Consider the following 57,671-nt stretch of genomic DNA (forward strand, 5'->3'; position numbering starts at 1 on the left):
CAGGCGGAGGCCACCGACTACCTCAATGCCCACCCGGTGACCGCCGCCGAGAAAGTCGCCGATGCGACCGATCTGCCCGCCGAGGTCGTCTACCTCTACAACGGCGCGCACGGCATCGCCACGTTCGACCCCGCCATCAAGCCCGCGCTCGTCTCCGCGCTGAAGCAGGACGTGTCGGTTCTCAAGGCCGCCGAGCTGACCGGTGACGTGGACGTGGACTCGTTCGTCGACGACCAGTACGTGAAGAAGGCCCTGGGCAGTTCCGACTACGCCAAGCGGCTCGCCGCCACGCTGGCGGCGTCCGCGAGCGAGGTGTGGCCCAAGGGAAGCGAGAAGACGATCAGCTTCAACTCCCCCAAGGAGTTGCTCGCGTACGTCGCCAAGCACAGCGCCGGCATTCGTGCCGCCTACGTACCTGACGCGACCACCGGCACGCTCTGGTTCGCCGACAAGGCGGTGTGGGTGGCCGACGGTGAACAGGTGCTGCCGTTCGTGACCCGGGCGACGGCGCAAGCGTACGTCGGCGCACACGGCGGCGCCGAGGTCGTCAGCTACGCCGACGCACTGCGGCGGGCGTCGTGAGCCGGTATGTCCTGCGGGTGGCGTCGCTGGCCGCCGCCCTCGGGTTGTGGCAGCTGCTGACCAGCCTCAAGGTCGACCTGTGGCTGCGGTTCTCGCAGTTCCCGACGGTCACCGACATCGCTCATGCTTTCGCCGACCGGATCTCCGGCGGCGACTACTGGACGGACCTCACCGACAGCCTCACCCGGATCCTCACCGGCTTCCTGCTGGCCGCCGTCCTGGGTGTGGCGACGGGTGTGCTCGTGGCCCGCTCGCGCCTCGCCGAGGACCTGCTCGGCCCGGTCCTGGAGGTGATCCGCCCGATACCGGCGATCGCTCTCGTGCCCGTCGCGATCCTGCTGTTCCCCTCCAATGAGCAGGGCATCGTCTTCATCACCTGCACCGCCGCCTTCTTCCCGGTACTGGTCTCCACCCGGCATGCGGTGCGCGCCCTCACTCCCGTGTGGGAGGAGGCGGTGCGCACCATGGGCGGTGGCCGGTGGCGGATCCTGGGTTCGGTCGTGCTGCCGGGTGCGCTGCCCGGCATTTTCGGTGGTCTGTCGGTCGGTATCGGTGTCTCGTGGATCTGTGTGATCTCCGCCGAGATGATCTCCGGCCAGTACGGCGTCGGTTACCGCACCTGGCAGGACTACACGATCGTCAACTACCCGGGGGTGTTCGTCGGGATGGTCACTATCGGTGTGCTCGGCTGGGTCACCTCCACGGCCGTCGAACTCCTCGGCCGGCGTCTGACCCGCTGGCTGCCCCGCACGTCGTACGTCCCCGACGGCCGGCCCCGCACTCCGGTGGCCGCCGTCGCCGCCCCGGTCGCAGTGCCGGCCGACGGCGAGTCCCAGAAGCAGGCCGATGCCCAGCAGCAGGGCTGCAGTGATACCGACCAGGAGGCGCGCGATGAGCACTTCGTCTGAGGTGGCCGCTCCGCCGCTCGCGCGAGGGGCCCGGCTCGCCCTGGGTGCGGCCGTGCTCGGCCGTCCGGACGCGGCGGTGCTGCACGGTGTCGAGCTGGATGTCCGTCCCGGCGAGATCCTCACTGTCGTGGGCCCTTCGGGATGCGGCAAGTCGACGCTGCTGCGGACGTTCGCCGGGCTGCTGTCCCCGCTGGCCGGGACGGTCGAGCAGGACGGCGAACCGTTGACGGGGCCGTCGGCCGATCGGGCGCTGGTCTTCCAGGAGGACGCGCTGCTGCCCTGGCGCACGTTGCGGGGCAACGTCGAACTGCCGCTCGCCATCAAGGGAGTTGGGCGTTCCGGGCGCCGCTCGCAGGCCGAGTCCTGGCTGGGCCGGGTCGGGCTGGCCGCACAGGCGGGGCAGTTGCCGCACCGGGTGTCCGGTGGGCAGCGCCAGCGGGCACAGTTGGCGCGGGCGCTGGCAGGTTCGCCCCGGGCCGTGCTCATGGACGAGCCGTTCGGCGCGCTCGACGCCCAGACCCGTTCCGGCATGCAGGACCTGCTGGTGGAGGTGTTGCGCGGCACGGGTGCGACCGTCGTCTTCGTCACCCACGACGTGGACGAGGCGCTCTTCCTCGGCGACCGGGTCGCTCTGCTCGCCGCCGGCCGGGTGGCCTCCGTATGCGACGTTCCGCGTCCCCGTGACCGGGGCGCCCTGGACGACCCGGCCCGCGTGGCCCTGCGCCGCACCGTCCTCTCCTCGCTCGGCATCTGAAAGGCATCCCGGTGACCACCCCCGCGAACGCCCCCGCGCCCGCCCCCCTGGAGATTCCCGCCGTCACCGACGTCGAGGAACTGACCTGTGATGTTCTCGTCGTCGGCGGTGGCACCGCCGGCACCATGGCCGCCCTGACCGCCGCCGAGCGCGGTGCGAACGTGCTGCTCCTGGAGAAGGCCCACGTCCGGCACTCCGGTGCGCTCGCCATGGGGATGGACGGCGTCAACAACGCGGTCGTCCCGGGGCGTGCCGAGCCCGACGACTACGTCGCGGAGATCACCCGTGCCAACGACGGGATCGTCGACCAGTCCACGGTCCGGCAGACGGCGACGCGTGGTTTTGCCATGGTCCAGCGCCTGGAGTCGTACGGGGTCAAGTTCGAGAAGGACGAGCATGGCGCGTACGCGGTCCGCCAGGTGCATCGCTCCGGTTCGTACGTACTGCCGATGCCGGAAGGCAAGGATGTCAAGAAGGTCCTGTACCGGCAGTTGCGGCGTCGTGAGATGCGGGAGCGGATCCGTATCGAGAACCGGGTGATGCCGGTGCGGGTGCTGACGGCGCAGGGGCGCGCGGTGGGTGCGGTGGGATTCAACACGCGCACCGGCGCGTTCGTGACCGTCCGCGCGGGTGCGGTGGTTCTTGCGACCGGTGCGGCCGGGCGGCTGGGGCTGCCCGCCTCCGGCTACCTGTACGGGACGTACGAGAATCCGACCAACGCCGGTGACGGTTACGCCATGGCCTACCACGCCGGTGCCGAGCTGACCGGGATCGAGTGTTTCCAGATCAATCCCCTGATCAAGGACTACAACGGGCCTGCCTGCGCGTACGTCGCCAACCCGTTCGGCGGTTACCAGGTCAACCGGCACGGTGAGCGGTTCGTCGACTCCGACTACTGGTCGGGGCAGATGATGGCCGAGGTCGCCTCCGACCGCGGCCCGGTCTACCTGAAGCTGAGCCATCTCCCCGAGGAGTCGGTCTCCGCCCTGGAGTCCATCCTGCACTCCACGGAGCGGCCCACCCGTGGCACTTTCCACTCCGGGCGGGGGCACGACTACCGGACCCATGACGTCGAGATGCACATCTCCGAGATCGGCCTGTGCGGCGGGCACTCCGCCTCCGGGGTCCGGGTCGACGACCATGCCCGTACGACCGTGCCCCGGCTGTACGCCGCCGGTGACCTGGCCTGCGTCCCGCACAACTACATGATCGGCGCGTTCGTCTTCGGGGATCTCGCCGGCGCGGACGCCTCCCAGTACACGGCGTACGAGGGGGAGCTGCCTGCCGATCAGGTGCGTGAGGCACACGAGTTGATCTACCGTCCGCTGCGCAACCCGGACGGTCCGCCGCAGACCCAGGTCGAGTACAAGCTGCGCCGCTTCGTCAACGACTACGTGGCTCCGCCGAAGTCCGGGGCCCGGCTCTCCCTCGCCCTGGAGTCCTTCGAGCGGATGCGGGACGACATCGCCTCCATGGGTGCCCGCACCCCGCACGAGCTGATGCGCTGTGCCGAGGTGAGTTTCATCCGCGACTGCGCGGAGATGGCCGCCCGTGCCTCGCTGGCCCGTACGGAGTCCCGCTGGGGTCTCTACCACGACCGGCTCGATCACCCCGAGCGTGACGACGCCTCCTGGTTCCACCATCTCGATCTGCACAAGTCCCCCTCTGGTGCGATGGAGTTCACGGCTCGTCCCGTGGCTCCGTATCTGGTGCCGGTCGAGGAGTTCACCCCGGTCGGCGGTCCGTCCCGGCACATCGGCGAGGTGCGTCCGCTGGACGTGGCCACGGCCGGCGCCCGTGATGTGCCGCCGGTGGCCACGGGGCCGGTGGCGGCCGGCGCCGGCCGGTCCGCGGTGCCCGACCGGGCCGAGCCGGCCTCGCCCCGTCTTCTGGAGCTCCTCGCCCTCGCCGAGGAGGAGCCCGAACTCGCCGTTCTTGAGCCCTATTTGACCGATCTCGATGCCTCGGTCCGCCGTACCGCCGTGTCGGTGCTGACGGAGACGGCTCCGGTGGGCACCGGGCGGGCGCTGGCCGGTGCGCTGGCCGATCCCGATGCCGGGGTGCGTTCGGCCGCCGCGGCCTCGCTGCGCGAGCTGGTCGAGACGCTTGCGCCCGAGCCAGCGTTGCGGAATGCCCTGGCCGGCGCGCTCGCGGTGGCCGACCCGGTCGTCCGGGCCGCGGCACTGGACGTACTGCGGGCGCTGCGGCTGGGCGACGCCGGTCTGTTCGCTTCCGCTCTGCCCGACGCCGATCCGGCGGTGCGGATCGAGGCGGTGCGGGCGCTGGTCTCGGTGGACGCCGCCGAGGCCCTGGCCGACGCGGTCGCGGACCCGTCCCGGGAGGTACGGGTGACGGTGGCGAAGGCCCTCGGGACGGTGGGAGCCGCCGGGGCCGCCGCCCAGGTGGACGGTGTCCTGGCCGCTCTCACCACCCTCACGGGTGACCCCGACGTACTGGTCCGCGGGGCCGCCTACGAGGCGCTGGCCGGCGTCGGCTGCCCGCCGCCGCTGGCCGGGAGTGCCGTGGCCGCGCTGGCCGCCCCCGCCTGGCAGGTGCGCGTCGGTGCCGCCCGGGCGCTGGGCGCGGCCGGTGCCGCCGTGGCGGTGCCCGCCCTGGCCAAGTCGCTCGCCGATCCGAACGCCGATGTCCGCAAGGCGGCCGTCCTCGCCCTGACCCGGCACGCCGGTGCCGAGGAGGCCCGTGCGGCGCTGGCCACCGCGACGGCGGACTCGGACGCGGATGTCAGGGCCTATGCGGCGCGGGGGCTCTGAGCAGGGCCCCCGCGCCGGGACCGGACCGGGCTACATCCAGTCCTCCGGCTCCGGCTCGGCGTCCATCTCGGGCCAGTGGTCCTCGTCCCCGGTCCCGGCTGTCCCGGTCCCGGCTGTCCCGGTCCCGGCTGTCCCGGTCCCGGCTGTCCCGGGGGCGGCGCCGGGGGCCGGGGAGGACGGTGTCTTCAGGGAGGCCAGCACTCCGAGCACGCCTTCCCCGTAGGTGATGAGCTTCTTCTCGCCGACGCCGCCGACGGTGGCCAGTTCGGCGATCGACTCGGGCCACCGGCCGACGATCTCCCGGAGCGTGGCGTCGTGGAAGATCACGTATGCCGGTACGCCCTGTTCGCGGGCCTGTTCGGCACGCCAGGCGCGGAGTGCCTCGAATGCGGGGAGCAGGTCCTCGGGCAGCTCTGCCACAGCCGCCTTCGCCTTGCCCTTGCCCGAGGACCCGGAGGACCCGGACGTCCCGGAGGACCGGGAGACCACGGGCTTCTTCGGCTCCTTGCGGAGCGGAACCTCCCGTTCCCGCCGCAGTACCGTCCCGCTGGCCTCGGTGAGCACCAGCGTGCCGTACTCGCCCTCGACGGCCAGCAGCCCCTGGGCAAGCAGCTGCCGGACGACGCCCCGCCATTCGCCTTCGTCGAGGTCGGCGCCGATGCCGAAGACGGACAGCTGGTCGTGGTCGAACTGTATGACCTTGGCGGTGCGCTTGCCGAGCAGGATGTCGACGATCTGGACGGCGCCGAACTTCTGCCCGCGTTCGCGCTGCAGTCGTACCACCGTGGAGAGGACCTTCTGGGCGGCGACGGTGCCGTCCCAGGTCTCCGGCGGGGTCAGGCAGCTGTCGCAGTTGCCGCAGCCCTCCGGGGCGGGGTCCTGGCCGAAGTACTTGAGCAGTTGCCCGCGGCGGCACTGGGCGGTCTCGCACAGGGCGAGCATCGAGTCGAGGTGCGCCTGGGCGCGGCGGCGGAACGCCTCGTCACCCTCGCCGGACTGGATGAGTTTGCGCTGCTGTATGACGTCGTTGAGGCCGTAGGCCATCCAGGCGGTGGAGGGCAGGCCGTCGCGGCCGCCACGGCCGGTCTCCTGGTAGTAGCCCTCGACGGACTTGGGCAGGTCGAGGTGGGCGACGAACCGGACGTCGGGTTTGTCGATGCCCATACCGAAGGCGATGGTGGCGACCACGACCAGGCCGTCCTCGCGCAGGAAGCGGGACTGGTGGGCCGCACGGGTGCCCGCGTCCAGGCCCGCGTGGTAGGGGACGGCCTCGACGCCGTTGCGGGTCAGGAATTCGGCCGTGGATTCGACCGACTTGCGGGAGAGGCAGTAGACGATGCCCGCGTCGCCTTCGTGTTCCTGGCGGAGGAAGGTGAGCAGCTGCTTCTTGGGGTCGGCCTTGGGGACGATCCGGTACTGGATGTTGGGCCGGTCGAAGCTGGCCACGAAGTGCCGGGCGGCCGGCATGTGCAGCCGCTGGGTGATCTCCTCGTGGGTCGCGTGGGTGGCGGTGGCCGTGAGGGCGATGCGCGGGACGTCGGGCCAGCGCTCGCCGAGGAGGGAGAGCGCCAGATAGTCGGGGCGGAAGTCGTGGCCCCACTGGGAGACGCAGTGCGCCTCGTCGATCGCGAAGACGGCGATCTTGCCGCGGGCGAGCAGGTCCAGCGTGGAATCCAGGCGCAGCCGCTCCGGTGCCAGGTAGAGCAGGTCGAGCTCTCCGGCGAGGAACTGGGCCTCGACCACGCGTCGCTCGTCGAAGTCCTGGGTGGAGTTGACGAACCCGGCGTTCACGCCGAGGGCGCGCAGGGCGTCCACCTGGTCCTGCATGAGCGCGATGAGCGGTGAGACCACGATGCCCGTACCAGGTCTGACCAGGGCGGGGATCTGGTAGCACAGCGACTTTCCGCCGCCGGTGGGCATGAGGACGACGGCGTCACCGCCGGCCACCACATGCTCGATGATCGATTCCTGCTCGCCCCGGAAGGCGTCGTACCCGAAAACCCTGTGCAGCGTGGCCAGTGCCTCGCTGTCCGCCGGTCCGGGCGTCTGCCGCGTCCCCGGCGGCTCGGTCGTCCCTGGCATCTCGTCGGTTCCGCCCGTCCCACCCATCGTCGTGCCCCCCGTACGTCGTCCCTCGACCACTGCCCCCACGATAGGGGCACGGACCGACAGCGCCGGAGTTATCCACAGGCCCGCCACCCGAGAAAGGGACGCGGAGACGGTCGCGAGCAGGGACGCGAGCAGGTACACGGGGAGGGATCGGGGGCGAGGCTCCCCTCGGGCGGCGCCCTCAGTCCTTTGGCCGTCCTCGCGTGGCGGCCCGGAAGCGGCGCGGGCCATGCTGCACGGGCGGGACCGGGGAGGCCCGCGTTGTACGGAGGCGCCGCACTCGCGTGCCTCTTCCGCCCCAAGGAGCATCAGGATGTCTCTCAGGTCCCGCACCGCCGGCACCGTTCTGGCGCTGGCCGTGCCGTTCGCTCTGGCCGCGGTTCCCCCTGACGCGGCTCCCGTCCCCGAGGCCGACCCGTTCGTGTGGACGGATCTGACCCCGGCGTACACGGCGACCGCGGACTACCAGTACGAGCCGTTCGCGGTCACGGACGGGTACACGCCCGTCGGCGGCTGCACCAAGGACACCGCGACCGGCAAGGGAGGCGCGGGCTACCACTACGTGAACCCCGCCCATGTCGGCAGCCTCGACCCGGCCGAGCCCGCGGGTCTCCTCTACGAGACCGACAGCGACGGCGGCCGTGCCCTGGTGGGGGTGGAGTGGATCGTGCGCGCCGGCACCGCTGCGACCGCGCCGACGCTGTTCGGACAGACGTTCCAGGGTCCGGCGACGCTGCCCGGTGTCGGCTCCGTGTACACGCTGCGCGCCTGGATCTGGAAGGACAACCCGAGCGGTCTGTTCGCGCCGTGGAACCCGACGGTGACCTGCCCGTAGCCGCGGCCGGCTCGGTGACACGCCGGAAGCCCGTATCCCTGCGGCCCTGTACCCCTGCGGCCCTGTATGCCTGTATCCCTGCGGCCCTGTACCGCCCACGCGCGCGTGGGCCCCGGTTCCTTTGCATGGAACCGGGGCCCACGGCCGTACCTGCGCGGTCAGCGCACGAAGACTCCCGCCTGGCTCGCCAGGTCCAGGAAGTACTGCGGTGCCACACCGAGCACCAGCGTGACCGCGACGCCGACGCCGATCGCCGCCATGGTCAGCGGTGACGGGACGGCGACCGTGGGGCCGTCGGGCCTGGGCTCGCTGAAGAACATCAGCACGATCACGCGGATGTAGAAGAACGCGGCGATCGCCGACGAGATCACACCGACGACGACCAGCGGGGCCGCCCCGCCCTCCGCCGCCGCCTTGAACACGGCGAACTTCCCGGCGAAGCCGGAGGTCAGCGGGATGCCCGCGAAGGCCAGCAGGAACACCGCGAAGACGGCCGCGACCAGCGGTGAGCGGCGGCCGAGGCCGGCCCACTTGGACAGGTGCGTGGCCTCGCCGCCGGCGTCGCGCACCAGGGTGACCACGGCGAAGGCGCCGATGGTCACGAAGGAGTACCCGGCCAGGTAGAAGAGGACGGACGACACGCCGTCCTTCGAGGTCGCGATGACACCCGCGAGGATGAATCCGGCGTGCGCGATCGACGAGTACGCGAGCAGTCGCTTGATGTCGGTCTGGGTGATCGCGACGATCGCGCCGCCCAGCATGGTGATGATCGCGACGCCCCACATGACCGGCCGCCAGTCCCAGCGCAGGCCGGGCAGGACGACGTACAGCAGGCGCAGCAGCGCGCCGAACGCGGCCACCTTGGTCGCCGCGGCCATGAAGCCGGTCACCGGGGTGGGCGCGCCCTGGTAGACGTCGGGCGTCCACATGTGGAAGGGGACCGCGCCGACCTTGAAGAGCAGGCCCATGACGACCATCGCGGTGCCGATCAGGAGCAGCGCGTCGTTGCCCATGGTGTCGGCGAGGGCGGGGTCGATGCTGGTGACGGTGCCGTCGACGACCTGGGAGATGGTGGCGTAGGACACCGAGCCGGCGTAGCCGTACAGCAGGGCGATGCCGAACAGGGTGAACGCGGAGGCGAAGGCGCCGAGCAGGAAGTACTTGACCGCGGCTTCCTGGGACAGCAGGCGCTTGCGGCGGGCCAGGGCGCACATCAGGTAGAGCGGGAGGGAGAAGACCTCCAGGGCCACGAAGAGCGTCAGCAGGTCGTTGGCCGAGGGGAACACCAGCATGCCGGCGACCGCGAAGAGGAGCAGCGGGAAGACCTCGGTGGTGGTGAAGCCCGCCTTCACCGCGGCCTTCTCGCTGTCGCTGCCGGGCACGGAGGCGGCCTGTGCGGCGAAGGAGTCGACGCGGTTGCCGTGGGCGGCCGGGTCGAGGCGGCGTTCGGCGAAGGTGAACAGGCCGAGCAGGCCGGCCAGCAGGATCGTGCCCTGGAGGAACAGGGACGGTCCGTCGACGGCGATCGCGCCCATGGCGGCGATGTGGGCCTTGGTGGTGCCGTATCCGTCCGCGGCCAGTGCGACGACCGCCGCGAAGGCCGCGCACAGCGCGACGGCGGAGACGAAGACCTGCGCGTAGTAGCGGGATTTGCGCGGGACGAACGCCTCGACGAGCACCCCGACGATCGCCGCGCCGAGCACGATCAGGGTGGGGGACAATTGTCCGTATTCGATCTTCGGCGCGTCGATCTTCGAGATCGGCTCGGCCGCGGTTGTCCACAGGCTGTGGACGGCTGTTGCGCTCACTTGGCCGCCTCCACTGCGGGCTTCGGGTCGGTCTTGTGTACGTCCGACATGGTCTGCTTGACCGCCGGGTTGACGATGTCCGTGACGGGCTTCGGGTAGACGCCCAGGAAGATCAGCAGAACGATCAACGGGGTGACGACCACGAGTTCACGCGCGCGTAGGTCGGGCATCGCGGAGACCTCCGGTTTCACCGGGCCCGTCATCGTCCGCTGGTAGAGGACGAGGGTGTAGAGCGCGGCGAGGACGATGCCGAGGGTGGCGATGATGCCGATGGCCGGGTAGCGCGTGAACGTGCCGACCAGGACGAGGAATTCGCTCACGAAGGGGGCGAGACCCGGCAGCGACAGGGTGGCCAGGCCGCCGATCAGGAAGGTGCCGGCGAGCACCGGGGCGACCTTCTGCACACCGCCGTAGTCGGCGATGAGCCGCGAGCCGCGCCGGGAGATCAGGAAGCCGGCGACCAGCATCAGCGCGGCCGTGGAGATGCCGTGGTTGACCATGTAGAGGGTGGCGCCGGACTGGCCCTGGCTGGTCATCGCGAAGATGCCCAGGATGATGAAGCCGAAGTGCGAGATGGACGCGTAGGCGACCAGGCGCTTGATGTCCCGCTGGCCGACGGCGAGCAGCGCGCCGTAGATGATGCTGATCACGGCGAGGACGAGGATGACGGGTGTCGCCCACTTCGAGGCCTCCGGGAACAGCTGGAGGCAGAAGCGGAGCATCGCGAACGTGCCCACCTTGTCGACGACCGCCGTGATGAGCACGGCGACCGGGGCGGTGGACTCCTGCATGGCGTTGGGCAGCCAGGTGTGCAGCGGCCACAGCGGCGCCTTCACCGCGAACGCGAAGAAGAAGCCGAGGAACAGCCAGCGTTCGGTGCTGGTCGCCATGTGCAGCGAGCCGTTCGCGCGGGCCTGCGCGATCTCCGCGAGGGAGAAGTTCCCGGCGACCACGTAGAGGCCGATCACCGCGGCCAGCATGATCAGGCCGCCGACCAGGTTGTAGAGGAGGAACTTCACGGCGGCGTAGGACCGCTGGGCCGCCGCGTTCTCGTCGGAGCCCGCGTGGGCACGGTCCCCGAAGCCGCCGATGAGGAAGTACATCGGGATCAGCATGGCTTCGAAGAAGATGTAGAAGAGGAAGACGTCGGTGGCCTCGAAGGAGATGATCACCATCGCCTCGACGGCCAGGATCAGGGCGAAGAAGCCCTGGGTGGGCCGCCACCGCTTGCTGCCGGTCTCCAGCGGGTCGGCGTCGTGCCAGCCCGCCAGGATGATGAACGGGATCAGCAGGGCGGTCAGGGCGAGCAGGGCGACCGCGATGCCGTCGACGCCCAGTTCGTAGCGGACACCGAAGTCCGAGATCCAGGCGTGGGACTCGGTGAGCTGGTAGCGGGCGCCGCCCGGATCGAAGCGGACCAGGACGACGATCGCGAGCACGAGCGTGCCGAGCGAGACCAGCAGCGCGAGCCATTTGGCGGCGGTGCGCTGCGCGGCCGGGACGGCGGCCGTGGCGATGGCCCCGACGGCGGGGAGCACCGCCGTCGCTGTCAGCAGAGGAAAGGACATCGGTATCAGACCGCCCTCATCAGCAGGGTCGCGGCGACCAGGAGGGCAGCGCCGCCGAACATCGAGACCGCGTACGAGCGCGCATAGCCGTTCTGAAGCTTGCGCAGTCGGCCGGAGAGCCCGCCGAAGCCCGCCGCCGTGCCGTTGACGACCCCGTCGACCAGGGTGTGGTCGACGTAGACCAGGGAGCGGGTGAGGTGTTCGCCGCCGCGGACCAGGACGACGTGGTTGAAGTCGTCCTGGAGGAGGTCGCGGCGGGCCGCGCGGGTGAGCAGCGAACCGCGCGGGGCGACGGCGGGGACCGGACGGCGGCCGTACTGCAGGTAGGCGATGCCGACGCCGATGACCAGGCACACCATGGTGGCGCCGGTGACGGTGGCCGCGCTGAGCGGGGAGTCGCCCTCGCTGTGGCCGGTGACCGGTTCCAGCCAGTGCAGGAAGCGGTCGCCGATGCTGAAGAAGGCGCCGCCGAAGACCGAGCCGATCGCCAGCACGATCATCGGGATCGTCATGACCTTCGGGGACTCGTGCGGGTGTGGCTCGTGGCCGTGCTCGTCGGGCTGCCAGCGCTTCTCGCCGAAGAACGTCATCAGCATGACGCGCGTCATGTAGAAGGCGGTGATGGCCGCACCGAGCAGGGCGCAGGCGCCGAGGATCCAGCCCTCGGTGCCGCCCTTGGCGAACGCCGCCTCAATGATCTTGTCCTTGGAGAAGAAGCCGGACAGGCCCGGGAAGCCGATGATGGCGAGGTAGCCGAGGCCGAAGGTGATGAAGGTGACCGGCATGTACTTGCGCAGGCCGCCGTACTTGCGCATGTCGACCTCGTCGTTCATGCCGTGCATGACGGAACCGGCGCCGAGGAACAGCCCGGCCTTGAAGAAGCCGTGCGTCACCAGGTGCATGATCGCGAAGACGTAGCCGATCGGGCCGAGGCCGGCGGCGAGCACCATGTAGCCGATCTGCGACATGGTCGAGCCGGCGAGGGCCTTCTTGATGTCGTCCTTCGCGCAACCGACGATCGCACCGAACAGGAGCGTGACGGCACCGACGACGGTGACGACCAGCTGCGCGTCCGGGGCCGCGTTGAAGATCGCTCCGGAGCGGACGATGAGGTAGACGCCGGCGGTCACCATGGTCGCCGCGTGGATGAGGGCCGAGACCGGGGTCGGGCCCTCCATGGCGTCCCCGAGCCAGGACTGCAGCGGTACCTGGGCGGACTTGCCGCAGGCGGCGAGCAGCAGCATCAGGCCGATCGCGGTGAGCCTGCCCTCGGAGGCGTCGGTGGCGTGACCGAGGACCGGGCCGAAGGCGAACGTGCCGAACGTCGTGAACATCAGCATGATCGCGATCGACAGGCCCATGTCGCCGACCCGGTTGACCAGGAACGCCTTCTTCGCGGCGGTGGCCGCGCTGGGCTTGTGCTGCCAGAAGCCGATCAGCAGGTAGGAGGCGAGACCGACGCCCTCCCAGCCGACGTACAGCAGCAGGTAGTTGTCGGCGAGGACGAGCAGCAGCATCGCCGCGAGGAACAGGTTGAGGTAGCCGAAGAAACGGCGGCGGCGCTCGTCGTGCTCCATGTACCCGATCGAGTACAGGTGGATGAGCGAGCCGACGCCGGTGATCAGCAGGACGAACGTCATCGACAGCTGGTCGAGGCGGAAGGTGACGTCCGCCTGGAAGCCCTCCACCGGCACCCAGGTGAACAGGTGCTGCATCAGGGTGCGGTGCTCGGCGTCCTTGCCCAGCAGGTCGGCGAAGAGGATCACGCCGAACACGAACGAGGTCGTCGACAGGAGCGTGCCGAGCCAGTGGCCCACGCCGTCCAGGCGGCGGCCGCCGACCAGCAGGACGGCCGCTCCGAGCAGGGGCGCCGCGATCAGCAGCGCAATCAGGTTCTCCACGATTCAGCGACCCCTTACAGCTTCATCAGGCTGGCGTCGTCGACCGAGGCCGAGTGGCGGGTACGGAACAGCGACACGATGATCGCGAGCCCGACCACGACCTCCGCGGCGGCGACGACCATCGTGAAGAAGGCGATGATCTGGCCGTCGAGATTGCCGTGCATCCGGGAGAAGACGACGAACGCGAGGTTGCAGGCGTTGAGCATCAGCTCGATGCACATGAAGACGACGATCGCGTTCCGTCTGATCAGCACACCGGTGGCGCCGATCGTGAACAACAGGGCGGCGAGATAGAGGTAGTAGACCGGGTTCACTTCGACGCCTCCTCGGGCCGCTTGAGGTTCTCCGGCTCGATCGGGGTCCGCTCCAGCCGTTCCTCGGCGCGCTGTTCCAGGGCCCGCAGATCGTTGAGGGCCTCCGCGGACACGTCACGGATCTGACCGCGGTCGCGCAGCGTCTTGTTGACCGTGAGCTCGGACGGGGTGCCGTCGGGCAGCAGGCCGGCGATGTCGACGGCGTTGTGCCGGGCGTAGACGCCGGGGGCGGGCAGCGGCGGCACGTGCTTGCCGTCGCGGACGCGCTGTTCGGACTGCTCGCGCTGGGTCTTGGCACGCTCGGTGCGCTCACGGTGGGTGAGCACCATGGCGCCCACGGCCGCGGTGATGAGCAGGGCGCCGGTGATTTCGAAGGCGAAGACGTACTTGGTGAAGATGAGGGCGGCGAGGCCCTCCACATTGCCGTTGGCGTTGGCCTGGCCGATGCCGTTGAAGTTCTTGAGGGAGGCGTTGGCGATGCCCGCGAAGAGCAGGACGCCGAAGCCGACCCCACACAGAAGGGCCAGCCAGCGCTGGCCCTTGATGGTCTCGGTCAGGGAGTCGGCGGCGGTCACGCCGACCAGCATCACCACGAAGAGGAACAGCATCATGATCGCGCCGGTGTAGACGACGATCTGCACGATGCCCAGGAAGTAGGCGCCGTTGGCGAGGTAGAAAACCGCCAGGATGATCATGGTGCCGGCGAGACAGAGGGCGCTGTGCACGGCCCTCTTCATGAGGACGGTGCACAGGGCGCCGATCACGGCGACGGTGCCGAGGACCCAGAACTGGAAGGCCTCGCCGGTGGAGGTGGCGTAGGCGGCGAGCTGCGCGCTCATGCCTCCACCCCCTCTTCGTCCGGCTTCTCGCCCTTCGAGACGGCCACCTGCTGCACGGTCCCGGGCGCCGCCTCGGTCACCAGGCCCCGGTAGTAGTCCTGTTCGTCGGTGCCCGGGAAGATCGCGTGCGGGCTGTCGACCATGCCGTCCTCCAGGCCGGCGAGCAGCTGCTCCTTGGTGTAGATGAGGTTGGCGCGGCTGGTGTCGGCGAGCTCGAACTCGTTGGTCATCGTGAGCGCGCGCGTGGGGCACGCCTCGATGCACAGGCCGCACAGGATGCAGCGGGCGTAGTTGATCTGGTAGACGCGGCCGTAGCGCTCGCCCGGCGAGTAACGCTCCTCGTCGGTGTTGTCGGCGCCCTCCACGTAGATGGCGTCGGCGGGGCAGGCCCAGGCGCACAGTTCGCAGCCGATGCACTTCTCCAGGCCGTCCGGATGGCGGTTGAGCTGGTGCCGTCCGTGGAACCGCGGAGCCGTGGTCTTCTTCTGCTCCGGGTACTGCTCGGTCAGCCGCTTCTTGAACATGGCCTTGAAGGTCACGCCGAAGCCGGCCACGGGGTTCAGGAAACCGGGCTCGGTCTCCTTGGGCTCCTCAGCCATCGGACGCCTCCTTTCCATCCGTAGATCCGTCACTGACAGTGTCCGGCCCACCACTGACAATCAGCTCCCGCTCCCGGCGCGGGCTGCGCCGGGGCACCGGCGGCAGCTCCTGTCCGGGCAGCGGCGGTACGGGGAATCCGCCTGCCATCGGGTCGAACGCGACCGGTTCGGCGGCGGGCTGCGCGGCCTCCTTGCCGCCCTTGTCGCGGAACATGTCGACGACGAAGGACAGGAGCAGCAGGGCGAGGACTCCGCCGCCGACGTAGAGGGCGATGTCGGCGAAGCCGTAGTTCTCGTTGCGGAGGGTCCGTACGGTGGCGACGAGCATCAGCCAGACGACCGAGACCGGGATGAGGACCTTCCAGCCCAGCTTCATCAGCTGGTCGTAGCGCACCCGCGGAAGGCTGGCGCGCAGCCAGACGAAGACGAACAGCAGCACCACGACCTTGGCGACGAACCAGAGCATCGGCCACCAGCCGTGGTTGGCGCCCGCCCAGACGGTGCTGATCGGCCAGGGGGCGCGCCAGCCGCCGAGGAACAGCGTCGTCGACACGGCGGAGACCGTCACCATGTTGACGTACTCGGCGAGCATGAACATCGCGAACTTGATCGACGAGTACTCGGTGTTGAAGCCGCCGACCAGGTCGCCCTCGGACTCCGGCATGTCGAAGGGGGCGCGGTTGGTCTCGCCGACCATGGTGACGACGTAGAGGATGAACGAGACCGGCAGCAGCAGGATGTACCAGCGGTCGTGCTGCTGGGCGACGATCGTGGACGTCGACATGGAGCCCGAGTACAGGAACACCGACGCGAACGCGGCACCCATGGCGATCTCGTAGGAGATCATCTGTGCGCAGGAGCGCAGGCCGCCGAGGAGCGGGTAGGTGGATCCGGAGCTCCAGCCGGCGAGGACGATGCCGTAGATGCCGACGGCGGCGACCGCGAGGATGTAGAGCATCGCGATCGGCAGGTCGGTGAGCTGCATCGTGGTGCGGTGGCCGAAGATCGAGACCTCGTTGTCGGCCGGTCCGAACGGGATGACCGCGATGGCCATGAACGCGGGGATGGCCGCGACGATCGGCGCGAGGATGTAGACGGCCTTGTCCGCGCGTTTGACGATGAGGTCTTCCTTGAGCATCAGCTTCACGCCGTCGGCGAGCGACTGGAGCATGCCCCAGGGGCCGTGCCGGTTGGGGCCGATGCGCAGCTGCATCCAGGCGATGACCTTGCGCTCCATGACGATGGAGACCAGCACGGTCACCATCAGGAAGGCGAAGCAGAAGACCGCCTTGACGACGACCAGCCACCAGGGGTCGCGGCCGAACATGGAGAGGTCTTCAGCAGCGAGGTACGGGTTCATGCCTCCACCTCCTTGGGGGCCTCACCGGCGGTGGCCGCCGGGCCGATACGGACGAGGGAGCCGGGCAGCGCTCCGGTGTCGGAGGCGACGCCGCCGCCCACGGAGTTCAGCGGGAGCCAGACCACGCGGTCGGGCATCTCGGTGATCCTGAGCGGGAGTTCGGCGGTGCCGGCGGTCGAGGTGACGGCGACGAGGTCGCCGTTCTCGAGGCCGGCCTCGGCGGCGGTCGCGGCGGACAGGCGCGCGTGGGCGGTGTGCCGGGTGCCGGCGAGGGCCTCGTCGCCTTGCTGGAGGACGCCCTGGTCGAGGAGGAGCCGGTGTCCGGCGAGCACGGCCTCTCCGGCCGCCGGCCGCGGCAGCGGTCCGGCCGTCTCCAGCGGTTCGGAGGCCTTCGGCCCGTCCCAGGGGCCGAGCCGGTCGAGTTCCGCGCGCGTGGTGCGCAGGTCGGGCAGTCCGAGGTGGACGTCCATGGCGTCGGCGAGCATCTGCAGCACGCGCGCGTCGGTGGGTGCCAGCCGCCGGGTCATCTGCTCGGGCTTGAGCGCGGCCTCGAAGAACCGCACCCGGCCTTCCCAGTTGAGGAAGGTGCCGGCCTTCTCGGCGACGGCGGCGACCGGGAGGACGACGTCGGCGTGGTCGGTGACCTCGCTGGGCCGCAGTTCCAGCGAGACCAGGAAGCCGACGGCTTCGAGTGCCGCACGCGCGCGCGTGGGGTCGGGCAGGTCGGTGACCTCGACGCCGGCCACCAGGAGGGCGGAGAGTTCGCCGCGGGTGGCGGCCTCGACGATCTGGCCGGTGTCGCGGCCGTAGCGGAGCGGGAGTTCGGACACGCCCCAGGCGGCGGCGACCTCGTCACGCGCGCGGGGGTCGGTGGCCGGGCGGCCGCCCGGCAGCAGCGACGGCAGCGCGCCCGCCTCGATCGCGCCGCGCTCCCCGGCCCGGCGCGGGATCCACACCAGCTGTGCGCCGGTGGCGGTGGCGGCCCGTACCGCGGCGGTCAGGCCGCCGACGACCGACGCCAGCCGCTCGCCCACGACGATGACCGCGCCCTCGGCGCGCAGCGCCTCGGCGGCTTGTGTGCCGGACTCCTCCAGGCCGACACCGCCCGCGAGGGCGTCCAGCCATTCGGTCTCGGTGCCGGGGGCGGCCGGCAGCAGGGTGCCGCCCACCTTCTCCAGGCCGCGCGTGGCGTACGTGGCGAGGGAGAACACCCTCTGCTTGCGCTTGCGCCAGGCCTTGCGCAGCCGCAGGAAGACGCCGGGCGCCTCCTCCTCGGACTCGAACCCGACCAGCAGCACGGCCGGTGCCTTCTCCAAGGCGGTGTACGTGACGCCCGTGCCGTCGAGATCGCGGCCGCGGCCCGCCACCCGCGCGGCCAGGAAGTCGGCCTCCTCGCTGCTGTGCACGCGCGCGCGGAAGTCGATGTCGTTGGTGTCGAGCGCCACGCGCGCGAACTTGCTGTACGCGTAGGCGTCCTCGACGGTGAGCCGGCCGCCGGTGAGGACGCCGGCCCGGGAGCGGGCGGCGGCCAGTCCCTGGGCGGCCGCGTCGAGCGCCTCCGGCCAGGAGGCGGGTTCGAGCACGCCCTGGGCGTTGCGGACCAGCGGGGTCTCCAGGCGGTCCTTCTGCTGCCCGTAGCGGAACGCGAAGCGTCCCTTGTCGCAGATCCACTCCTCGTTGACCTCGGGGTCGTTGGCGGCGAGCCGCCGCATGACCTTGCCGCGCCGGTGGTCGGTGCGGGTGGCGCAGCCGCCCGAGCAGTGCTCGCACACGGACGGCGAGGAGATCAGGTCGAAGGGGCGGGAGCGGAAGCGATACGCCGCCGAGGTCAGCGCGCCCACCGGGCAGATCTGGATGGTGTTCCCGGAGAAGTACGACTCGAACGGGTCGCCCTCGCCGGTGCCGACCTGCTGGAGCGCGCCGCGTTCCAGGAGTTCGATCATCGGGTCGCCGGCGACCTGGTTGGAGAACCGGGTGCAGCGCGCGCACAGCACGCACCGTTCGCGGTCGAGGAGCACCTGGGTGGAGATCGGAAGGGGCTTCTCGTAGGTGCGCTTCTTGCCGTGGAAGCGGGACTCGGCATTGCCGTGCGACATCGCCTGGTTCTGCAGCGGGCACTCGCCGCCCTTGTCGCAGACCGGGCAGTCCAGGGGGTGGTTGATGAGCAGCAGCTCCATCACCCCGTGCTGGGCCTTCTCGGCGACCGGGGAGGTGAGATGGGTCTTCACGACCATGCCGTCGGTGCAGGTGATCGTGCAGGACGCCATCGGCTTGCGCTGGCCCTCGACCTCGACGATGCACTGGCGGCAGGCGCCGACCGGGTCCAGCAGGGGGTGGTCGCAGAAGCGCGGGATCTCGATGCCGAGTTGCTCGGCGGCGCGGATGACCAGGGTGCCCTTGGGCACGCTGATCTCCACGCCGTCGATCGTCAGCGTGACGAGGTCCTGCGGCGGGACCGCCGCCGTTCCCCCTGACGAGGGGGAACTCGTGGTCACGGTCATGCGTTCACCTCCGGGCGGTCCGCCCAGGCCGTCGACTTGGCCGGGTCGAAGGGGCAGCCCCGGCCCGTGATGTGCTGTTCGTACTCCTCGCGGAAGTACTTCAGCGAGGAGAAGATGGGGGACGCGGCGCCGTCGCCGAGGGCGCAGAAGGACTTGCCGTTGATGTTGTCGGCGATGTCGTTCAGCTTGTCGAGGTCGGACATCACGCCCTTGCCGGCCTCGATGTCGCGCAGCAACTGCACCAGCCAGTAGGTGCCTTCGCGGCACGGGGTGCACTTGCCGCAGGACTCGTGGGCGTAGAACTCGGTCCAGCGGGTGACGGCGCGGACGACGCAGGTGGTCTCGTCGAAGCACTGGAGGGCCTTGGTGCCGAGCATGGAACCGGCGGCACCCACGCCTTCGTAGTCGAGAGGGACGTCGAGGTGCTCGTCGGTGAACATGGGCGTCGAGGAGCCGCCCGGTGTCCAGAACTTCAGGCGGTGGCCGGTGCGCATCCCGCCGCTCATGTCGAGGAGCTGGCGCAGGGTGATACCGAGCGGTGCCTCGTACTGGCCGGGGCTGGTGACATGGCCGCTGAGGGAGTAGAGCGTGAAGCCGGGTGACTTCTCGCTCCCCATGGACCTGAACCAGTCGTTGCCCTTTTGCAGGATGGCGGGAACCGAGGCGATGGACTCGACGTTGTTCACAACAGTCGGGCAGGCATAGAGCCCTTCGACAGCCGGGAAGGGAGGACGCAGTCGCGGTTGACCACGGCGGCCTTCGAGCGAGTCGAGCAGTGCGGTCTCCTCACCGCAGATGTACGCGCCGGCGCCGGCGTGCACGGTGAGGTTCAGGTCGAGACCGCTGCCCAGGATGTTCTCGCCGAGGAAGCCGGCCGCGTAGGCCTCGCGCACGGCCTCGTGCAACCGCCGCAGGACGGGGACGACTTCACCACGCAGGTAGATGAAGGCATGCGACGACCGGATGGCGTAGCACGCGATCACGATGCCCTCGATGAGGCTGTGCGGGTTCGCGAAGAGGAGCGGGATGTCCTTGCAGGTCCCGGGCTCCGATTCGTCGGCGTTGACAACCAGATAGTGCGGTTTGCCGTCTCCCTGCGGAATGAACTGCCATTTCATCCCGGTCGGGAATCCCGCGCCGCCGCGGCCGCGCAGCCCGGACTCCTTGACGTAGGCGATCAGGTCGTCCGGGGACATGGCGAGCGCCTTGCGGAGCCCCTCGTATCCTTCGTGCCTTCGGTAGACGTCCAGGGACCAGGAGCGGTCCTCGTCCCAGAAGGCCGACAGCACGGGTGCGAGCAGCTTCTCGGGGCTGGTGTCCTTGAGATCGGGTACCACCGTCATCACTCCCCCTCCTCTGCGGACGGCATGTCCTGGGATCCCTGGGCGCGCGGATGGACCACGCGCGCGGGTGCGGACTCTCCCCTGGCCAGGCGGAGGCCCACCAGGGACGCGGGTCCGGCGCTTCCGCTCTCCTCGACGGCACCGGGCCGCTCGTCGGGGAAGCCGGCCAGGATCCGCGCGGTCTCCTTGAAGGTGCACAGCCGGGCCCCGCGCGTGGGCTCGACGTCCCGGCCCGCGCGCAGGTCGTCGACCAGGCGCCGGGCGCTGGCGGGGGTCTGGTTGTCGAAGAACTCCCAGTTGACCATCACGACCGGCGCGAAGTCGCAGGCCGCGTTGCACTCGATGTGCTCCAGGGTGATGCTGCCGTCGTCGGTGGTCTCGCCGTTGCCGACGCCCAGGTGCTCCTGGAGGGTCTCGAAGATGGCGTCGCCGCCCATCACCGCGCACAGGGTGTTGGTGCAGACGCCCACCTGGTAGTCGCCGGAGGGCTTGCGCCGGTACATCGTGTAGAAGGTGGCGACCGCGGTGACCTCCGCCGTGGTCAGCTCCAGCACGTCGGCGCAGAACTGCATGCCGGTGCGCGTGACGTGCCCCTCCTCCGACTGCACGAGATGCAGCAACGGCAGCAGGGCGGACCGGGAGTCGGGGTAGCGCGCGATGATGTCGCGCGCGTCCGTCTCCAGTCGGGCCCGGACGTCGTCCGGATAGGCGGGCGCGGGCAGCTCGGGCATGCCCAGGCTGACGCCCCGCTCCGAAGAAGAGGTGTTCACCGGTCGACGCCTCCCAGTACCGGGTCGATGGACGCGATGACGACGATGACGTCGGCCACCTGGCCGCCCTCACACATCGCCGCGATGGCCTGCAGGTTGGCGAAGGACGGGTCGCGGAAGTGGACCCGGTAGGGGCGGGTGCCGCCGTCGGAGACGACGTGCGCCCCGAGTTCGCCCTTGGGTGACTCGATGGCCATGTAGACCTGTCCGGGCGGGACCCTGAAGCCCTCGGTGACCAGCTTGAAGTGGTGGATCAGGGCCTCCATGGAGGTGCCCATGATCTTCTTGATGTGGTCGAGGGAATTGCCGAGTCCGTCCGGTCCCAGGGCGAGCTGCGCGGGCCAGGCGATCTTCTTGTCGGCGACCATGACCGGTCCGGGCTGGAGCCGGTCCAGGCACTGCTCGACGATCCTGAGCGACTGGCGCATCTCCTCCAGGCGGATCAGGAAGCGGCCGTAGGCGTCGCAGGTCTCGGCCACGGCGACGTCGAAGTCGTAGTTCTCGTAGCCGCAGTAGGGCTGGGACTTGCGCAGGTCGTGCGGCAGGCCGGTGGCGCGCAGGATGGGGCCGGTGGCGCCGAGGGCCATGCAGCCGGCCAGGTCCAGATAGCCGATGCCCTGCATACGGCCCTTGAAGACGGGGTTCCCGGTGGCGAGCTTGTCGTACTCGGGAAGGTTCTTCCGCATCTTCTTGATGAACTCGCGGATCTGGTCGACCGCGCCGGGCGGCAGGTCCTGGGCGAGTCCGCCGGGGCGGATGTACGCGTGGTTCATCCGCAGGCCGGTGATCAGCTCGAAGAGGTCGAGAATCATTTCACGATCACGGAATCCGTAGATCATGAGCGTGGTGGCGCCCAGCTCCATGCCGCCGGTGGCGATGGCGACCAGGTGCGAGGACATCCGGTTCAGCTCCATCAGGAGCACCCGGATGATCGTGGCCCGGTCGGGGACCTGGTCCTCGATGCCGAGGAGTTTCTCGACGCCGAGACAGTAGGCGGTCTCGTTGAAGAAGGACGTCAGGTAGTCCATGCGCGTGACGAAGGCGGAGCCCTGCGTCCACGTGCGGTACTCGAGGTTCTTCTCGATGCCGGTATGCAGATAGCCGACGCCGCAGCGGGTCTCGGTGACGGTCTCGCCGTCGATCTCCAGGATCAGCCGGAGCACCCCATGGGTGGAGGGGTGCTGGGGACCCATGTTGACGACGATGCGTTCGTCGTCGGCGCGGGCCGCGGACTGGACGATCTCGTCCCAGTCGCCACCGGTGACCGTATATACGGTGCCCTCGGTGGTCTCGCGCGCCGAGGCGGTCGACGCGGCGGATGCTGACTGTGTGCTCACGAGTACGACCTCCGCTGGTCCGGAGCCGGGATCTGGGCGCCCTTGTACTCGACGGGGATGCCGCCGAGGGGGTAGTCCTTGCGCTGCGGGTGGCCCTGCCAGTCGTCGGGCATGAGGATCCGGGTCAGGGCCGGGTGACCGTCGAAGACGATCCCGAAGAAGTCGTAGGTCTCCCGTTCGTGCCAGTCGTTGGTCGGATAGACGGAGACCAGGGACGGGATGTGCGGGTCGGCGTCCGGGGCGCTGACCTCCAGGCGGATCAGCCGGTTGTGGGTGATCGAGCGCAGGTGGTAGACGGCGTGCAGCTCGCGGCCCTTGTCGTGGAGGTAGTGGACGCCGCTGACGCCGGTGCACAGCTCGAAGCGGAGCGCGGGGTCGTCGCGCAGGGTGCGGGCGACGCGCAGCAGGTGCTCGCGTTCGATGTGGAAGGTGACCTCGCCGCGGTCGACGACCGTCTTCTCGATGGCGTTGCCGGGCAGCAGGCCCTGTTCTTCCAGGGCGCCCTCCAGTTCGTCGGCGACCTCGTCGAACCAGCCGCCGTACGGTCGGGTCGCCGGCCCCGGGAGCCGGACCGAGCGGACCAGGCCGCCGTAGCCGGAGGTGTCGCCGCCGTTGTTGGCGCCGAACATGCCGCGCTGGACGCGGATCTCCTCGCCGCCCTGGCCGCGCTGGCCGGGGAGGTTGTCGGTGGCGAGGTCCTTCTCGGGGTTGGCCCCGTTGTGGCCGTTCGCGTCGCTCACCGCAGCAGCCCCTTCATCTCGATCGTGGGCAGGGCCTTGAGCGCCGCCTCCTCCGCCTCGCGGGCCGCTTCCTGCGCGTTGACGCCGAGCTTGGAGCTCTGGATCTTCTGGTGGAGCTTGAGGATCGCGTCCATCAGCATCTCGGGGCGGGGCGGGCAGCCGGGCAGGTAGATGTCGACCGGGACGATGTGGTCGACGCCCTGGACGATGGCGTAGTTGTTGAACATGCCGCCCGAGGAGGCGCAGACGCCCATGGAGATCACCCACTTCGGGTTGGGCATCTGGTCGTAGACCTGCCGCAGGACCGGCGCCATCTTCTGGCTGACCCGGCCGGCGACGATCATCAGGTCGGCCTGGCGCGGTGAGCCGCGGAAGACCTCCATGCCGAACCGCGCCAGGTCGTACCGGCCCGCTCCCGCCGTCATCATTTCGAAGGCGCAGCAGGCGAGGCCGAAGGTGGCGGGGAAGACGGACGCCTTGCGTACCCAGCCCGCGGCCTGCTCGACGGTGGTCAGCAGGAAACCGCTCGGCAGCTTTTCTTCGAGTCCCATGACTTAAAAGCCCCTCAGTCCCATTCCAGGCCGCCGCGCCGCCATACGTACGCGTAGGCGACGAAGACGGTGAGCACGAAGAGCAGCATCTCCACGAGCCCGAAAACACCCAGGGCGTCGAAGGTGACGGCCCAGGGGTAGAGGAAGACGATCTCGATGTCGAAGACGATGAAGAGCATCGCCGTCAGGTAGTACTTGATCGGGAAACGCCCACCGCCGGCCGGCGTGGGGGTCGGCTCGATTCCGCACTCGTAGGCTTCGAGCCTGGCGCGGTTGTACCGCTTCGGACCGATCAGCGTGGCCATGACCACGGAGAAGATCGCAAAGCCTGCCCCGAGGGCTCCCAGTACGAGGATGGGCGCATACGCGTTCACCGCTCCTCGCTCCTCTCAGTCGGCACTGACTGGTGGCGGTTCGACCGGGCCCCACTCGCCTCATCCGTCACGCGAACCCCGCACGTCCCGGGCGAAGATCGCGAACATGTGAAGCAGGTCACAAGCCCAGCTGCCTCGCATCTTATGCCCGTCGCTCTGTGATCTGCGACACGGGGTATTACACAAGCTTTGTGATCTCCACCACCTGACGATCGATCATGAAGTCGGATGAGTGGTGATCTTCGTACCCGAAGCGTTCACCTGATCACCAGAGGTGACATTTTCGACCGCCCCTGCAGGTGGGAGCCGGTTTGGAGCGGGCGTCTCTATATCAAGAGGGTTCCTCTGCATGCAAATTCGCGGTGGACGGACCGCCCTGATAGAGGACCGCATTCACACATCAGAGGGAGGTGCGGGAGGCGATGTGGACGCGTGCACACGTTCACGAACTCGGGCAGGCTCGGCCCGCGCACGAGACGCACCCCTCCCGGTAACCGTTCCGTGACCTCCGCCACATTGATGAGAGGCGTCTGAGAACCGGGCTTGGCCAATCATCTCAACCGATGGTAGGCGGGGGGCAATTCGGACGTTATGGCGAAAGAACGTGATCACAGGCGTGATCACAGGCGCCCGCAATGTCCGTTACGGCGTCAATAAAGAATGACACGCACAGGTTTCACAGCCCGGATTGAACAACTGTGGCGCAGCACACGTTTCTTGAAGATATGAAGGAGCCCCTGGTACCGGTTGTTCCCATGTCCCACACCGCTCACATACGCAGCCACCGGAAACCCCGCCGCAGCGCGACGACAAGCATCGCCGTGCGCGCCGGAGTTGCCAGTGGCGTCCTCGGCATGGCAGCGGCGGGCGCGGCCTCGGCGAGTGCCGCCGAACCCGTGACGCAGACGCTCGAACTGCCCACCCTGACGGCCGATCTGGCCACCCAGGTGGCTCAGTCCGCCGACGCCACACAGCAGGCCGCCGCGAACTACGCGCTCCAGGCCGAGCGCGACGCGGCTGCCACAAAGGCCGCCAAGCAGGCCAAGTCGGACCTCGCAGAGGCGAAGAAGAAGGCCGAGGCCAAGGAGAAGGCCGAGGAGGCCCGCAAGGAGGCCGCCGAGCGCGCCGCCTCGCGCAGCGCCGAGCGGACCACGCTCAGCGCCACCTCCACGACCTCCAGCGCCTCCACGAGCACGTCCACGGCGACGGGTTCGGCCGCCGCCGTGGTCGCCTTCGTGAAGGCTCAGATCGGCGACGCCTACGTCTCCGGCGGCACGGGCCCCAACTCGTGGGACTGCTCGGGTCTCGTCCAGGCCGCCTTCAAGTCGGTCGGCGTCAGCCTGCCGCGCGTCTCCCAGGACCAGTCGACGCAGGGCACCCAGGTCTCGCTGAGCAACCTCCAGCCCGGCGACATCCTCTACTGGGGCAGCTCCGGCAGCGCGTACCACGTGGCCGTGTACGTGGGCGACGGCATGTTCGTGGGCGCGCAGAACCCCTCCAGCGGCGTCGGGGAGCACCCGCTGGACTACGACCCGCCGACCGGCGCGGTGCGGGTGCTCTGACAACAAGGGCAACCCGAGGCAACTCGGGCATCACGCAAGCACGGTAGGGCCGCAGCCGCTCGGGGGCAGCGGCCCTTCCGGCACGCCCGCCCCACGACGGCCGCCCCGCGACGGCCGCGTGCGGCGGCTCCACGACGGGCCGCCTCCTGCCGCGGGTCGCCCCGTCGCGGGTCGTGCGGCTGCGGGCCGCCCTGCTCCCGGTTTTCCACAGACCCCCCGCCAGGGTTTTCCACAGGCCCGCCCGTGATCCGGTGACTCCTGGGATCCTCGATGCATGCCGCTCGCACGGAGCGGCCCGAGACCCGAGAAGGGGACACCGCGATGCCACGCGTCTTCGTCCAGGGCAACCCCCTGGACCACTACCCCCGTCACGCCCCCGAGGCCCGGCGCGGTTCGGTGCGCCGGATCACCGAGACCGGGGAGGAAGTCCTGCACAAGCCCTGCCGGGACGTCACGGAGTTCGGACCCGACCTCGCCGCGCTCATCGATGACATGTTCCTCACCATGTACATCGCCGACGGAGCCGGCCTCGCGGCCAACCAAGTCGGGGTCGATCTACGGCTGTTCGTGTACGACTGCCCCGATGACGACGGTATCCGACATGTCGGTCACATCGTCAACCCCGCGCTGGAGACACCGGACCCGGCCGGGCGGCGGCTGCTCGACGACAGCGAGGGCTGCCTGTCGGTGCCGGGTGCCGTCATGGACGTACCGCGCCCGGACCGGGCGGTCGTGCACGGACAGGACAAGGACGGCAATCCCCTCACCCTTGAGGGAACGGGGTATTTCGCCCGCTGCCTCGCGCACGAGACCGACCATGTGAACGGACGCGTGTTTCTCGACCGGCTCTCGGGGCGGGACCGGAAGGAGGCACTGCGACAGGTGGCGGCCCGGCGGGAGGAGGTCTATGCCCGCAGAGCCGCCAACATCGAGGCGCTCACCTCGTAGCGGCGCCTCCTCGTACCGGCAGTCACCCCGTTCCGGCAGTCACCCCGTAGCGGCGCTCACGACTTCGGGGCCACCTTGCTCAGGCCGTTGATGATGCGGTCCATCGCGTCGCCGCCGGTCGGGTCCGTGAGGTTCGCCAGGAGCTTCAGGGTGAACTTCATCAGCAGCGGGTGGGTCAGGCCGCGCTGGGCCGCGATCTGCATGACCTTCGGGTTGCCGATGAGCTTCACGAAGGCGCGGCCCAGCGTGTAATAGCCGCCGTAGGTGTCCTTGAGGACCTGCGGGTAGCGCAGCAGGGCCGTCTCGCGCTGGCCGGGCGTGGCCCGCGCGTGCGCCTGGACGATGACGTCGGCGGCGATCTGGCCGGACTCCATGGCGTAGGCGATGCCCTCGCCGTTGAAGGGGTTCACCAGGCCGCCGGCGTCGCCGACGAGGAGCAGGCCGCGCGTGTAGTGGGGCTGGCGGTTGAAGGCCATGGGGAGGGCCGCGCCGCGGATCGGGCCGGTCATGTTGTCGGGGGTGTAGCCCCAGTCCGCGGGCATGGAGGCGCACCAGGCCTTGAGGACCTCGCGCCAGTCCAGTTCCTTGAAGGAGTCGGAGGTGTTCAGGACGCCCAGGCCGACGTTGGAGGTGCCGTCGCCCATGCCGAAGATCCAGCCGTAGCCGGGCAGCAGGCGGTCCTGGGGGCCGCGGCGGTCCCAGAGTTCCAGCCAGGACTCCAGGTAGTCGTCCTCGTGACGGGGGGAGGTGAAGTAGGTCCGGACGGCCACGCCCATCGGGCGGTCCTCGCGGCGGTGCAGGCCCATCGCGAGGGAGAGACGGGTGGAGTTCCCGTCGGCGGCCACGACGAGCGGCGCGTGGAAGGTGACTTCGCGCTTCTCCTCGCCGAGCTTGGCGTGCACACCGGTGATCCGGCCGGTGCGGTCGTCGATGATCGGGGCGCCGACGTTGCAGCGCTCGAAGAGGCGGGCGCCCGCCTTCTGCGCCTGGCGGGCGAGCTGTTCGTCGAAGTCGTCGCGTTTGCGGACCAGGCCGTAGTCGGGGAAGGAGGCGAGATCCGGCCAGTCCAGCTGGAGGCGGGTGCCGCCGCCGACGATCCGCAGGCCCTTGTTGCGCAGCCAGCCGGCCTCCTCGGAGATGTCGACACCCATGGCGACCAGCTGCTTCACCGCGCGCGGGGTGAGTCCGTCACCGCACACCTTCTCGCGCGGGAACTCGGTCTTCTCCAGCAGGAGCACGTCCAGACCGGACTTGGCGAGGTGGTACGCCGTCGTGGAGCCGGCTGGCCCCGCGCCGACGACGATGACATCGGCGGTGTTTTCGGAGAGGGGCTCGGTCACGGCGGGGGCTCCCCAAGGCTCGAAATATGCGTGCCGACCGGCACTGGACATGGGCAGTCTATTCAGCGGTACTGATCACCCGGCTGAAGGGCTGCCCCTGTGAACCGAGCTCTCCCCGCGGTACGGCTGCGTGTGCCCACGCACGAGGACGCGTTCGCCTGGTACCGGGTCTTCGACGACCCGGACGTCATGGAGTTCCACGGCGGCAGGTCCGCGGAGCTGTCGGCCTACGAGGAGCTCACCGCCCGGCAGCGCCGGCACGACGCGGAGTTCGGTTTCTGCCTGTGGACGATGGCCGACGAGTCCGGGCGGGTCATCGGCTTCACCGGCGCCCAGCCGTGGCCACAGGACTGGGGGCCCAAGGGCGAGATCGAGATCGGCTGGCGGCTCGGCCGTGAGCACTGGGGCCAGGGGTACGCGACGGCGGCGGCGCTGACGACGCTGGAGCGGCTGCGGGCGGCGGGCGTGCCGAAGGTGGTGGCGATGGTGCGGCCCGGGAACGAGCGGTCGGTCGCGGTCGCCCGGCGCCTCGGGATGGAGCTCGCGGAGAGGTTCCCGCACCCGCGGCTCCAGGAGGACGCGCTCTGCTTCCGGCTCGACCTGCAAGATGGTAACGCAGAGTAACGATCTGTTACAGAAAGACACTTGGCGCTTCCGGCTGCCATATGCCGCGGGTTACCCTTCCAGTACCGCTGGGGGTGACATCTGTGCATATAACACCCAAAACACCCGAAGTGCGCGTGCCACGGCTGGTCGGACTGATGGCCGTGGACGCGCGCGAGACCGCCCAGGCGCGGGGACTGTTCCTCAACGCGCCGGACCGGCCGGACTTCCATCTTGCGGTCGTCGACTACGTCGTACGCCAGTTCCCGCAGCCCGGTGCCGAGGTGCCGCGGGACTCGATGGTGTACGTCTGGTTCGACTTCGGTGAGGGCGAGGGCGGCGGAGGCGTGCGCGAGCCACGCATCCCACGGCCACCGACGGGCGGGCTGCAACGGGAGCTGGACCAGCCCGGTGACACCTTCGAGGTGATCGGCGGGTGACGCCCTGGACGGGGCTGCGGCCTCCCGGAAGCGGGCTCAGGCCTCCTTGAAGCCCCGGTGCAGGGCGACGACCCCGCCGGTGAGGTTGCGCCAGGCCACCTTCGACCAGCCGGCCTCGCGCAGCCGTCCGGCCAGCGCGGGCTGGTCGGGCCAGGCGCGGATGGACTCGGCGAGGTAGACGTAGGCGTCCGGGTTGGAGGAGACCGTGCGGGCGACCGGCGGCAGCGCGCGCATCAGGTACTCGGTGTAGACGGTCCGGAAGGGCGCCCAGGTGGGGTGCGAGAACTCGCAGATCACCACCCGGCCGCCGGGCCGCGTCACCCGGTACATCTCGCGCAGGGCCGCGTCGGTGTCCTGGACGTTGCGCAGGCCGAAGGAGATCGTGACGGCGTCGAAGGTGTCGTCCCTGAAGGGCAGCCGGGTGGCGTCGCCGGCGGTGAAGGGCATCCAGGCGGTGCGCCGCTTGCCGACCTGGAGCATGCCGAGGGAGAAGTCGCAGGGCACGACGTAGGCGCCGGCCCGGACGAACGGCTGGGAGGAGGTGCCCGTGCCGGCCGCCAGGTCGAGGATCTTCTGCGCGGGCCGCGCGTCGACCGCCCGGGCGACCTCCTTCCGCCAGTGCCGGTCCTGGCCGAGCGACAGCACGTCGTTGGTCAGGTCGTACCGTTCCGCCACGTCGTCGAACATCGAGGCGACTTCGTGCGGCTGCTTGTTCAGGGAGGCGCGGGTCACCTCGCCATTCTTGCAGCCCGCCGTCACGGCAGAAGCCGGGGCTTCTTCTTCGCCGCCACGTCCTCCACCCAGCCGCACAGCAGGATGAACACCGCGATCAGGATCCAGCCGACGCCGAACATGAACCACTGGCTGTCCAGCGGGAGCCACTTCTCGAACGCGGGCACGTTCCACATCTGGTCGATCAGCGGAACCGCCAGGATCAGCGCGATCTCGTGCCAGAGGTAGATCGTCACCGCGCGGGCGTTGAAGACGGTGACCGTGCGATCCAGCCGCCGGAAGCGGGTCAGCCAGGCGAAGTCGATCCTGAAGTACGCCTTCGCCCACATCAGCAGCAGCACGAACCCGGCCGACCAGAAGGCCTGCGCGAGGGGGTTCTCGTCCAGGTCGTAGGTCCCGAAGTCGGCCTGGTGCGAGAAGGCGTACCAGCCGCCGTACCCCATCGCGGCGAGGGAGGCGACGACCGCCAGGGCCGGCTTCATCCGCTGGAGCACACCGTCGCGGTGGGCGAAGCCGAGGATCCAGCAGAAGAGGTACGTCGACAGGTCCCACAGGGCGCTGCCGAACCGGTTGTCCGGGCCGGACCAGACGAAGTTCAGGATCAGGATCGGGACGAGGGAGAGGACGAGGACCGGGACGGGCGCCTTGCGGAAGATCCACAGCAGGGCCGGGGAGAGGAGGACGAACCATAGGTACGTCCGCAGGTACCAGAGGATCTCCCAGGCCTGCTCGCCCCACGCGTTGCCCGGCGGGTCGCCGAGCGGCACGACCCAGTAGACGATCTGCCAGCCCGGCATCCAGTCGTGGACCAGCATCGCCAGCACGACGAAGAGGCCCCAGAACCAGAACGGCGGGAGGAGACGGCGCAGCCGGCTCTTGACCACCTTCAGCGCCGGACGCTCCAGGGACTTCGCCATCAGCGTGCCGGCCAGGCCGAACATGATGCCCATCGAGGGGAACACCAGGCCGCACCAGGCCCACCCGAAGGTGTGATAGGTGACGACGCGGATCAGGGCGACCGCGCGGAGGGTGTCGAAGTAGCGGTCCCTGTTGGGGGGCTGGGGCTGCGGATCGGGAGCGGGTGCCGGTTCCTCGGCAGGAGACACCGGCCCGGGCGCCGCCTCGGACTCGGGCTCCGGTTCCACCGCCGGAAGCGGGGCGGTCTGCTCCGCCACCGGGGCGGGCTCGTACTCGACGTACTGCTGTTGCTGCGGATACGGCTGCTGCGCGTACTGCTGCTGACCGTACGGCGGCTGCTGACCGTATCCGCTGTGGTCGTAGCCGCCGTGGTCGTAGCCGTACCCCTGCTGGTACGGGTTCTGCTGCTGGTCCCAGGTCATCAGCCGCTCACTCCCGCCGGGGTGCCTACCTCGCCGGTGCGCTTGAGTTTCTGCCAGCGCAGGCGGCCGCCGGTGAGGGCGGTGATGCAGGAGTGGATGAGGACAAGGTACATCATCTGACGGTAGGCCAGTTGCTGGAGCGGCATCATCAGGAGGTAGCGGTACTTCTCCTTGTCCAGCCGGAACGCGTAGGCGGCGCAGCCCAGCTGGATACCGAGGACGGCCAGCCAGGCCAGCAGGGCCGCCTCGAAGTCGACGAAGATCATGGAGTAGACCGTGAAGACGTCGATGAGCGGGGCGAAGACGGGCGTGACGATCTGGAAGAGCACCACCAGTGGCATGCCGACCCGGCCGAAGCGGCCCGAGGGACCCTTGTCCGTCAGGGACTTGCGGTGCTTCCACAGGGCCTGCATGGTGCCGTACGACCAGCGGTAGCGCTGGGACCACAGCTGCTTGAGCGAAGCGGGCGCCTCGGTCCAGGCCTTGGCGTGCTCCTGGTAGACGACCCGCCAGCCCGCGCGGTGCATGGCGATGGTGATGTCGGTGTCCTCGGCGAGGGTGTCCTCGCTCATCCCGCCGACCTCCAGCACCGCCTCGCGGCGGAACGCGCCGATCGCGCCGGGGATCGTCGGCATGCAGCGCAGCAGGTCGTACATGCGGCGGTCCAGGTTGAAGCCCATCACGTACTCGATGTGCTGCCAGGCGCCGATGATCGTGTTGCGGTTGCCGACCTTGGCGTTGCCGGCGACCGCGCCGACCTCGGGGTCGGCGAAGGGCTGCACGAGGTGCCGTACCGTCTCCGGTTCGAAGACCGTGTCGCCGTCCATCATCACGACGATGTCGTAACTGGCGCTGCGGACGCCGTTGTTGAGGGCGGCGGGCTTGCCGGCGTTCTCCTGGCGGATGACCCGGACGTTGGTCATGCCGAGCTTGTCGGCGGCGGCGCGGGCGATCTCCGAGGTGCCGTCCGTGGAACCGTCGTCGACGACGATGACCTCGATCGGGTGTGTGCTCTGCGCCAGCGACTCCAGGGTGTTGGCGATGCACTCCTTCTCGTTGTACGCCGGGACGATCACGCTCACCGGTCCGGTGACCGTCGGCCCCCAGCTGAACCGGCGTTTGTTGCGCAGCCGGTAGTGGCGGCGGGCGATGAGCAGCATCATGCCGAAGCGGCCCATGACCGCGACGCCGACGACGAGCAGCAGCACCGACAGCACCGGCAGCGCCCATTCGGCGATCGCGACCGCCACGAGGAGTGCCTTGCCCTCGTAGAGGGTCATGCCGGTGGCGGTGCGGTGGGCCGCCTGGAGGCCGGTGGTGAGGGAGTTGCGGTTGCTGTTGCTGTTGCGGTTGCCGTTTCCGGTGCCGTTGCCCGTGCCCGTGTTCGGGGCGTTCTCGCCGTTCGGGGCGGTTCCGCCGGGCGGGGTGCCGGTGCCGGTTCCGCCGGCATTTCCGCTGCCGGAGCCCGTTCCGGTGCCGGTGAGAGCGCCGGTGAGGGCGCCGGCCTCGGCGACTCCGGTGGCGGACGTGCCACCGGTAGCTCCGGTGCCTCCGGTGCCTCCGGCCGTCGTGGCGGACTGCCCGTTGCCCGTGCCCTGCTTCTGGATGACACCGCTGATGGTGGTGAAGGTGTAGCCCTTCGCCTTCATCTTCTTGATGTACTGCGGCAGCGCCTTGATGGTCTGCGAGCGCTCGCCACCGGCGTCGTGGAAGAGCACCGAGGCGCCCTTGTTCTTCTTCGGCGTGGCCCAATTGATGATCTTGGAGACGCCCGGCTTCTTCCAGTCGTCGCTGTCGGTGTCGACGAAGACGCTGGTGTAGCCCTCCTTGCCGAGCTTCTGGTAGACGGGCCAGCTGTAGTTGTCGATGGCGTCCGTCTCCGAGGAGTACGGCGCGCGGAACAGGGTCGTCGTGATCCCGGCCGCGCCCGCGAGCGCGAGCTGCGTCTGCTGCATCTCGCGGTTGATCCGGGCGTCGCTCTGGTACGACAGATCGACGTGCGTGAACGTGTGGATGCCCACCTCGTTGCCCTGCTCGACCATGGTCTTCACGATGCTCGGGTAGCGCGACACCATCGAGCCGACCAGGAAGAACGTGGCCGGGATGTCGTACTGGTCGAGGATCTTGAGGACCTGCGGGGTGTAGGTCGGGTTCGGGCCGTCGTCGAAGGTGAGCGCGATGGTCTTGGAGGGGACCGAGACCGTGGTCGCCTGGCCGCCCCGGAAGGTGAGGATCGGACCGCCGTCGAGGACCTTGTCCGGCACCTTGCCGGAGCTGGCGCCGGTGCGGACCCGCTGGTCGCCGCCGACCTCTGCGCGCAGATAGCCGTCGAGCAGCATCACGCAGGTCAGCGCCAGCAGGAGCAGCAGGGCGAGGATGACACGTGGTTTCTGCAGCGCCGCGGCCCGGCCGGCCGCCCGCTCGATGCGGGAGGGGGCGCGCCTGCGGCCGCGTGAGGAGGTCGGTGTAGTCATGGGAAAAGGGCCTGCGTTCCGGTCAGTTGGCGGTGGCGGAGGCGGACACGGATGCGGATGCCGACGGGGTGGCGGCCGTCGAGGGCGGCCCCGACGGGCGGCCACTGGGCAGGCCGGCCTGACGGCCGATGCCGCCCTGCGGGCGCTCGCCGCCGGGGGCGTTGCCCGCGCGTGCGAAGTCGGGGATCAGCGAGTCGGGGGTGAGCGAGGTGCCCCAGCCCATGAAGGCGGCGCCGAGCACGCCCGTGTAGGCGAGGCAGACGACGCCGAGGAGAAGGCCGACGCGGCGCAGCAGCTTGGACCGGCGTCCCGAGGAGTCGACGAACACGGGCCCCTCGGCAGACCCGTTGCCTTGTTTGCGGCGGCGACCGCGCCCGGCGGCGTGGCTTTCGATGGCAGGCTCGGATTGCATATCCCGAGATATTAGGGAGCCTTTATGTGACCGCCTTCGGAGTTCTTGTGAGGCGCCCATGAGAAACGCCTTAACCTGTCTTTTCGCTGAGAGATTCTGTGAACACCTGCGGAGACCACCCCGGAGGGGAAACTTACTCAACGCCCCTTTTACGACGCACCATAAGCCCGACTCACGCCCTTCGTTCCATGAGTTTTCTATGTATCGATCGAAGGGTTGAACACCATGTACGTGTGAGACGTTTTCCTTTCGAATCAGGGTTTGTTTCGACCCTGAGACACAAATCACGAGAGCGGGTGCATCTTAATGCGGGGTTTCCTGAGGCCGGCCGCTGGGCTTACCTGCCTGTTTGCCATGGCAGTGACGGGGTGCTCCACGGGCTCCGCCGGCACGTCGGACGCGGCGCCCGCACCGTCGAAGCGGACTTCGGCCTCGCCGAGCGCGACCGACGAGTCCGGCACATCAGACAAATCAAATACATCCGATACATCTGATACATCGAGTACGTCCTACGCTCCTTACGTCAGCGCGACGGAGGCCGCCGACACCGACGACGCGGGCTCGCCGTCGGCGTACAACCTGGCCTTCGTGATCTCCGACGGCAGCAGCTGCACGCCGAAGTGGAACGGGACGACCGCGATCGGCAGTTCGGCCGTGAAATCCCGTATCTCCGCGCTGAAGCAGGACGGCGCGTCGGTCCGGGTGTCCTTCGGCGGGGCCTCGGGCAAGGAGCTCGCGACGACCTGCTCCAGCGCGTCGAAGCTCGCCGCGGCGTACGGCGCCGCGCTGGACGCCGCGGGCTCCACCCAGGCCGACTTCGACATCGAGGGCGACACACTGACCGACTCCGACTCGGTCGCCCTGCGGTCGCAGGCGATCGCGGAGCTCCAGAAGGAACGGCCCGACCTGGAAGTCACCTTCACCCTGCCCGTGATGCCGTCGGGGCTCGACTCCGACGGCCTCGCGCTGCTGGAGTCCGCGAACAAGTACGACGTGCAGGTCTCGACGGTCGACATCATGACCATGAACTACGGCGAGTCGTACGACGGGGACATGGGTGGCTACGCGGTCACCTCGGCGAAGGCCACACACACGCAGCTGAAGAAGGTGTTCGGGCTGTCCGACGTGGGGGCGTGGGGCGGGATGGCGCTGACCTCGATGATCGGGGTGAACGACGTGGACGGGGAGACGCTCACGTTGTCGGACGCCGCCGACGTGCGGACCTTCGCGGAGGAGAACGGGATCGCCTGGGTCTCGATGTGGTCGACGTTCCGGGACCAGCAGTGCGAGAGCGGGAGTTCGGGCGACGACGACGCCGCGACCAACTGCAGTGGTGTCAGCCAGAGTTCGGGGGCGTTCGCGAAGGCGTTCGCGGGCTGAGCGGCGTCTGCGGGCCGGTGCGGGTTGGTCGCGCCCACGCGGCGGAGCCGCCTACTGACACAGCCCCGCACCCCATACGGGACGCCGCTACTTCCGTCTGTGGACGAGTCGCCCCGCGCACACCGTCGCGATGCACGCCTCCGTCTCGTCGAACACGGCCAGGTCGGCCCTGGCCGTCTCGACGAGCCGTGCGGGGCGCGGTGCGGAGACCACGGAGACGTCGTTGCGTTCCGCCGCCGCCCGGAGTTCGGGGGAGTCGACGTACGCCTCCAGCACCACCACCGCTCCCAGCTTCAGCACGGCGTGCACGCGCTCGCGCGGGCTGGGGGCGTCCGGAAGGGGGCCGTCGTGGAGCCTGGCGGGGCCGAGGGACCCCGGCCACCGGCGTACCCGCGCACGCGGAAACCTCTCGCGCAGCTCCTCGTACGTGCCCACGGCACCGATCCGGTCCTGTACGACCACCACGGCGCCGTTCTCGACGGGGTCGGAGTCCCAGGCGGCGAAGACCCGGTCCGCCGTGTGAATCGTCTCCACGGCCCGGTCAGTTGGAGGTGAGGAGCTTCAACTCCGGGTGCGCCGTCCCGCCCTCGATCGCCGTCGACGAGATGTGGGACATCACCCGCTCGTCCACCGGGTCGTTCGCCGGGTCGTCGTGGACCACCAGGTGCTCGTACGTCGTCGCGCGCTGTGCCGGGACGCGGCCCGCCTTGCGGATCAGGTCGATGATCTCCAGGCGGTTGGAGCGGTGCTTGGCGCCGGCCGACGAGACGACGTTCTCCTCCAGCATGATCGAACCGAGGTCGTCGGCGCCGTAGTGGAGCGAGAGCTGGCCGACCTCCTTGCCGGTCGTCAGCCAGGAGCCCTGGATGTGGGCGACGTTGTCGAGGAAGACCCGGGCGATCGCGATCATCCGCAGGTACTCGAAGAGGGTCGCCTGCGTGCGGCCCTTCAGATGGTTGTTCTCGGGCTGGTAGGTGTACGGGATGAAGGCCCGGAAGCCACCCGTGCGGTCCTGGACGTCCCGGATCATCCGCAGGTGCTCGATGCGCTCGGCGTTGGTCTCGCCGGTGCCCATGAGCATCGTGGACGTGGACTCCACGCCCAGGTTGTGCGCCGTCTCCATGATCTCCAGCCAGCGCTCGCCGCTCTCCTTGAGGGGCGCGATGGCCTTGCGGGGGCGCGCGGGGAGGAGTTCCGCGCCGGCGCCCGCGAAGGAGTCGAGGCCGGCCTCGTGGATGCGGGTGATGGCCTCTTCGACCGAGACGCCGGAGATCCGGGCCATGTGCTCGACCTCGGACGCCCCCAGGCTGTGGATCACCAGCTGCGGGAACGCGTCCTTGATCGCCTTGAAGTTCTGCTCGTAGTACTCGACGCCGAAGTCGGGGTGGTGGCCGCCCTGGAACATGATCTGGGTGCCGCCCAGCTCGACCGTCTCCGCGCACCGGCGCAGGATGTCGTCGAGCTCGCGGGTCCAGCCCTTCGCCGTGTCCTTGGGGGCCGCGTAGAAGGCGCAGAACTTGCACGCCGTGACGCACACGTTCGTGTAGTTGATGTTCCGCTCGATGATGTACGTCGCGATGTGCTCGGTACCCGCGTACCTGCGGCGGCGTACGGCGTCGGCGGCGGCGCCCAGCGCGTGCAGGGGCGCGTCGCGGTAGAGGTCGAGCGCCTCTTCCGGGGTGATCCGCCCACCGGCGGCGGCACGGTCGAGGACAGACTGGAGGTCGGCCTTCTCGGTCACCAGGGCGTCCCTTTCGTCAAGGGTTGTGGACAGACCTGGCCAGCCTACGCCAGCCGCTACGGCAGGTCCGCCTCGGTACGGCCGAGGACGATCCGGTCGAAGAGGGCACCGCCGCCGTCCGTGCGCACGGCGAGCTGGGTGATCTTCATCAGGTCCGGGTCCTGTGCCCACAGGGTCCACAGGTCCAGGCGCACCACACTCCAGTCGGCCGGGACCTGCCCGACCGAGTGCTCGGTCAGCAGCGTGGGGGCCGGCGGCCAGTGGGAAATCCCGGCGTTCACGCCGAAGACCCGGCCGTCGTTGCGCGAGCCGTCCCCGATCCGCAGGCCGATGCCTGTGGTCTCAGGGCCGAGCGCCTTCCAGGCGAACTGGAGATGGCGGTACTCGCCCGGAAGGCTCGGATGTTCCACGACCTTGAAGTCCCAGTCGTGCATCGAGTAGCCGAAGGCGGCGTAACTGGCGGGATACTGGGCGCCCGGAAGCGGCCCCGGCACCCGCAGGCACCTGGTACTGCCGGAGTACGCGCCGCCCTCCTGGATCTCGACGCCCCTGCCGCCGATCAGCAGGTCGTGTACGTCGTCCTCGCGGTCGTCGAAGAGGACGGCGACGGGGTTGTTCTCCACCACGTCACGGTGGGAGGGGCCCAGGACCCGGCCGTGGAAGACCAGTTCACCGAACCGGAGGTTGCCCGCAGGCCAGGTGCCGCCGCCGGTCGTGACGAACCGGAAGCGTCCCGAGCGCAGGTCGACGTCGTGGCTGTGCACGGCCCGGTCGGACAGCAGCATCGGGCCGTCCCGCCAGACGGCGTTCCGGGCGTCCCACCACTGGAGCAGCACGTCACGCATCCAGGACTCGGGGTGCGCGGGATCCTCGGCGACGGTGACACCGGTCAGCTCCAGCTGGGAGCGGAACGTGTCCACGGTGAGCACGAAGCGCTGGTCCGAGCCGCGGGCGCCGAGACCGCCGAGGAGCGTCGGATTCAGCCATGGCTCGGCGGGCGGAGTGGCACTGCCGTCGGTCAGGAGTGCGAAGGCCTCGGGCTTCGGACCCATGTCGAACTCGGGGTTGACCATCCTCATGGTGAAGATGGCGTGGGTGTCCGCGAGGAGGTTGGGAGTCAGGTCGTACGGCTCGGAGCGCGCGTTGCCCCACTCCGCCCTGCGCACCACGGGCACCGGGTCGGGGGCCGTCAGCTTGGCACGGATGTCCGTCTCCTCCGGGGCCAGCCGGGTCCGCCAGCGCTCCTCGAGATCGGTGCCGTACCGGACGACTGTGCCCATCCATGTGGCGGCGAGCAGATCGCCGTCCGGCAGCCAGGCCGGCACCGGGAGCGCCCGCAGGTCGGTGGCGGTCAGCAGGGTGCCGTCGCGCCGCAGCACGGACAGCGTGCCCAGCTCGCTGCCGACGGCGATCCGGGTGCCGTCGGGCGAGACGCGCGGGCGGCGCAGGAAGTCGTCCCCGGTGTGGGTCCACAGCAGGCCGGCCGTGGTGTCGTAGGCCTTCAGCTGGTTGCCGGTGGTGACCGCGAGGAGGGAGCCGTCGGCGGAGACGGCCAGCTCGGCGGCCGCGGTGGGCAGGGTGGTGACCAGGGCTCCGTCGCGGATCACGTACACGCGGCCGCCGTCGGCCTCCGACGCGATCACCGCCGTACGGCGGTCGCCGCTGACCGCTCCCGCGCCGAAGGCCCCGCCGAAGCTCGCGCCGACGGCGGTGGGGATCGTCCACAGGGTGGTGCCGTCCGCCGCCGAGCGGCCGGTGATGGTGTTGTCGGCGTAGGTGATCAGGGTGTCGTCGTCGAGGGCGAGGAGGCGGAGCGGGGTGCGGCGGTTCTCCGTCCACCAGGAATCCGCCCACTTCTCGTCGCCCTGGTCGTCCCACACGGCGAGACCCAGGTCGCCGGAGGTGGCGATCCAGGAACCGCCGGGCGCCACCGCGAAGTTGTTCAGGCCGTAGTCGTACCCCCATTCCGGCTTGGACCAGTCGGTGGCCTTCTTGGGCAGGCCGAACAGGGCGAACCGGCGCTGCGGTCGGCCGGCGGGGTCCAGCACGTAGAGGTGGTAGCCCTCCGGGGAGTTCAGGTCGAAGCCCTGGACGGCGAAGCCGTCGGGGCGGGCGGTGGGGCCGTAGGCGAAGTGGTGGCCGAGGCGCCGGCGCCAGCGGGTGCGGCCGGTGGCGAGGTCGAGGCCGTAGAGGTTGTGGTCCCAGTTGAAGGTGTTGAGGGCCGCGGTACTGCCGTCGGCGGCGACCGCGATGTCCCTGACGTGCGGGCCGAATCCGTCCTCCGAGGCGGTCGGCAGCGGGCTGTGCAGCAGCGGGACGATCGCGTAGAGGCGGGCCGGTACGGTGCGCAGGTCCGCCGTGAAGGTGCCGCCGAGCAGCGAGACCGGCTTGCCGGTGAGCACGTCGACGACCTGGTGCAGGGCGGGCAGTCGTACCGTCAGCTTCGTCCGCACGGGCAGGCGTTGGGCGCACAGCAGCCCGACGCGCCAGGCGGTCCCCGGTTCCCAGTCGGGCATGGTGTTGTTGACGGCCCAGATGTAGGTGGTGTCCCCGGCCGTCCATTCGCTGAGCAGCACCTCCGGGTTGTCGCACTCGGCGACCGGGGGGACGGCGTGCAGCACCTCGGCGAGGGCGGCGCCCTGGGCGAGGAAGACCTTGCGGAGCCGGAAGTAGGCGGTGTCGTCGTTCTGCACGGTCCGCTCGAGGAGCGGCTGGACGTGGTCGAAGCCGATACCCAGCGGGTGGAAGTCCGCGGCGATGCCGGTGTGGCAGGTGGCGTCGGCGTACACCGTGACCTTGCCCGCCGGCGCCGGAGGGTCGGCGTGTACGGCCTTCAGGGCCTCCGCCAGCCGTGGCTCCGGGTCGACGCGCTGGCCCACGAGCAGGACCACCTGGTAGCCGCGCAGCACATCGGCGGTGACGTCCTCGCTGTGGACGAAGGAGGCGGGCCGGCCGGCGTACAGGCAGGCGCTGTACGCCTCGTAGAGCCGGGCGAAGTAACGGCTGAGGGTCCACCCGTCGAACCGCTCCAGGCGCTGCATGCGGGTGGAGACGACGATCGCGACCCGGTTGGCGCTCTCGGCGCCCGCGACGGCCGGGCCGAGGCGGCCGATCAGGTCGAACGCGGCGCGCTGGACGGAGGTTTTGCCCGCTCCGCCGGAGCGCGGCTCGCCGCGTTTGGGGCCGCTGCCGCCGGTCCGTTCGGCGTAGGCGGCCACGCCCTCGGTCTGGCGGACGCCCTCGTCGGGGACCAGGCCGGTGCCGTCCGGGCCGCGCAGCATCTGCTGGAACAGGGTCGGCAGGATCATTCCGCCGGTGCCGTCGTCGTTGGTCAGCTCCGGGTGACCCCACACCGGTTTGCCGGGCCGCCGCAGGAAGTCGACCATGTGGGCAGTGGCCAGCGGGATCTGGATCTGCTCGCCCTGATAGTGCAGATCGACCTCGTCGGCCTCGGCGAACAGCAGCGCAGGCGGGGTCTGCACCGCGTAGTAGGGCCTGGTCAGTGCGCTGGTCAGGCCGGGCGCCACCGTGTTCAGGGTCTCGCGGAACTCGGCGGCCTGCGCCGGTTTGCGTCCGACGGTCCGGTCGGTCACGGTGTCGAGCACGGGTGCCCAGGTCCGGCCGCCATGGTCGATGGCGTTCACGGCGTCCGTGAACTCCTGCTTCTCCTGGGCGCCTAACGCGTCGGCCACGCCCACGGGGCCGTTCCACCAGTTGGCGCCCCAGGTCCAGCCGCGGAACGCGGCATAGACGCCCAGCCGGCCGGTGACCCTGGTGAGGTCGCACTTGAGCGCGGGCAGTGTGCGGTTCTCGTAGTTCCCCGGCCAGTCGAGCGGCAGGAAGGTGTCGTTGATGTGGAGGACGGCCTGTTCCTCGATGCCGTGTGCGCCGTATCCGGCGATGACCCGGCGGCCCACGTCCTCCAGGCCGGCCTTGAGCGGGTGGACCGCGACCGGGGAGGCCGCGAGCCGTCCGGCGAGGTCGGTGCCGGTGTCGGCCGCGTTGTCCGCCTCGAAGGTGGCGGGCCAGCCGCTCGCGCCGAGCCGGTCGACGGCGAGGTTGAGGCCGAGCGCCCGGACCCGGTTCAGGTGGGCCTGGACCAGGTCCGGGAGGTCCGCGTAGCCCGGCAGCGCGGTGCTGACCGGGTTCGTGGCCCTCGCGCGCGGGTCGACGGGGAAGCAGGCGTGGTTGGGAGCGTAGATGTCGGTGTACAGGGTGAGGTGGAAGTCCGGCCTGCGGGTCAGGCCCGGACCGATGTCGAGGTACTGGGGGGCGACGGTGAAGGTGAGGCCGGTCGGCGGCTCGGCGTCGACGGCATACCGTCCGGGCTCCAGGGTGCCGGTGTACTCCGCGTCGATGTCCAGCCGGCCGCTGCCCGTGCCGTCCAGGTCGACCTTCCACTCCCGCAGTACCGCGCCGTCCCGGGTCAGCACGGCCCGTACGGCGGTCGGCAGCGGTACCCCCGGGCCCACCCGGGCCCGGACCGCGACGGTGACGGCCTCGCCGCGCCCGTAGTGGAGGCGGTTGACGTTGACCGGAGGGAGGGGATCGCCGTGCTCGTCCTTGTCGATCCGGCAGCTCATCAGGGACAGCGAGCCCTGTACGGTCCCGGCCGGGCGGATCTCCACGGTGCCGTCCACGACGTACTCGGACAGCTGTCCGGCGGCATCGGGCGACACCCGTACCTGGTAGAGGCCCCGCTCGTCGGCCGGCGGGGTCACCGCGCCGCCGGTCAGCGGGAGTTCGGTGAACTCGGGGACGCCGAGCGGGCGCAGCCAGACCCGGAAGCGCGGCCGGTTCGGCCAGCGGCCCGGGGTGTGGGTGACGGTCAGGGGCATCGGCCGGCCGGCGGCCCACACATCGGAGTCGTACTCCACGGTGAGGCGCTCGACGTCGGCTTCCACGCGTGTGGCGTCCCTGCCGCCGGCGGTGTCGTACACCTCGAACAGATAGCGGGGGTCGTTCCGCTTGACGTAGTACCTGCCCTCGCGGAGCCGCAGGTGCTGCACCTCGTAGCCGTCGCCGGGCAGCCCGATCGCGCCGTCCGTCTTCTGCCCGTCCGGCTGGTAGATCCGCAGCGGCTGCCGGCCCGTGCCCTTGAGGATCACATGGAGGTCGCCGTCCTCGGTCGTGTCGAAGCCGCCGTAGAGGTCGCCCGAGACCTTGACCTGGTCGGACCAGAGGCACCTGCCGGCGAGGTCGCTGGCGCAGACGAACCCCGACGGGCTGTCCTTCTTCGGCCATGCGGTGTAGATGCGCCCGGCGTGCTCCGCCACCCGCAGGCCGACCGCGCCACCGGCCGAGACGGCCTCGGCCGGGAGGCCGGTGAGGGGGATCTCCTGGTCCAGGGTGCCGTCGGGCAGCAGCCCGAGCACGCGCCGCCGATGCTGGTCGAGGACGTAGAAGACGCCGGACTCCGCCGCCTCCAGGCCCGAGGGCGAGGTGTAGCCGAGGGTGTCGTCACCGGCGAAGTCGTCGTAGTGGCCGAGTTCGTTGAGCTCTTTGTCGTAAAAGACGACCCGGTGCTGGAAGTGGTGCTCCGCGATCGCGATCACCCCGGCCGCGTCGGCCGTGGCGAGCAGCGCGGCGGCGCCGGCCCGGGTGAAGCGCTGGTGCGTACCGTCCGGTGCCAGGCGCAGCAGACGGCCGTCGGGGCTGCCGCCGACGACCAGATAGATGTTCTTGTCCCGGCCGTAGCCCAACTTCAGGTTCGGCACGTCGAAGACGGGGTTGTACCGGGATACGACCTGCTCGATCTTCCGTACGCCCATGACGGCTCTCCCCCGATCCCCGACCACGCCCCGTGCGGCTCGGCACCCTGCGGCTCGCTCCACGCGGCCCGCCTCACGCGGCCCGCCCCACCAGGATCGCGATCATCGGAGGCAGGACACAATCACTGAATCGGGTGATGTGTCCGTACGCCCGTGCCCTGGGCTACGCCGTGTACGCCCCCACCAGGAGCCCCGCGAACGCGCCCGCGATCAGGAACGGTCCGAACGCGATCGCCGTCTTGCGCCCGGCCCGCCGTACGACGACGAGCGCACCGCCGTACAGCGCGCCGAACAGGAAGCCGGCGAAGGTGCCGAGCAGCACGGTGGGCCAGCCGTACCAGCCGAGGACGGCGCCCATGCCGAGCGCGAGCTTCACGTCGCCGAAGCCCATGCCGCCGGGGTTGATGAGGAAGAGGACGAAGTAGGCACCGCCGAGCGCGAGGGCCGCGTACAGGGCGGTGAGCCAGTCGCCGGCGTGCTCGGGGAGCAGCGCGGCCCCACCGAGGAGGGCGAGGGCCGCGGCCGCGAGGGGGAGGGTGAGGGGGTCGGGGAGGCGCTGCACCCGGAAGTCGACGACCGCGAGCAGCACGCCCACCGGCGCGAGCACCAGCCAGACGGCCAGCTCGGGACGGGTACCGGTGGCGAGCGCCAGGGCTACGCAGACCAGCGCGGTCGCGACGGCGAGGGGGGTGGTGCGGGGGCCGTAGGCGGCGCGCGGGCGAGCGGGGGGCGTGCGCGGCTCGCCGGGCGCGGGCGGGGTGGGGTGGGCGCCGGGCGCGGGGCTGTCGCCGGGCGCTGGCGCGAGGTTGCCGTCGGGCGCCGGCGCGGTGGGGTGGGCGCCGGGCGCGCCGCGATCCGCATGTGCGGGCGTGGAGCCGCCGGTGGGCGCCGGCGCGGTGGGGTGGGCGCCCGGCGCGGAGTTGTCGTCGGGTGCCGGTGTGGGGCGGTTGTCAGGCGCCGGCGTGGGGTCGGGCGCCTGCGCCGGGGTGAGGGGAGAGGACTGCGCCCCCTCGGGCGTCGTGCACTCCGTGCAGCGTGCGCGGCCCAGCCAGCCTCTGAGCGGGTGGCCCGCGGGGCAGGTGGTGCGCCACTGCTCCCCCGTCGGTGCCGAGAAGCGGTACGCGGCGCGGGGCAGCAGGGTGCCGGCCGCCGCGCCCCAGAGGGCGGCGGCGGCCGGGAGGGCGAGGTCCAGGACGGTCATCCGGTCGCGGCGGCGCCGTCGCGCCAGGTCGGCAGGAGTTCGTCGAGGAGGGCCTCGGTGCGCGGGGGCAGGCCGCGCGCCCCGCTGCGGGTGACGAGGTCGGCGGCGAGGGCGCGGACGCGGTCCGGGTCGCCGGTGGCGTGGGTGGCGCGCAGCAGCTCGTTCCAGAGGCGCTCGTCGGCCGCCGCGGTCCTCAGCGCCGCGCCGAGCGCCTCGATCGCCTTCTCCGCGCGGTCCTTCTCCAGGTGGAACGCGGACAGGGCGAGGCCGATGTCGGCGACCAGCAGCGGGAGCTGGGCGTCGATGATCTCGTGGGTGAGCCAGCGGTACCGGCCCTCCGCGCGGTCGGCGAGCAACGGGCCGCGGACGAGCACGAGCGCGTCGGTGAGGAGGCGGCCGCGGACCGCGCGGCTGTCGACGCCCTTGCCCTGGGTGGCCTCGTAGTAGAGGGAGCGCAGCACGTCCAGGTCGGAGACCACCGACTTGGCGAGCACGAGTCGGCCGGTGGCGTCGGCGCGCAGCCGCGGGCTGCCGTCCGGGTCGGTGCCCAGCCAGGCCCGCAGCCGCTCGAGGAGCGCGTCGCGGACGTCCTCCGTCACCCCGCGCGGCCACAGCGCGGACGACAGCACGCGCGGGTGCACACCCTCGCGGTGCAGCAGGAGGAGCGCCAGGGCCTCGTGGAGGAGCGCGCTGCGGTCCCCGTCCGGGGTGTCGAGGCCCATGATCTCGTACGGTCCCACCAGCCGCGCGTACACCGCGGGCCGCCCCTGCTCGCTGATGTCGACGAGGAACGGCGGGGCGTTGGTCGGCCCGTCCGGGTCGCGCTCGGGGTCGGCCTCGACGAACAGTTCGACGACCGCGCGCTGCTGCACGGCGGGCAGCAGCTGGGCGTCCAGTTCGAGGCCGAGGAGCGGGGCGAGGAGCTTGCCGTCCGGGGTGATCTCCATCGCCCAGGAGGCGCCCGGCAGGTCGGCGCTCTCGGTGCCGACCAGGTAGCCGATGCCCAGCCGGGCGGCGTCGGCGGCGAGTTCGGCGAGCCGCACCGCGTCCTCGGCGGACGGCTGGGTGGCGAGCAGCACCAGGTTCGGCGCCCAGCGGGTGTGCTGGGCCGGGCCGGTGCGGCCGGTGAGGACCGAGTGGTGGTCGGCGGCGCCCAGTGCGCCGCGCCGCTGCCGGGTCTCCGCCTCCATCGTCTCGAACAGCGCCTCCACGCCGTCGAGATGGCGCAGCCGGTTGGGGGCGAGCGGGGTGAGGTCCGCGCCGAAGCCGACGAGGGTGATGGTCATGCGGTCCGACCAGCCGTTGGTGGCGAGTTCGGCGGCGACCGAGGCGAACACGGCGGCCCGGTCGGCCTCCCGGCCGCTCAGCGAGACGATCCCGGGCACGGCCTCCAGGTTGAGCAGCAGCCGCGAGTCGTCCATGGTGCCGAGGCTGACCAGGCCGGGGTACGGCGCCGCGGCGTCGGTGTCCTCGTAGTGCTCGGCGTCCGCGCGGGACAGCGTCCAGAACGTCTGGTCCTGGCCGAGCTGCCAGGGCGCGGGGGGCTTGCCCGCGGGCTGGGCGAGTTGCAGATGCAGATCGCCGTGGCTGAGCCAGGCCGCGTAGACCACCGGCAGCGAACGGGACTCGGCGGTGAGGGCGGCGGCGAGTCCGCGCAGGGACCGGTCGAGCAGTCGTACGCCTTCCGGATCCGCGCCGACCAGGAGCGCGTCCTGCACGTCCTGGGCGTCGCCGGTCGGGGTCGGCGGCTCCATGCCGCGCCGGCCGCCGACGGCACCGAGCGCCGACTGCCACAGGGCCTGCCGGCGCCGGCGGCCGAGGGCGGCGAGCAGCCCGGCGGCGAGGAGGGGGGCGCCGAGCAGCGCCTCGGACAGCCCGAAGGCAGACCCGAAGACCGACCCGGAGGCAGATCCGGAGGAGGAGTGGCCGGAGGCGTCGTGCGCCTGGGCGGGTGTGCCGGCGTCGCCGGCCTGGCGCTGGCTGGGCACCGAGATCTGCGCGGTGGCCCCGTCCTCGCCCGCGTGCTGCCCGCCCTGCTGCTGTTGCTGGTGCTGCTGGGCGTGGTCGCCGGTCCTGGCGTAGTCGCCGATCTGCTGCCGGACCTCCGGCGAGACATGCGCGTCGGGGTTCGCGACGAGTTCGCCGCCGTGGGCGTCGCCGGGCATCTCCATGATCCAGCCGGGCCGGATGAGGCTGGCCTCGGAGAGCCGGGAGCCGTCGGGCTGGATGCGGTCCTTGTTGAGCTCGTAGATCTCCTTGTACCGGCGGCCGTCGCCGAGGTGGCGCTGCGCTATCTCCCAGAGGGAGTCGTGGTGGCGGCCCTCGGGCGGCTGGATCCGGTAGTACTTCGTCGCGCCGTGCGCGGTGGCGGTGGAGCCGTGCTCGGCCTGGGCCTGGGCGGCGGCATGGCCGGCCTGCTCGGCGAGGGCGGCCGCGGTGCTCTTGGCCTGCTCCTGCTGCTGGGCGAGGAGGCCGGGGGTCGCCTGGGCGGCGGCCACCGTGCCCTTCTGGTTGCCCTCCATGCTGTGGCCGAGCTGCGACAGGCCCGGGGTGAGGCTGGCGGCGGTGGCGCCGACCAGCAGCAGGGCCGCGACCAGCTGCCGGGCGAGCAGCTGGCTGGGGCCGGCGCCGGGGACCCGGCTGGGCAGGCCGACGCCGGAGACGGCGGCCTTGACCTCCACCAGCACGCAGGCCGTGAACTGGGCCCAGGCCAGCCACACGATGACCGTCAGGATGTTCAGGAACGTGTCGACGCCGATCGGCTGCGACAGCCAGCCCATCGTCGGCGCGCTGTGCGGCAGGGGCCAGCCGACGGTCACGGCGAGGGCGCCGGGGACGCCGACGACGAGCGCGAGCAGCGCCACGAAGGCGAGGAAGGCCTTGACGAAGTCCCCGAACGTACGCCGTCGCACCCGCACCGGCTGCGGGGTCCGGTTCCGCGGACCCGACGGGTTCCCCGTCGGTCTTCCCGTCGAGCTTGATGTGCTGCGTCGCGCCATGGCGGGTGTCCTGGGGTCGTGTGTGGAAGGAGTGGGCCGGGGGCGCATCGAGCCTATCGAGGTCCCCTTGACGATCCTATTGACTGGCACCGACAGCGTCGAAGGGAAGAACGGCGAACGGCGGCCCGTTTCCTCCCCTTTCATCAAGCGGGGTCCTATTGGCCGGAGTTACCGCCGCCCGGTCCGCACACCGCCTCTCCACATGCCCCACACAACCCCCCACCAGCACACAAGGGACCGTCATACCCCGCTGGTAGCTTCGTTCCCAGCTGCACACATGTCGAACTCCGGGGGAGACTCAACCGTGGCCGGCCGCACCCTGACCCTGCCCATCCTGACGGCCGCCGCGGCCCTCCTGCTGACCGCCTGCGGCGGAAGCGGTGGCGACGGCGGGACCGACGACATCAAAGGCGCGGACACGCGGTCCGGCAGCCCGTCGGCGTCCGCCTCAACATCGTCGGCCGCGTCCGGCGTCAAACGCCCGGTGATCACCCTTCCGAGCAGTTTCCAGCTGACGTTCGAGAACTGGACGAGCGGCGATCCGGCGAAGCAGGCGGTACTCGACGACGCCAAGGAAGAGCTCAAGGCGGGGTACGCGGCGATCATCGCGAACGACCCCGACAGCACCGACGTCCCCTTCTACGACAGCGCGGGCGTCGTCGGGCAGACCAGGGCGTGGATCAAGACGTACACCGACAAGAACCTCACCGTCATCGGCAAGTTGCCCGTCTTCGGCCCCAAGGTCGTCGTGGGCGGCGGCGGCAAGGGCGCGTCCGTCACCTACTGCACGGACGAGAGCAAGGCGTACACGAAGAACCGCAGGACGGGGAAGGAAGCGGGCAATCCCGCGGGCACCGACCCCTACGTCGTCTACACGGTCTCGATGGCGAAGAGCGCCCAGGGGGTCTGGCAGAACACGTCCGTCCACTCGAAGCGGGGCGGGTGCTCCCGGTGAAGCCGCGCCTGCGGGGCATACCCGTGCTCGCCGCGTCGCTCGCCGTGGCCCTGCTGGGCGCCACGCCCGCCGTCGCGATCGGGGACGAGGGCACCGGCACGCGAGGCGGGGCCGACGGGAACGAGCTCTCCGCCTCCGCGAGTTACTCCCGCATCAAGGTCACCCGGATCAGCGGCCCCACCGGCGGCAAGCTGGGCTCCGTCACCGCCACGGACGTCGACTGGAAGCCGCCGCAGTGCTGGTACGAGCCCGTCTTCACCCCGCAGCAGCTGAAGGACTTCTCCGAGCGCGTCGGCGACGGCGATGTCGGTATGCGCACCGCGTGGTTCGGCAAGGGACTGTGGACCGACCACTTCAAGGACGGCAAGGACACCACCACCATCTTCACCGAGCCGGCCGCGGTCCCGGGGTACGAGAACTACAACCTCGGCAAGGACGGCCGCTTCTGGCGCGGAGTCGCCCCCGACGGCATCGACACCATCGACGACAGCGCGCTGTGCAGCAAGCTGATGTTCTGGGTCCCGGCCGGGCAGGTGCCCGACGACCCGGACGCGCCCACGCCCGAGACCCTCGCCGACTACGCCTACAACAAGATCAAGGTGCCCACCACCGCGGTCGAGCTGAAGCCGGCCGCCAGGTCCACCGTCAACCTGCCGACCTGGGCCTGGCTGGACAAGGGCCGCTTCCAGGAGGTCAGGGTCCGCGCGGAGCTGCCCGGCACCGGCCTGTGGGCGGAGACCACCGCCAAGCCGGTCGCCCTGCACCTCGACCCGGGCACCGGTGACGCGGAGACGTTTCCCGCCTCCGGCAACTGCACGATCGACGACGACGGTTCCATCGGCACCGAGTACCGGCCGGGCGACGCGGACAAGACCCCCTCCTGCGGCGTCCGTTACCTGCACGCCACCCACGGCACGCCGTACCGGCTGAAGGCCTCCGTCACCTGGCAGATCAGCTGGCGCGGTTCCGGCGGCACCGGCGGCGAGCTCCCCGACGGCACCTTCGACACCACGCAGGAGATCGCCGTCCAGGAGATCCAGTCCGTCAACCGCTGACCCTCAGGGAGGACAGCAGGAAGCGGGTGAGGGCGGACGTGGCGAAGCTGATCGCCGCCACGCCCTCCTCCGCGCGGAGTTCGACGACCGTGCGGGCGGGGCCGTGCGGGCGGACGTGCACGTTGCCCACGGCGGCCGGTCCCGCCAGGCCCTCCTCCAGCAGGGCGCGGGCGAAGGTCCAGGTGACCTCCTCGCCGTCCAGCGAGATCCACGGCGGGAAGACGAAGTGCACGGCCTGCGGGTCGGCCGAGGTGTAGCGGAGGGTCGCGGGGACCGCCACCTCCTGCTCGTCCGCGGTGAGCAGGCGGGCGCCGGTGGGCTGTTCGAGCGTGATGGGCACGGGCTTCTCCGGGTGCGGTGGGGTGCGGCGTAGGTCGTCGTAACTGTGAGAGCGCCCGGCGTCCGTTTGATTACGCGGGAAACACAAGCTAGTTGAGTGACATGTGTCACTTTTCGAGGTGCTTGAAACTTTGCTTGAAAGTTCTGCCATCTACAGTGGCAAGCCCTTTCCCCGCCCCACGCCGGCAACTGGAGCGTTCCGCCATGCACGACGGTTCCTCTGCAGTCATCAGCACCACCGCCTACGCCCGGATCTACGAGGAACAGCAGCCGCGTCTCGTCGCGTATGCCCGCTCCCTCACCCGGAACGCGTGGGCCGCCGAAGACGTCGTCGCCGAGGCGCACTTCCGGGTGTGGCGGCGGCTGGCCGAGGGGCACGAGATCGACAACGTGTCGGCGTATCTGATGACGACCGTCCGGCACCTCGCGTACGCCGCCGGCGGTGCCGTGCGCGAGACGCCCCGGGATCCGCACGAGGACGAGCAGGCCGAGGCGGGCCGGCACGGCGACGACCCGGCCGAGCAGGTCTCCTCCGTCGATCTGCTCGTGCGCGTGCTCGCCCAGTTGCCCGAACGCTGGGTCAAGGCCCTGTGGCTGGCCGAGGCGGAAGGGCAGCCGCTGGCGCAGATCGGGCCGCAGCTGGGCACCAAGGAGGGCGCCACCGCCGTCCTGCTGCACCGCGCCCGCGAAGGCATGCGGCAGGCGTTCCTGCGCACGCAGAGCGGCGCGCCGGACGACCCCGCCTGCCAGGTCCACTGGAGCCGGATGCCGGCGTACGTGCGGGGCACCGCGACGGAACGGCAGTCCGACCGGCTGCTCGCCCATGTGGACACCTGCGACGACTGCCGCGCCCGCCTCGCCGCCCTGATGACCGCCAACGACCGGCTCCCGGCCCTCGTCGGCCCGGCCCTGCTGGTGTTCGCGGTCGGGGGTACGGCGGGCAAGCTCCTGCTCGCCCTCACCTCCGGCACCGCCGCGAGCGCGCACGGCGGCGGGGGCGGGCTGCTGCACGGCGTACGGCAGGCCACGACGATCGGCGGTACGAAGGCGCCGGTGGCGGTCGCGGCGGGCGCGATGGTGGCCGGGGCGGCGGCACTGGTGCTCATACTCGGCCCGGGCCGGTCCGCCTCGGTCCCGGCCCAGCGGACGCCGGTCGCAGACGCACCGGTGACCCAAGTGCCGGTGGCCGGGACGCCGGTGGTGCCGAAGGACGCGCCCGCGGCGACCGGGAAGGGCGGCGGTGCGGGGGCGGCGGCACGGGCGGAGCGTGCGGGCGGGTCCGGGGATACGGCCGACCAGGTGCGTACGGTCGTCACCCGGCCGTCGGAAACCGGTGGGTCCGCGTCGGATCCCGGCGGGAAGGCCTCGGGTGGCGAGGGGGGCGGCGAGACCGCGCCGCCCGCGACGGCCGAGCCGACGCCGTCCGAGCCCACGGACCCGACAGGCCCGACGGAACCGACTCCTCCGGCCGACCCGGCTCCCCCGGCGGAACCCACCGAACCGACTCTCCCGGTGGAGCCGACCGACCCCGCTCCCCCCGCCGAGCCGACCGACCCGGCTCCCGTGGACACCCCGCCGGTCGAGGACCCCGACCCGGCCCCGGCCACCCCACCCGCCGACGACGACTGCACACCCGGGCACGGCAACGGCAACGGCAACGGCAACGGCAACGGCAACGGCAACGGCAACGGCAACGGCAACCATAACGGCCAAGTCCCGCAGCAGAAGCCGCGACAGCCGTCGGCCCGGTAACCCTCAGCCGCCGACCTCGTTCTCCGCCGTCGCCTGGCCGTGGACCACGACGGCGCCGCCGTAGAACATGCCCGTGAAAACCGGGTCGTACGTCAACTGGACCTCGACCTGGACCTGTTGGGCGTCGGCGGCGACGCAGTGCGTGCCCGCGATGTCGGCGGTGGACATGTCCATCTCGCGGGCGAAGGTCTTCACCCGGGCGTCGCAGTCCTGGAAGTTGATCGGCGCGGCGCCCTGGTTCTCGTACAGGGCTTCCTTGTCGATGTCCTGCGCCGCGTACCGCGCCGCCTGTTCCGCGATGTCGGCGGCGCGTTCCCGCTTGGAGATGGACAGGCCGCCGTCGATGACGAAGGCGGAGAGGGAGAGGAAGACCAGGGCGAAGATGATGACCGCGCCGGCGCCGGAGCCCCGGTCGTCGAGGCGGAGCCGGCGCGCGGTCCACCAGGTGCGCAGCAACGCGATGCTCACGCTCACGTCGACCTCCGGAACGGGTCCAGCGGCGAGGAGAAGCTCGCGGTGAGGGTGGTCGGGATGTCCAGGCCAAGGATGGCCAGACCCCGCACCTCGCAGCTCACCTGGACGGTGAAGATGGTGTCGGGCTCGAAGCCCGCGCTGGTCTGGACGACGGAGACCGGGCCGGAGCAGACGTCCGACAGGTCGGCCTCGGCGGCCTTGCGGGCCTCCGACAGGGCCGTGCCGTGGTCCTTCTGGATGGACCCGGCCCGGGCCGCGTCGCGCGCGGCGCCGTCGATCGCGCCCCGCCCGTCGACGAGTTGGCCGAAGGCGACCAGGACGAGAATGAAAAGGATCATGACCGGGGCGAGGATGACGACCTCGATGGTCGACAGCCCCCGGTCGTCCGCGGCTCCGCCGCGGGCCGCTTCGTGGTGAGCGGACATCTAGTTGTCCTCCACGAACCGCTCGACCGGCCCCGACGACTGCGCGTGCACCGTCAGGTCCAGGCCGGGGAACACCGTCGGGATACGGGCCGAGATCTCGACGCCGACCGTGTTCTGTTCCGGCTGGAGCATCTTCACGTCGGGCGACAGGACCAGCTGCGGCCCGAGTTGGCTGATGTAGGAGTCGACCACGTCCTGCGCCTCGCCGCGCCAGGCGCCGGGCTCCGCGTCGGCGGTGGCACGGGCCTTGCGGGCGCCGGCCTGGGCCGCCGCCTGGGCCACGTGGTCGGCGAAGAAGTACAGCGCGAACTGCACCGTCGCGAAGATCATGAAGAAGAGGACGGGGGTGAGGAACACGAACTCGATCGCGGTCATGCCCGAGTCACCGCGCGCGGCGGCAGCCCGGCGGCGCACCCAGCCGCGCAGGCCTCTGCTCACGCCCACAGACATCCCCGTCACCCCCGTCATCCCCCTTGTCGTACGTGCGCTCAGCAGGTCCCGCTCGCGTTGGCGCCCTTGATGCAGTCGCCGACCTTCTTGGCTCCGTCGCTCAGCGCGGCGTTGATGATGGCGGCCACCACGCCGACGATCGCCACGACGACCGCGGAGATGATGACCCACTCGACGGCGGAGGCACCGCGGTCGAGTTCGCCGGAGCGGGCGCGCTGCACCCGGCTCTGGAGAAAGGTGACGAGGAAGTCCATCGCCGGGATCCCGGTGCTGAAGTTCCTCCCGGTCAGGTTCCGTCCGCTCATGGTGGGTTCTCCCGTTACTTTGATCGAATCAGCAGTTGTCGAAGGTCTCTGGAACAGCTCACACCTGGAACACCCGCATCGCCGCCGGGAAGATCAGGAAAACCAGGAAGCCGGCGCACAGCAGCAGCTGGGCGACGAGCATCGACTGGGACTTCTCGCCCGCGCTGCCCTCGATCTCGGCGAGTTCGCGGTGGCGCATGGTCTCGGCGCGGGAGGCGAGGGACTCACGGACCTTGGCGCCGTCGTCCGCGACCAGGGCCAGCGAGGCCGACAGGTCCTTCAGCTCCTCCACGCCCAGCTCCTCGCCGAGCGCACCGAGGGCCTGCCACTGGCTGACGCCGGTGATCCGGGCGTCGGAGAGGGCGTTGCGGATGCGCTGGTTGGCCCAGCCGTCGGAGATCTCCGCGGCCGCCATCAGCGCCTCGGGAAGACCGCGGCCGCCGGCGAGGCTCATCGACACCAGGTCGAGGTAGGCCCCGATGACCCGCTTCAGGTCCCGGCGCTTCTCGGCCGCGTCCCGTCGTACCTCCAGGTCGGGCAGGAAGAAGAACAGGGCCGAGCAGACCAGGGCCAGCCAGACCGGGATGACCGGGCTGTGGCCGAAGCCCATCGTGTAGACGACGGCGAACAGGAACGGCCCGAAGAGCATTCCGCCGGCCGCGAGCAGCACCTTGGTCGCCAGGAACTTCTCCCAGCTGCGGTCCAGGACGGCGAGGTCGGCCCGCAGCGAGCGCTGCTCCCAGCCCTGCTGCCGGTAGAACTCGGCGACCCGCTCACCGACGTCGGCGCGCAGTGAGCCGAACCGGCCGGTGTCCCGGGTCCCCCGCGCCGACTCGTAGGCCGCGCCGCGCGCCCGCATCGCGTCGATCCGGGCGACCTGGGCGACGGCGCTGCGCTTGGACGGCATCAGGGCCCGGATCAGGGCGTAGACGCCCAGTCCGAGGGTCACGCCGACGAGGATCGGCATCGTGAGGTTCATCGGCGTACTCCTTCCTCGGTGGGCAGCTGCTGCTGGCCCGGCTGCCCGGGTACGGTGCGGGGCGGTCGTACGAACTGGACGGAGGACTGGTCGCGGACCAGGAACCGTTCCGGGGTCTCGATGGTGGACAGCTTGCGCAGCCACCAGAAGCCGAGCGCGAACAGGGCGCAGACCAGGGCGAGGACCAGCTGGCCGACGGCGGTGCCGTACGGCTCCACGAAGTCGCGGTTGAAGACGGCGAGTCCGAGGACGAAGGCGACCGACACGGCGACGACGATCTGCACCGAGCGCCGGGTGGACGCCCGCTGGGCCATCACGCGCTGGCGCATGTCGACCTCTTCGCGCGACGACTTGGCGAGCGCGCCGAGCACCTGGCGCAGACCCGGGCCACGGAGGCGGGCGTTGAGGATGAGCGCCGCCACGATGATGTCGGCCGAGGCGTCGTTGATCTCGTCGGCGAGGTGCTGGAGTGCGTCGGGGAGGGGCGTGCGGGCGCGCAGCCGGTCGACGAGGGCGTCGAGGTGGGGGCGGAGGATGGGCGCGGCGGCGCGGGCGGAGGCCGGGATGGCCTGCTCCAGGCCGACCGCGCCGGCGATGGTGTCGCGCAGCGACTCGGTCCAGGAGGCGAGCGCCTCCACCCGCTTCATCGCGGCCCGCTCCTCGGCGGCGCCGCCGAACAGCTTGTCCCAGAAGAAGACCAGGACACCGGCGGCGACACCGGCCACCGCCCAGCGGGTCAGCAGCAGCACCGCGAGCCCGACGATCGCTGCGAGGGAACCGCGCTGACCGGCGAACCGGATGAGCTCGGCGGCCCGTTCGTTGGCCTTCTGCTTCTCGTGGTCGGGCTTGGCGGGCAGGCCGCGGACCGCCAGGATCAGCAGCGCGAGCCCGCCGCCGACGGCGACACCGCAGCCGAGGGCGTAGAGGACCGAGACGGAGAAGAGCCCGCCCATGGAGCCGAGGGAACCCAGGTTCATGTCACGTCACCCCCACGCCCCGTGCGGCTGGTAGCCGTAGGCCATCAGGTCCTCCAGGCAGGCTATGGGCGCATGCGGTACGACCCGGCCGTCATGGGCCTCCGTGAACACCTCGCTGGACAGCACCCGGCCGTCCACGCCGTTGACCTCACGGACCGAGGTGACCATGCGCTGGAGGCGGCCGCCGGTCTGGTAGTTGTTGCGCCGCTGGATGAAGACGACGAAGTTCACCGCGCCCGCGATCAGCATCTGGCTGGCCTCGATGGGCAGCCGCTCGGAGGCCTGGAGGGCGTAGGTGGAAATACGGTTGAAGACCTCGCTGGAGCTGTTGGCGTGGATGGTCGACAGGGACCCGTCGTTGCCCTGTGACATCGCGTTGAGCATGGTGACGATCTCGTCGCCGAGGACCTCACCGACGATGACCCGGGAGGGGTTCATACGGAGCGAACGGCGGACCAGCTCGGCCATCGAAATGGTGCCCTGCCCCTCGGAGTTGGGCAGCCGCTCCTCGAAGGCGACGACGTTCGGGTGCAGGTCGTGGAAGGTGTCGAGGCCGAGCTCCAGCGCGCGCTCCACGGTGATGAGCCGCTCGTGCGGCGGGATCTCGTTGGCGAGGGCGCGCAGCAGCGTCGTCTTACCGGCGTTCGTGGCGCCCGCGATCATGATGTTCTTGCGGGCGCGCACGGCGCAGGCCATGAAGTGCGCGACCTCGGGCGTCAGCGTGCCGTTGCCGACCAGGTCGGAGATGAAGACCTTGCCCATGCGGGCGCGGCGGATGGACAGCGCGGGCCGCCGGGTGACGTCCATGACGGCGGAGAGCCGGGAGCCGTCGGGAAGACGGAGGTCGAGCTGCGGGTTGGCGGAGTCGAAGGGCCGGGAGGAGAGACCGGAGTAGGCGCCGAGCACCTGGATGAGCTCGACGAGTTCCTCGTCCGTCTCCGCGACGGGTTCCCCTGTGGCCTCCCGCCCGTCGCTGTACCCGACGAACACCTGGTCGCACCCGTTGATGTCGATGTTCTCGACCTCGGGGTCGTCGAGCAGCGGCTGCAGCCGCCCCACCCCGAAGAGCGCCGCGTGCACGGCGGCCGCGTACTGCTCCTCGGTCTCCGCGTCCAGCGGGGTGCGCCCGGCGTTGATCTCCGTGCGGGCGTACTCCTCCAGGATCTGGGCTATGACCGCGCGGGCGTACTGCCGTTCGTCCTCGGTGGACATCGGCGTGACGCCGGACGTCTGGTCCTGGCGGCGCTGCTCGGCGATCCGGTCGCCGGCGTCCTGCCGGAACCGCTTGACCAACTGGTGGTCGACAGCGGTCATCGGCCGGCTCCCGCATGGGGCGCCTGTGTCGGTACGGACCAGGCGGCGCCGTACTGCTGGTGGAGGTCGGCGGTGACCTTGCGGGCCGAGCGGATGAGCAGGGACTTGTCGAGGCGCCCGCGCTTGCGGCCGGCCAACTGGTCCGCGCCGGCGGGGTCGTCGGCGATGGTGCCGACGACCCGGGCACCGGTCTGGGCGTGGACGAGCATGTCGTTGACCTGGTTGACCAGCTTGCCGGAGCCGGCCGGGTCGGCGATCAGGACGACCCCGATCAGCGGGGTCGCGAGGGCGGCGGCACCGCGCGGGCCGCCGTGCAGCTTCTGGGCGAGCGCGGCGGCACGGTCCCGGACGCGGGCGAGGGCCTCGGGCTCGGTGCGCGAGACCAGCAGGACGAGCGCGGCGTGCGGGAGGAGTTCCACGGCGGGGGTGTCGCCGCTGATCCGTCCGCAGTCGGCGATGACGTCGGCGGGCGCGTTCGGGGAGTCGGCGAGGGAGGCGAAGGCGTGCCCGAGGGTGGGCCAGAGCCCGGCGAGACCGGCGGCGTGCTCGGCGATCCCGAGCCCGACGAGGACTTCGAGCCCGCCGCTCAACGGCTGTACGTGATCCCAGAGTTGGTCGGGTACGAGCCCGCGTCGGGCCGTGGCCGCTATGGACAGCATGCCGGTGTTGGGGTTGAGCGGTCCGCCGTGCGCGGCGGCACTGCGGTAGACCAGGTCGCCGCCGGCCGGGTCGGCCTCGGCGAGCAGGACCCGGCGCGGCCAGACCGCGGCCAGCGCGACGGCCGCGGTGGTGACGCCGGGGGAACCCTTGTCGGCGGCGATTGCGATGAGCGCCATGGGGTGGGCCGCCTTCTAGTTGCCGTTGCCGGGTACGAGGACGAGGGCGACCGAACCGGTGGCGGCGGCCTGGGCCAGCGAGGCGGCCTCGTCGCCGCTCACGGTGAGCGTGACGGCCAGGTTGGTGCTGCTGACGAGATCGCTGTCGCTGCTCTTCTTGTCCGGCACATAGCTGACCTTGGCCTGGCTGACGATCGGGGAGTCGCTGCCGGAGGACGACGAGGAGGAGGAGCTGCCGGAGGACGAGGAGCCGTTGCTGCTGACGCGGTAGGCGGCGACGACGTCGCCGATCTTGAGCCCGGCCGGGTACTGACCGTCCTTGAGGGACAGGCCGACAGTGGCCTTCCCGGCGGCCAGCGTGGTGCCGCTGCCGAACATCTCACCGACGGCCACGGCACCGGCCGGGATGGTGTTGAGGGCCTTCAGCTTCCTCAGGCCGTCCAGCTGGGACCACTTGACGTAGTTGATGCTGTCGTCGGACGCGACCATCACGGAGGTCACGTTGCTGTTGTTCACCGAGGACCCGGCGGGGATCTCCTGGGTGATCTTGATGACCTCGACCCGGTCGCCGGCCTGCAGCACGAGCGTCGTAGCCCCCAGCGCGCCCAGCAGGATCAGCAGCACCGCGAGCGCGGCCAGCGCCGGCTTGCGCTCGCGCGGCGCCATGGGAAGCCGGTCACCGGCCGAAGGCTGAACCGGACCGGCGGAACGACCGGCGCCCGCCCCCGTACGCTCCTGGATCTTCACGCAACCGCTCCCCGTTACAGCCAAGACTTTGTCTGTCAAGAACTCTGAAATGCCGTCAACGCTTTCCACACCGCGAAAGCGGACACTCCACACGAATCACCCCGAATCGGCCGATTACTCCGCCGCGGGGTGAGTGTCAAGCGATCGCACCGTATC

48 protein-coding genes (1 of these 48 only partly in view) are annotated in these 57,671 nt (G+C 70.6%); 13 read left to right on the plus strand and 35 right to left on the minus strand.

What is annotated here, in order from left to right; translation table 11 throughout:
• The 4 genes in view from ACFWXC_RS24535 to ACFWXC_RS24550 are tightly spaced (at most 11 nt apart) and all read left to right on the plus strand, a layout consistent with a single transcriptional unit that may run on beyond the window.
• Window positions 1–582, plus strand: the 3' end of a protein-coding gene (locus tag ACFWXC_RS24535) for an ABC transporter substrate-binding protein (protein WP_384481941.1). 765 nt of this gene lie to the left of the window's left edge; 582 of the gene's 1,347 nt are visible here — the last part of the coding sequence; its start codon lies beyond the left edge, outside the window; it ends in the stop codon at window positions 580–582.
• On the plus strand, window positions 579–1,490 hold the full coding sequence (locus tag ACFWXC_RS24540) for an ABC transporter permease (RefSeq protein ID WP_384481942.1): 912 nt from the start codon (window positions 579–581) through the stop codon (window positions 1,488–1,490). Before ACFWXC_RS24535 ends, ACFWXC_RS24540 begins: the two co-directional genes overlap by 4 nt.
• The gene (locus ACFWXC_RS24545; RefSeq protein ID WP_384481944.1) at window positions 1,474–2,244 is read left to right on the plus strand and encodes an ABC transporter ATP-binding protein; all 771 of its coding nucleotides are present in this window, start codon (window positions 1,474–1,476) and stop codon (window positions 2,242–2,244) included. Before ACFWXC_RS24540 ends, ACFWXC_RS24545 begins: the two co-directional genes overlap by 17 nt.
• Window positions 2,245–2,255: 11 nt before the next feature.
• Window positions 2,256–5,015 carry a fumarate reductase/succinate dehydrogenase flavoprotein subunit gene (locus ACFWXC_RS24550; RefSeq protein ID WP_384481946.1) on the plus strand — a complete coding sequence of 920 codons (2,760 nt, stop codon included), beginning with the start codon at window positions 2,256–2,258 and terminating at the stop codon, window positions 5,013–5,015.
• 30 nt (window positions 5,016–5,045) lie between these two features.
• Here the strand turns inward: ACFWXC_RS24550 and recQ are convergent, their stop codons facing one another.
• The gene (gene recQ, locus ACFWXC_RS24555; RefSeq protein WP_384482130.1) at window positions 5,046–7,124 is read right to left on the minus strand and encodes a DNA helicase RecQ; all 2,079 of its coding nucleotides are present in this window, start codon (window positions 7,122–7,124) and stop codon (window positions 5,046–5,048) included.
• A 313-nt stretch (window positions 7,125–7,437) separates the two neighbouring features.
• Here recQ and ACFWXC_RS24560 point away from each other — a divergent pair, with 313 nt between their 5' ends.
• Window positions 7,438–7,959, plus strand: a complete 522-nt coding sequence (locus tag ACFWXC_RS24560) for a hypothetical protein (protein WP_384481948.1) — start codon at window positions 7,438–7,440, stop codon at window positions 7,957–7,959.
• A gap of 158 nt (window positions 7,960–8,117) precedes the next feature.
• Here ACFWXC_RS24560 and nuoN read toward each other — a convergent pair whose 3' ends face one another.
• Genes nuoN through ACFWXC_RS24630 form a run of 14 tightly spaced genes read right to left on the minus strand, consistent with a single transcriptional unit; the run spans window position 8,118 to window position 23,964 of the window.
• On the minus strand, window positions 8,118–9,767 hold the full coding sequence (gene nuoN / locus ACFWXC_RS24565; RefSeq protein WP_384481950.1) for an NADH-quinone oxidoreductase subunit NuoN: 1,650 nt from the start codon (window positions 9,765–9,767) through the stop codon (window positions 8,118–8,120).
• On the minus strand, window positions 9,764–11,335 hold the full coding sequence (locus ACFWXC_RS24570) for an NADH-quinone oxidoreductase subunit M (RefSeq protein ID WP_384481952.1): 1,572 nt from the start codon (window positions 11,333–11,335) through the stop codon (window positions 9,764–9,766). Before ACFWXC_RS24570 ends, nuoN begins: the two co-directional genes overlap by 4 nt.
• Before the next feature lie 5 nt (window positions 11,336–11,340).
• On the minus strand, window positions 11,341–13,236 hold the full coding sequence (nuoL, locus tag ACFWXC_RS24575; RefSeq protein ID WP_384481954.1) for an NADH-quinone oxidoreductase subunit L: 1,896 nt from the start codon (window positions 13,234–13,236) through the stop codon (window positions 11,341–11,343).
• A gap of 14 nt (window positions 13,237–13,250) precedes the next feature.
• Window positions 13,251–13,550, minus strand: coding sequence for an NADH-quinone oxidoreductase subunit NuoK (nuoK, locus tag ACFWXC_RS24580; protein ID WP_046726439.1), 300 nt, complete (start codon window positions 13,548–13,550; stop codon window positions 13,251–13,253).
• Complete coding sequence (locus tag ACFWXC_RS24585; RefSeq protein ID WP_384481956.1) at window positions 13,547–14,389, minus strand: NADH-quinone oxidoreductase subunit J; 843 nt, start codon at window positions 14,387–14,389, stop codon at window positions 13,547–13,549. The genes nuoK and ACFWXC_RS24585 overlap by 4 nt, the downstream gene beginning before the upstream one ends.
• A complete protein-coding gene (gene nuoI, locus ACFWXC_RS24590) occupies window positions 14,386–14,988 on the minus strand; it encodes an NADH-quinone oxidoreductase subunit NuoI (protein WP_351693993.1) in 603 nt (200 codons plus the stop codon). Before nuoI ends, ACFWXC_RS24585 begins: the two co-directional genes overlap by 4 nt.
• Window positions 14,981–16,348 (minus strand): NADH-quinone oxidoreductase subunit NuoH, encoded by a 1,368-nt coding sequence (nuoH, locus tag ACFWXC_RS24595; protein ID WP_384481958.1) that lies wholly within the window; start codon window positions 16,346–16,348, stop codon window positions 14,981–14,983. Before nuoH ends, nuoI begins: the two co-directional genes overlap by 8 nt.
• Window positions 16,345–18,849, minus strand: a complete 2,505-nt coding sequence (locus tag ACFWXC_RS24600; protein ID WP_384481960.1) for an NADH-quinone oxidoreductase subunit G — start codon at window positions 18,847–18,849, stop codon at window positions 16,345–16,347. Before ACFWXC_RS24600 ends, nuoH begins: the two co-directional genes overlap by 4 nt.
• Complete coding sequence (nuoF, locus tag ACFWXC_RS24605) at window positions 18,846–20,192, minus strand: NADH-quinone oxidoreductase subunit NuoF (protein ID WP_384481962.1); 1,347 nt, start codon at window positions 20,190–20,192, stop codon at window positions 18,846–18,848. The genes ACFWXC_RS24600 and nuoF overlap by 4 nt, the downstream gene beginning before the upstream one ends.
• On the minus strand, window positions 20,192–20,962 hold the full coding sequence (nuoE, locus tag ACFWXC_RS24610) for an NADH-quinone oxidoreductase subunit NuoE (protein ID WP_384481964.1): 771 nt from the start codon (window positions 20,960–20,962) through the stop codon (window positions 20,192–20,194). Before nuoE ends, nuoF begins: the two co-directional genes overlap by 1 nt.
• Window positions 20,959–22,299, minus strand: a complete 1,341-nt coding sequence (locus tag ACFWXC_RS24615; protein ID WP_384481966.1) for an NADH-quinone oxidoreductase subunit D — start codon at window positions 22,297–22,299, stop codon at window positions 20,959–20,961. Before ACFWXC_RS24615 ends, nuoE begins: the two co-directional genes overlap by 4 nt.
• Complete coding sequence (locus tag ACFWXC_RS24620; RefSeq protein WP_351694012.1) at window positions 22,296–23,039, minus strand: NADH-quinone oxidoreductase subunit C; 744 nt, start codon at window positions 23,037–23,039, stop codon at window positions 22,296–22,298. The genes ACFWXC_RS24615 and ACFWXC_RS24620 overlap by 4 nt, the downstream gene beginning before the upstream one ends.
• A complete protein-coding gene (locus tag ACFWXC_RS24625) occupies window positions 23,036–23,590 on the minus strand; it encodes a NuoB/complex I 20 kDa subunit family protein (protein WP_384481968.1) in 555 nt (184 codons plus the stop codon). The genes ACFWXC_RS24620 and ACFWXC_RS24625 overlap by 4 nt, the downstream gene beginning before the upstream one ends.
• Window positions 23,591–23,604: 14 nt before the next feature.
• Complete coding sequence (locus ACFWXC_RS24630) at window positions 23,605–23,964, minus strand: NADH-quinone oxidoreductase subunit A (protein ID WP_086791863.1); 360 nt, start codon at window positions 23,962–23,964, stop codon at window positions 23,605–23,607.
• A gap of 755 nt (window positions 23,965–24,719) precedes the next feature.
• Here ACFWXC_RS24630 and ACFWXC_RS24635 point away from each other — a divergent pair.
• Window positions 24,720–25,526, plus strand: a complete 807-nt coding sequence (locus tag ACFWXC_RS24635; RefSeq protein ID WP_384481970.1) for a C40 family peptidase — start codon at window positions 24,720–24,722, stop codon at window positions 25,524–25,526.
• A 321-nt stretch (window positions 25,527–25,847) separates the two neighbouring features.
• Complete coding sequence (gene def / locus ACFWXC_RS24640) at window positions 25,848–26,474, plus strand: peptide deformylase (RefSeq protein ID WP_384481971.1); 627 nt, start codon at window positions 25,848–25,850, stop codon at window positions 26,472–26,474.
• A gap of 56 nt (window positions 26,475–26,530) precedes the next feature.
• Here def and ACFWXC_RS24645 read toward each other — a convergent pair whose 3' ends face one another.
• Window positions 26,531–27,865: a geranylgeranyl reductase family protein gene (locus ACFWXC_RS24645; RefSeq protein WP_384481972.1), complete on the minus strand. Its 1,335-nt coding sequence runs from the start codon at window positions 27,863–27,865 to the stop codon at window positions 26,531–26,533.
• A gap of 48 nt (window positions 27,866–27,913) precedes the next feature.
• On the opposite strand from ACFWXC_RS24645, the gene ACFWXC_RS24650 reads away from it, so the two are divergent.
• Together ACFWXC_RS24650 and ACFWXC_RS24655 are read left to right on the plus strand one after the other, a co-directional pair.
• Entirely contained in the window at window positions 27,914–28,438 is a 525-nt protein-coding gene (locus ACFWXC_RS24650) for a GNAT family N-acetyltransferase (RefSeq protein WP_384481974.1), read from the plus strand.
• A 110-nt stretch (window positions 28,439–28,548) separates the two neighbouring features.
• Window positions 28,549–28,857 carry a PASTA domain-containing protein gene (locus ACFWXC_RS24655; RefSeq protein ID WP_384481976.1) on the plus strand — a complete coding sequence of 103 codons (309 nt, stop codon included), beginning with the start codon at window positions 28,549–28,551 and terminating at the stop codon, window positions 28,855–28,857.
• A 36-nt stretch (window positions 28,858–28,893) separates the two neighbouring features.
• Here ACFWXC_RS24655 and ACFWXC_RS24660 read toward each other — a convergent pair whose 3' ends face one another.
• From ACFWXC_RS24660 to ACFWXC_RS24675, 4 genes are read right to left on the minus strand one after another with little or no spacing between them, the layout of a single operon-like run.
• Window positions 28,894–29,589 carry a demethylmenaquinone methyltransferase gene (locus ACFWXC_RS24660; protein ID WP_384481978.1) on the minus strand — a complete coding sequence of 232 codons (696 nt, stop codon included), beginning with the start codon at window positions 29,587–29,589 and terminating at the stop codon, window positions 28,894–28,896.
• Window positions 29,590–29,612: 23 nt separating this feature from the next.
• Window positions 29,613–30,929 (minus strand): acyltransferase family protein, encoded by a 1,317-nt coding sequence (locus ACFWXC_RS24665; protein ID WP_384481979.1) that lies wholly within the window; start codon window positions 30,927–30,929, stop codon window positions 29,613–29,615.
• The gene (locus ACFWXC_RS24670; protein ID WP_384481980.1) at window positions 30,929–33,403 is read right to left on the minus strand and encodes a bifunctional polysaccharide deacetylase/glycosyltransferase family 2 protein; all 2,475 of its coding nucleotides are present in this window, start codon (window positions 33,401–33,403) and stop codon (window positions 30,929–30,931) included. The genes ACFWXC_RS24665 and ACFWXC_RS24670 overlap by 1 nt, the downstream gene beginning before the upstream one ends.
• Before the next feature lie 22 nt (window positions 33,404–33,425).
• On the minus strand, window positions 33,426–33,731 hold the full coding sequence (locus ACFWXC_RS24675) for a hypothetical protein (RefSeq protein WP_384481982.1): 306 nt from the start codon (window positions 33,729–33,731) through the stop codon (window positions 33,426–33,428).
• 390 nt (window positions 33,732–34,121) lie between these two features.
• Here ACFWXC_RS24675 and ACFWXC_RS24680 point away from each other — a divergent pair, with 390 nt between their 5' ends.
• Window positions 34,122–35,195 carry a chitinase gene (locus ACFWXC_RS24680; protein WP_384481984.1) on the plus strand — a complete coding sequence of 358 codons (1,074 nt, stop codon included), beginning with the start codon at window positions 34,122–34,124 and terminating at the stop codon, window positions 35,193–35,195.
• A gap of 87 nt (window positions 35,196–35,282) precedes the next feature.
• On the opposite strand, the gene ACFWXC_RS24685 is transcribed toward ACFWXC_RS24680, so the two are convergent.
• From ACFWXC_RS24685 to ACFWXC_RS24705, 5 genes are all read right to left on the minus strand, one after another.
• Window positions 35,283–35,729, minus strand: coding sequence for a hypothetical protein (locus ACFWXC_RS24685; RefSeq protein ID WP_384481986.1), 447 nt, complete (start codon window positions 35,727–35,729; stop codon window positions 35,283–35,285).
• Window positions 35,730–35,736: 7 nt separating this feature from the next.
• A complete protein-coding gene (gene mqnC, locus ACFWXC_RS24690) occupies window positions 35,737–36,936 on the minus strand; it encodes a cyclic dehypoxanthinyl futalosine synthase (protein ID WP_384481988.1) in 1,200 nt (399 codons plus the stop codon).
• A 56-nt stretch (window positions 36,937–36,992) separates the two neighbouring features.
• Window positions 36,993–42,707 carry a hypothetical protein gene (locus ACFWXC_RS24695; RefSeq protein WP_384481990.1) on the minus strand — a complete coding sequence of 1,905 codons (5,715 nt, stop codon included), beginning with the start codon at window positions 42,705–42,707 and terminating at the stop codon, window positions 36,993–36,995.
• A gap of 163 nt (window positions 42,708–42,870) precedes the next feature.
• Window positions 42,871–43,908, minus strand: coding sequence for a prepilin peptidase (locus ACFWXC_RS24700; RefSeq protein WP_384481992.1), 1,038 nt, complete (start codon window positions 43,906–43,908; stop codon window positions 42,871–42,873).
• The gene (locus ACFWXC_RS24705; protein ID WP_384481994.1) at window positions 43,905–46,907 is read right to left on the minus strand and encodes a hypothetical protein; all 3,003 of its coding nucleotides are present in this window, start codon (window positions 46,905–46,907) and stop codon (window positions 43,905–43,907) included. Before ACFWXC_RS24705 ends, ACFWXC_RS24700 begins: the two co-directional genes overlap by 4 nt.
• A 304-nt stretch (window positions 46,908–47,211) precedes the next feature.
• On the opposite strand from ACFWXC_RS24705, the gene ACFWXC_RS24710 reads away from it, so the two are divergent.
• Both ACFWXC_RS24710 and ACFWXC_RS24715 read left to right on the plus strand, forming a co-directional pair.
• Entirely contained in the window at window positions 47,212–47,862 is a 651-nt protein-coding gene (locus tag ACFWXC_RS24710) for a hypothetical protein (RefSeq protein WP_384481995.1), read from the plus strand.
• Entirely contained in the window at window positions 47,859–48,917 is a 1,059-nt protein-coding gene (locus ACFWXC_RS24715; RefSeq protein ID WP_384481997.1) for a hypothetical protein, read from the plus strand. The genes ACFWXC_RS24710 and ACFWXC_RS24715 overlap by 4 nt, the downstream gene beginning before the upstream one ends.
• Here ACFWXC_RS24715 and ACFWXC_RS24720 read toward each other — a convergent pair.
• Window positions 48,907–49,257, minus strand: coding sequence for an SsgA family sporulation/cell division regulator (locus ACFWXC_RS24720; protein ID WP_382528137.1), 351 nt, complete (start codon window positions 49,255–49,257; stop codon window positions 48,907–48,909). The genes ACFWXC_RS24715 and ACFWXC_RS24720 overlap by 11 nt on opposite strands.
• 203 nt (window positions 49,258–49,460) lie before the next feature.
• Between ACFWXC_RS24720 and ACFWXC_RS24725 the strand changes: the two genes are divergently transcribed.
• Window positions 49,461–51,008 carry a sigma-70 family RNA polymerase sigma factor gene (locus tag ACFWXC_RS24725; RefSeq protein WP_384481999.1) on the plus strand — a complete coding sequence of 516 codons (1,548 nt, stop codon included), beginning with the start codon at window positions 49,461–49,463 and terminating at the stop codon, window positions 51,006–51,008.
• A 3-nt stretch (window positions 51,009–51,011) separates the two neighbouring features.
• Here ACFWXC_RS24725 and ACFWXC_RS24730 read toward each other — a convergent pair whose 3' ends face one another.
• From ACFWXC_RS24730 to ACFWXC_RS24770, 9 genes are all read right to left on the minus strand, one after another.
• Window positions 51,012–51,476, minus strand: coding sequence for a TadE/TadG family type IV pilus assembly protein (locus ACFWXC_RS24730; RefSeq protein WP_384482131.1), 465 nt, complete (start codon window positions 51,474–51,476; stop codon window positions 51,012–51,014).
• A 2-nt stretch (window positions 51,477–51,478) separates the two neighbouring features.
• Window positions 51,479–51,907 carry a TadE/TadG family type IV pilus assembly protein gene (locus tag ACFWXC_RS24735; RefSeq protein ID WP_384482001.1) on the minus strand — a complete coding sequence of 143 codons (429 nt, stop codon included), beginning with the start codon at window positions 51,905–51,907 and terminating at the stop codon, window positions 51,479–51,481.
• Complete coding sequence (locus ACFWXC_RS24740; RefSeq protein WP_384482003.1) at window positions 51,908–52,375, minus strand: TadE family protein; 468 nt, start codon at window positions 52,373–52,375, stop codon at window positions 51,908–51,910.
• A 20-nt stretch (window positions 52,376–52,395) separates the two neighbouring features.
• The gene (locus tag ACFWXC_RS24745; protein WP_362564663.1) at window positions 52,396–52,647 is read right to left on the minus strand and encodes a hypothetical protein; all 252 of its coding nucleotides are present in this window, start codon (window positions 52,645–52,647) and stop codon (window positions 52,396–52,398) included.
• Window positions 52,648–52,720: 73 nt separating this feature from the next.
• Window positions 52,721–53,641: a type II secretion system F family protein gene (locus ACFWXC_RS24750; RefSeq protein WP_384482005.1), complete on the minus strand. Its 921-nt coding sequence runs from the start codon at window positions 53,639–53,641 to the stop codon at window positions 52,721–52,723.
• Entirely contained in the window at window positions 53,638–54,594 is a 957-nt protein-coding gene (locus ACFWXC_RS24755; RefSeq protein ID WP_384482133.1) for a type II secretion system F family protein, read from the minus strand. Before ACFWXC_RS24755 ends, ACFWXC_RS24750 begins: the two co-directional genes overlap by 4 nt.
• A gap of 30 nt (window positions 54,595–54,624) precedes the next feature.
• Window positions 54,625–55,932 (minus strand): CpaF family protein, encoded by a 1,308-nt coding sequence (locus tag ACFWXC_RS24760; protein ID WP_384482006.1) that lies wholly within the window; start codon window positions 55,930–55,932, stop codon window positions 54,625–54,627.
• On the minus strand, window positions 55,929–56,768 hold the full coding sequence (locus tag ACFWXC_RS24765) for a hypothetical protein (RefSeq protein WP_351694080.1): 840 nt from the start codon (window positions 56,766–56,768) through the stop codon (window positions 55,929–55,931). The genes ACFWXC_RS24760 and ACFWXC_RS24765 overlap by 4 nt, the downstream gene beginning before the upstream one ends.
• A gap of 15 nt (window positions 56,769–56,783) precedes the next feature.
• Complete coding sequence (locus tag ACFWXC_RS24770) at window positions 56,784–57,515, minus strand: hypothetical protein (RefSeq protein ID WP_384482008.1); 732 nt, start codon at window positions 57,513–57,515, stop codon at window positions 56,784–56,786.
• Window positions 57,516–57,671 lie beyond the last annotated feature (156 nt).

Origin of the sequence: Streptomyces sp. NPDC058683, from assembly GCF_042716195.1 — a bacterium.
GTDB lineage: Bacteria > Actinomycetota > Actinomycetes > Streptomycetales > Streptomycetaceae > Streptomyces.

Excerpts from the sequence above, each read along its gene's own strand:
- ACFWXC_RS24735 (WP_384482001.1), bottom strand. The coding sequence starts at position 51,907 with ATGTCCGCTCACCACGAAGCGGCCCGCGGCGGAGCCGCGGACGACCGG.
- ACFWXC_RS24625 (WP_384481968.1), bottom strand. The coding sequence starts at position 23,590 with ATGGGACTCGAAGAAAAGCTGCCGAGCGGTTTCCTGCTGACCACCGTC.
- ACFWXC_RS24740 (WP_384482003.1), bottom strand. The coding sequence starts at position 52,375 with ATGACGGGGGTGACGGGGATGTCTGTGGGCGTGAGCAGAGGCCTGCGC.
- ACFWXC_RS24635 (WP_384481970.1), top strand. The coding sequence starts at position 24,720 with ATGTCCCACACCGCTCACATACGCAGCCACCGGAAACCCCGCCGCAGC.
- ACFWXC_RS24670 (WP_384481980.1), bottom strand. The coding sequence starts at position 33,403 with ATGACTACACCGACCTCCTCACGCGGCCGCAGGCGCGCCCCCTCCCGC.
- nuoF (WP_384481962.1), bottom strand. The coding sequence starts at position 20,192 with ATGACGGTGGTACCCGATCTCAAGGACACCAGCCCCGAGAAGCTGCTC.
- ACFWXC_RS24665 (WP_384481979.1), bottom strand. The coding sequence starts at position 30,929 with ATGACCTGGGACCAGCAGCAGAACCCGTACCAGCAGGGGTACGGCTAC.
- ACFWXC_RS24765 (WP_351694080.1), bottom strand. The coding sequence starts at position 56,768 with ATGGCGCTCATCGCAATCGCCGCCGACAAGGGTTCCCCCGGCGTCACC.
- ACFWXC_RS24755 (WP_384482133.1), bottom strand. The coding sequence starts at position 54,594 with ATGGGCGGGCTCTTCTCCGTCTCGGTCCTCTACGCCCTCGGCTGCGGT.
- def (WP_384481971.1), top strand. The coding sequence starts at position 25,848 with ATGCCACGCGTCTTCGTCCAGGGCAACCCCCTGGACCACTACCCCCGT.
- nuoI (WP_351693993.1), bottom strand. The coding sequence starts at position 14,988 with ATGGCTGAGGAGCCCAAGGAGACCGAGCCCGGTTTCCTGAACCCCGTG.
- ACFWXC_RS24545 (WP_384481944.1), top strand. The coding sequence starts at position 1,474 with ATGAGCACTTCGTCTGAGGTGGCCGCTCCGCCGCTCGCGCGAGGGGCC.
- ACFWXC_RS24750 (WP_384482005.1), bottom strand. The coding sequence starts at position 53,641 with ATGAACCTCACGATGCCGATCCTCGTCGGCGTGACCCTCGGACTGGGC.
- ACFWXC_RS24705 (WP_384481994.1), bottom strand. The coding sequence starts at position 46,907 with ATGGCGCGACGCAGCACATCAAGCTCGACGGGAAGACCGACGGGGAAC.
- ACFWXC_RS24700 (WP_384481992.1), bottom strand. The coding sequence starts at position 43,908 with ATGACCGTCCTGGACCTCGCCCTCCCGGCCGCCGCCGCCCTCTGGGGC.
- recQ (WP_384482130.1), bottom strand. The coding sequence starts at position 7,124 with ATGGGTGGGACGGGCGGAACCGACGAGATGCCAGGGACGACCGAGCCG.
- ACFWXC_RS24695 (WP_384481990.1), bottom strand. The coding sequence starts at position 42,707 with ATGGGCGTACGGAAGATCGAGCAGGTCGTATCCCGGTACAACCCCGTC.
- nuoH (WP_384481958.1), bottom strand. The coding sequence starts at position 16,348 with ATGAACCCGTACCTCGCTGCTGAAGACCTCTCCATGTTCGGCCGCGAC.
- ACFWXC_RS24645 (WP_384481972.1), bottom strand. The coding sequence starts at position 27,865 with ATGTCCAGTGCCGGTCGGCACGCATATTTCGAGCCTTGGGGAGCCCCC.
- ACFWXC_RS24560 (WP_384481948.1), top strand. The coding sequence starts at position 7,438 with ATGTCTCTCAGGTCCCGCACCGCCGGCACCGTTCTGGCGCTGGCCGTG.
- ACFWXC_RS24600 (WP_384481960.1), bottom strand. The coding sequence starts at position 18,849 with ATGACCGTGACCACGAGTTCCCCCTCGTCAGGGGGAACGGCGGCGGTC.
- ACFWXC_RS24725 (WP_384481999.1), top strand. The coding sequence starts at position 49,461 with ATGCACGACGGTTCCTCTGCAGTCATCAGCACCACCGCCTACGCCCGG.
- ACFWXC_RS24585 (WP_384481956.1), bottom strand. The coding sequence starts at position 14,389 with ATGAGCGCGCAGCTCGCCGCCTACGCCACCTCCACCGGCGAGGCCTTC.
- ACFWXC_RS24570 (WP_384481952.1), bottom strand. The coding sequence starts at position 11,335 with ATGTCCTTTCCTCTGCTGACAGCGACGGCGGTGCTCCCCGCCGTCGGG.
- ACFWXC_RS24680 (WP_384481984.1), top strand. The coding sequence starts at position 34,122 with ATGCGGGGTTTCCTGAGGCCGGCCGCTGGGCTTACCTGCCTGTTTGCC.
- ACFWXC_RS24760 (WP_384482006.1), bottom strand. The coding sequence starts at position 55,932 with ATGACCGCTGTCGACCACCAGTTGGTCAAGCGGTTCCGGCAGGACGCC.